The 57,671-nt window shown below is 47.2% G+C and carries 49 protein-coding genes (1 of these 49 running past the window's edge); 28 read left to right on the top strand and 21 right to left on the bottom strand.

Annotated elements, in window-relative coordinates; translation table 11 throughout:
• The 6 genes from coaBC to FHQ23_RS01685 all read left to right on the top strand — a co-directional run.
• Positions 1–664, top strand: partial view of a bifunctional phosphopantothenoylcysteine decarboxylase/phosphopantothenate--cysteine ligase CoaBC gene (coaBC, locus tag FHQ23_RS01710; protein ID WP_139612778.1) — the 3' portion only. The gene continues 554 nt to the left of window position 1, outside the view; only the last 664 of its 1,218 coding nucleotides appear in the window; its start codon lies off the left edge, out of view; the stop codon is at positions 662–664.
• A 31-nt stretch (positions 665–695) separates the two neighbouring features.
• On the top strand, positions 696–1,151 hold the full coding sequence (gene dut / locus FHQ23_RS01705; RefSeq protein WP_139612777.1) for a dUTP diphosphatase: 456 nt from the start codon (positions 696–698) through the stop codon (positions 1,149–1,151).
• A 6-nt stretch (positions 1,152–1,157) separates the two neighbouring features.
• Positions 1,158–1,775: a nucleoid occlusion factor SlmA gene (slmA, locus tag FHQ23_RS01700; RefSeq protein ID WP_139612776.1), complete on the top strand. Its 618-nt coding sequence runs from the start codon at positions 1,158–1,160 to the stop codon at positions 1,773–1,775.
• A 7-nt stretch (positions 1,776–1,782) separates the two neighbouring features.
• Positions 1,783–2,007, top strand: a complete 225-nt coding sequence (locus FHQ23_RS01695; protein ID WP_139612775.1) for a YheU family protein — start codon at positions 1,783–1,785, stop codon at positions 2,005–2,007.
• A 44-nt stretch (positions 2,008–2,051) separates the two neighbouring features.
• The gene (gene crp / locus FHQ23_RS01690) at positions 2,052–2,696 is read left to right on the top strand and encodes a cAMP-activated global transcriptional regulator CRP (RefSeq protein ID WP_132965196.1); all 645 of its coding nucleotides are present in this window, start codon (positions 2,052–2,054) and stop codon (positions 2,694–2,696) included.
• A 175-nt stretch (positions 2,697–2,871) separates the two neighbouring features.
• A complete protein-coding gene (locus FHQ23_RS01685) occupies positions 2,872–3,633 on the top strand; it encodes a class I SAM-dependent methyltransferase (protein ID WP_139612774.1) in 762 nt (253 codons plus the stop codon).
• Between the two features lie 71 nt (positions 3,634–3,704).
• Here the strand turns inward: FHQ23_RS01685 and tsaA are convergent, their stop codons facing one another.
• Positions 3,705–4,445 (bottom strand): tRNA (N6-threonylcarbamoyladenosine(37)-N6)-methyltransferase TrmO, encoded by a 741-nt coding sequence (gene tsaA, locus FHQ23_RS01680; protein WP_139612773.1) that lies wholly within the window; start codon positions 4,443–4,445, stop codon positions 3,705–3,707.
• Positions 4,446–4,601: 156 nt separating this feature from the next.
• On the opposite strand from tsaA, the gene FHQ23_RS01675 reads away from it, so the two are divergent.
• The 3 genes from FHQ23_RS01675 to FHQ23_RS01665 all read left to right on the top strand — a co-directional run bounded on the left by FHQ23_RS01675 (position 4,602) and on the right by FHQ23_RS01665 (position 7,749).
• The gene (locus tag FHQ23_RS01675) at positions 4,602–5,522 is read left to right on the top strand and encodes a 1,4-dihydroxy-2-naphthoate polyprenyltransferase (RefSeq protein ID WP_139612772.1); all 921 of its coding nucleotides are present in this window, start codon (positions 4,602–4,604) and stop codon (positions 5,520–5,522) included.
• Positions 5,523–5,590: 68 nt separating this feature from the next.
• Entirely contained in the window at positions 5,591–6,106 is a 516-nt protein-coding gene (gene rraA, locus FHQ23_RS01670; RefSeq protein ID WP_139612771.1) for a ribonuclease E activity regulator RraA, read from the top strand.
• Positions 6,107–6,336: 230 nt separating this feature from the next.
• On the top strand, positions 6,337–7,749 hold the full coding sequence (locus tag FHQ23_RS01665; protein ID WP_139612770.1) for a DASS family sodium-coupled anion symporter: 1,413 nt from the start codon (positions 6,337–6,339) through the stop codon (positions 7,747–7,749).
• Positions 7,750–7,893: 144 nt separating this feature from the next.
• Here FHQ23_RS01665 and FHQ23_RS01660 read toward each other — a convergent pair whose 3' ends face one another.
• Genes FHQ23_RS01660 through FHQ23_RS01650 form a run of 3 tightly spaced genes read right to left on the bottom strand, consistent with a single transcriptional unit; the run spans position 7,894 to position 10,072 of the window.
• Positions 7,894–8,460: an aminotransferase class IV family protein gene (locus FHQ23_RS01660; protein ID WP_139612769.1), complete on the bottom strand. Its 567-nt coding sequence runs from the start codon at positions 8,458–8,460 to the stop codon at positions 7,894–7,896.
• Positions 8,460–9,464, bottom strand: coding sequence for an aminodeoxychorismate synthase component I (locus FHQ23_RS01655; protein ID WP_267963591.1), 1,005 nt, complete (start codon positions 9,462–9,464; stop codon positions 8,460–8,462). Before FHQ23_RS01655 ends, FHQ23_RS01660 begins: the two co-directional genes overlap by 1 nt.
• On the bottom strand, positions 9,461–10,072 hold the full coding sequence (locus FHQ23_RS01650; RefSeq protein ID WP_442805416.1) for a Maf family protein: 612 nt from the start codon (positions 10,070–10,072) through the stop codon (positions 9,461–9,463). Before FHQ23_RS01650 ends, FHQ23_RS01655 begins: the two co-directional genes overlap by 4 nt.
• 88 nt (positions 10,073–10,160) lie before the next feature.
• Here FHQ23_RS01650 and FHQ23_RS01645 point away from each other — a divergent pair, with 88 nt between their 5' ends.
• On the top strand, positions 10,161–11,771 hold the full coding sequence (locus FHQ23_RS01645) for a DNA recombination protein RmuC (RefSeq protein WP_139612767.1): 1,611 nt from the start codon (positions 10,161–10,163) through the stop codon (positions 11,769–11,771).
• A 171-nt stretch (positions 11,772–11,942) separates the two neighbouring features.
• On the opposite strand, the gene FHQ23_RS01635 is transcribed toward FHQ23_RS01645, so the two are convergent.
• Positions 11,943–12,965 carry an extracellular solute-binding protein gene (locus tag FHQ23_RS01635; RefSeq protein WP_267963593.1) on the bottom strand — a complete coding sequence of 341 codons (1,023 nt, stop codon included), beginning with the start codon at positions 12,963–12,965 and terminating at the stop codon, positions 11,943–11,945.
• A 348-nt stretch (positions 12,966–13,313) separates the two neighbouring features.
• Between FHQ23_RS01635 and FHQ23_RS01630 the strand changes: the two genes are divergently transcribed.
• The 3 genes from FHQ23_RS01630 to brnQ all read left to right on the top strand — a co-directional run bounded on the left by FHQ23_RS01630 (position 13,314) and on the right by brnQ (position 16,713).
• Positions 13,314–13,682, top strand: coding sequence for a DUF411 domain-containing protein (locus tag FHQ23_RS01630; RefSeq protein ID WP_267963590.1), 369 nt, complete (start codon positions 13,314–13,316; stop codon positions 13,680–13,682).
• A 12-nt stretch (positions 13,683–13,694) separates the two neighbouring features.
• Positions 13,695–15,215, top strand: coding sequence for a multicopper oxidase family protein (locus FHQ23_RS01625; RefSeq protein WP_267963589.1), 1,521 nt, complete (start codon positions 13,695–13,697; stop codon positions 15,213–15,215).
• A 193-nt stretch (positions 15,216–15,408) separates the two neighbouring features.
• On the top strand, positions 15,409–16,713 hold the full coding sequence (brnQ, locus tag FHQ23_RS01620) for a branched-chain amino acid transport system II carrier protein (protein ID WP_139612765.1): 1,305 nt from the start codon (positions 15,409–15,411) through the stop codon (positions 16,711–16,713).
• Positions 16,714–16,771: 58 nt separating this feature from the next.
• On the opposite strand, the gene FHQ23_RS01615 is transcribed toward brnQ, so the two are convergent.
• Entirely contained in the window at positions 16,772–18,727 is a 1,956-nt protein-coding gene (locus FHQ23_RS01615) for a bifunctional 2',3'-cyclic-nucleotide 2'-phosphodiesterase/3'-nucleotidase (RefSeq protein WP_139612764.1), read from the bottom strand.
• Positions 18,728–18,949: 222 nt separating this feature from the next.
• Between FHQ23_RS01615 and yidA the strand changes: the two genes are divergently transcribed.
• From yidA to FHQ23_RS01595, 4 genes are all read left to right on the top strand, one after another.
• A complete protein-coding gene (yidA, locus tag FHQ23_RS01610; protein ID WP_139612763.1) occupies positions 18,950–19,771 on the top strand; it encodes a sugar-phosphatase in 822 nt (273 codons plus the stop codon).
• The gene (locus FHQ23_RS01605) at positions 19,768–20,922 is read left to right on the top strand and encodes a glycerate kinase (RefSeq protein ID WP_139612762.1); all 1,155 of its coding nucleotides are present in this window, start codon (positions 19,768–19,770) and stop codon (positions 20,920–20,922) included. Before yidA ends, FHQ23_RS01605 begins: the two co-directional genes overlap by 4 nt.
• Before the next feature lie 131 nt (positions 20,923–21,053).
• On the top strand, positions 21,054–21,950 hold the full coding sequence (locus tag FHQ23_RS01600) for an SAM hydrolase/SAM-dependent halogenase family protein (protein ID WP_139612761.1): 897 nt from the start codon (positions 21,054–21,056) through the stop codon (positions 21,948–21,950).
• 140 nt (positions 21,951–22,090) lie between these two features.
• Entirely contained in the window at positions 22,091–22,708 is a 618-nt protein-coding gene (locus FHQ23_RS01595; protein ID WP_139612760.1) for a LysE family translocator, read from the top strand.
• 16 nt (positions 22,709–22,724) lie between these two features.
• Here FHQ23_RS01595 and FHQ23_RS01590 read toward each other — a convergent pair whose 3' ends face one another.
• Positions 22,725–23,669: an alpha/beta fold hydrolase gene (locus FHQ23_RS01590; protein WP_139612759.1), complete on the bottom strand. Its 945-nt coding sequence runs from the start codon at positions 23,667–23,669 to the stop codon at positions 22,725–22,727.
• Between the two features lie 171 nt (positions 23,670–23,840).
• Complete coding sequence (gene asd, locus FHQ23_RS01585; protein ID WP_139612758.1) at positions 23,841–24,950, bottom strand: aspartate-semialdehyde dehydrogenase; 1,110 nt, start codon at positions 24,948–24,950, stop codon at positions 23,841–23,843.
• 170 nt (positions 24,951–25,120) lie between these two features.
• On the opposite strand from asd, the gene FHQ23_RS01580 reads away from it, so the two are divergent.
• Together FHQ23_RS01580 and ytfE are read left to right on the top strand one after the other, a co-directional pair.
• Positions 25,121–25,870 carry an SDR family oxidoreductase gene (locus FHQ23_RS01580; RefSeq protein WP_139612757.1) on the top strand — a complete coding sequence of 250 codons (750 nt, stop codon included), beginning with the start codon at positions 25,121–25,123 and terminating at the stop codon, positions 25,868–25,870.
• Between the two features lie 169 nt (positions 25,871–26,039).
• Entirely contained in the window at positions 26,040–26,711 is a 672-nt protein-coding gene (gene ytfE, locus FHQ23_RS01575; protein ID WP_139612756.1) for an iron-sulfur cluster repair protein YtfE, read from the top strand.
• Between the two features lie 50 nt (positions 26,712–26,761).
• On the opposite strand, the gene FHQ23_RS01570 is transcribed toward ytfE, so the two are convergent.
• From FHQ23_RS01570 to recA, 4 genes are all read right to left on the bottom strand, one after another.
• Positions 26,762–28,003, bottom strand: coding sequence for a chloride channel protein (locus FHQ23_RS01570; protein ID WP_139612755.1), 1,242 nt, complete (start codon positions 28,001–28,003; stop codon positions 26,762–26,764).
• A gap of 15 nt (positions 28,004–28,018) precedes the next feature.
• Positions 28,019–28,693 carry a DNA-3-methyladenine glycosylase I gene (locus FHQ23_RS01565; protein WP_139612754.1) on the bottom strand — a complete coding sequence of 225 codons (675 nt, stop codon included), beginning with the start codon at positions 28,691–28,693 and terminating at the stop codon, positions 28,019–28,021.
• Positions 28,690–29,487: a DeoR/GlpR family transcriptional regulator gene (locus FHQ23_RS01560; RefSeq protein WP_139612753.1), complete on the bottom strand. Its 798-nt coding sequence runs from the start codon at positions 29,485–29,487 to the stop codon at positions 28,690–28,692. The genes FHQ23_RS01565 and FHQ23_RS01560 overlap by 4 nt, the downstream gene beginning before the upstream one ends.
• A 280-nt stretch (positions 29,488–29,767) precedes the next feature.
• The gene (gene recA, locus FHQ23_RS01555; protein ID WP_139612752.1) at positions 29,768–30,820 is read right to left on the bottom strand and encodes a recombinase RecA; all 1,053 of its coding nucleotides are present in this window, start codon (positions 30,818–30,820) and stop codon (positions 29,768–29,770) included.
• 278 nt (positions 30,821–31,098) lie between these two features.
• Here recA and mutS point away from each other — a divergent pair, with 278 nt between their 5' ends.
• Positions 31,099–33,702 carry a DNA mismatch repair protein MutS gene (mutS, locus tag FHQ23_RS01550; RefSeq protein ID WP_139612751.1) on the top strand — a complete coding sequence of 868 codons (2,604 nt, stop codon included), beginning with the start codon at positions 31,099–31,101 and terminating at the stop codon, positions 33,700–33,702.
• A 78-nt stretch (positions 33,703–33,780) separates the two neighbouring features.
• Here mutS and FHQ23_RS01545 read toward each other — a convergent pair whose 3' ends face one another.
• From FHQ23_RS01545 to ilvC, 3 genes are all read right to left on the bottom strand, one after another.
• Complete coding sequence (locus tag FHQ23_RS01545) at positions 33,781–33,963, bottom strand: hypothetical protein (protein WP_139612750.1); 183 nt, start codon at positions 33,961–33,963, stop codon at positions 33,781–33,783.
• Complete coding sequence (locus FHQ23_RS12335; protein ID WP_176552232.1) at positions 33,947–34,120, bottom strand: hypothetical protein; 174 nt, start codon at positions 34,118–34,120, stop codon at positions 33,947–33,949. The genes FHQ23_RS01545 and FHQ23_RS12335 overlap by 17 nt, the downstream gene beginning before the upstream one ends.
• 374 nt (positions 34,121–34,494) lie before the next feature.
• Entirely contained in the window at positions 34,495–35,973 is a 1,479-nt protein-coding gene (ilvC, locus tag FHQ23_RS01540; protein WP_139612749.1) for a ketol-acid reductoisomerase, read from the bottom strand.
• Between the two features lie 148 nt (positions 35,974–36,121).
• Here ilvC and rhuM point away from each other — a divergent pair, with 148 nt between their 5' ends.
• From rhuM to FHQ23_RS01525, 3 genes are all read left to right on the top strand, one after another.
• A complete protein-coding gene (gene rhuM, locus FHQ23_RS01535) occupies positions 36,122–37,099 on the top strand; it encodes a RhuM family protein (protein ID WP_139612748.1) in 978 nt (325 codons plus the stop codon).
• 50 nt (positions 37,100–37,149) lie between these two features.
• Positions 37,150–38,049, top strand: a complete 900-nt coding sequence (gene ilvY / locus FHQ23_RS01530) for an HTH-type transcriptional activator IlvY (protein WP_139612747.1) — start codon at positions 37,150–37,152, stop codon at positions 38,047–38,049.
• 108 nt (positions 38,050–38,157) lie between these two features.
• Positions 38,158–39,660 carry a helicase HerA-like domain-containing protein gene (locus FHQ23_RS01525; RefSeq protein WP_139612746.1) on the top strand — a complete coding sequence of 501 codons (1,503 nt, stop codon included), beginning with the start codon at positions 38,158–38,160 and terminating at the stop codon, positions 39,658–39,660.
• 402 nt (positions 39,661–40,062) lie between these two features.
• On the opposite strand, the gene FHQ23_RS01520 is transcribed toward FHQ23_RS01525, so the two are convergent.
• The 5 genes from FHQ23_RS01520 to FHQ23_RS01500 form a co-directional block, all read right to left on the bottom strand.
• Entirely contained in the window at positions 40,063–41,094 is a 1,032-nt protein-coding gene (locus FHQ23_RS01520; RefSeq protein ID WP_176552231.1) for an endonuclease/exonuclease/phosphatase family protein, read from the bottom strand.
• A gap of 10 nt (positions 41,095–41,104) precedes the next feature.
• Positions 41,105–42,199, bottom strand: a complete 1,095-nt coding sequence (locus tag FHQ23_RS01515; RefSeq protein WP_139612744.1) for an ABC transporter ATP-binding protein — start codon at positions 42,197–42,199, stop codon at positions 41,105–41,107.
• Positions 42,200–42,213: 14 nt separating this feature from the next.
• Positions 42,214–43,077, bottom strand: a complete 864-nt coding sequence (locus tag FHQ23_RS01510) for an ABC transporter permease subunit (protein WP_139608062.1) — start codon at positions 43,075–43,077, stop codon at positions 42,214–42,216.
• A 20-nt stretch (positions 43,078–43,097) separates the two neighbouring features.
• Positions 43,098–43,973, bottom strand: a complete 876-nt coding sequence (locus FHQ23_RS01505) for an ABC transporter permease subunit (RefSeq protein WP_139612743.1) — start codon at positions 43,971–43,973, stop codon at positions 43,098–43,100.
• A 76-nt stretch (positions 43,974–44,049) separates the two neighbouring features.
• Positions 44,050–45,351 (bottom strand): extracellular solute-binding protein, encoded by a 1,302-nt coding sequence (locus FHQ23_RS01500; protein WP_139612742.1) that lies wholly within the window; start codon positions 45,349–45,351, stop codon positions 44,050–44,052.
• Between the two features lie 342 nt (positions 45,352–45,693).
• Here FHQ23_RS01500 and FHQ23_RS01495 point away from each other — a divergent pair, with 342 nt between their 5' ends.
• From FHQ23_RS01495 to ppx, 5 genes are all read left to right on the top strand, one after another.
• Positions 45,694–46,890 (top strand): DUF8462 domain-containing protein, encoded by a 1,197-nt coding sequence (locus FHQ23_RS01495; protein WP_139612741.1) that lies wholly within the window; start codon positions 45,694–45,696, stop codon positions 46,888–46,890.
• 88 nt (positions 46,891–46,978) lie between these two features.
• Positions 46,979–48,685: an autotransporter assembly complex protein TamA gene (tamA, locus tag FHQ23_RS01490; RefSeq protein ID WP_267963592.1), complete on the top strand. Its 1,707-nt coding sequence runs from the start codon at positions 46,979–46,981 to the stop codon at positions 48,683–48,685.
• Entirely contained in the window at positions 48,685–52,647 is a 3,963-nt protein-coding gene (gene tamB, locus FHQ23_RS01485) for an autotransporter assembly complex protein TamB (protein ID WP_139612740.1), read from the top strand. Before tamA ends, tamB begins: the two co-directional genes overlap by 1 nt.
• 52 nt (positions 52,648–52,699) lie before the next feature.
• Positions 52,700–54,790, top strand: coding sequence for a polyphosphate kinase 1 (gene ppk1, locus FHQ23_RS01480; RefSeq protein ID WP_139612739.1), 2,091 nt, complete (start codon positions 52,700–52,702; stop codon positions 54,788–54,790).
• Between the two features lie 5 nt (positions 54,791–54,795).
• Entirely contained in the window at positions 54,796–56,319 is a 1,524-nt protein-coding gene (ppx, locus tag FHQ23_RS01475) for an exopolyphosphatase (RefSeq protein WP_139612738.1), read from the top strand.
• A 32-nt stretch (positions 56,320–56,351) separates the two neighbouring features.
• Here the strand turns inward: ppx and uxaC are convergent.
• A partial coding sequence (uxaC, locus tag FHQ23_RS01470; RefSeq protein ID WP_139612737.1) for a glucuronate isomerase occupies positions 56,352–57,671 on the bottom strand: 1,320 nt, incomplete at its 5' end.

Here is a 57,671-nt window from a genome sequence, read left to right as displayed (position 1 = left end):
GCCATTTAAAGGCTTAAAAGTTACCATTACCGCGGGTCCGACACGCGAAGCCATCGATCCGGTGCGCTTTATCAGTAATCACAGTTCCGGTAAAATGGGGTTTGCTTTAGCCCGTGCCTTTGCCGAACAAGGCGCTGAAGTCAGTTTGGTTGCCGGTCCGGTCAATTTGACAACGCCACAAAATGTGCGGCGCTACGATGTGGAATCGGCACAACAGATGCACGATGTCACCTTATCCCTGGCGCCACAGCAAGATATTGTGATCGGCTGCGCCGCAGTGGCAGACTATCGGATGCAGACCGTTGCCGAGCAGAAACTAAAAAAAACTAATAACAATGAGCAACTGGTGTTAACCTTAGTCAAAAATCCGGATATCATCGCTGCGGTCGCAGCGCTATCAGTACAGCGTCCGTTTGTGGTCGGCTTCGCTGCCGAAACTCAAGCAGTGTTGGAGTATGCAGCTAAAAAACTACAACGCAAAAATTTGGATATGATCTGTGCCAACGATGTTGCGCTACAAGGGCAGGGCTTTAACAGTGAGCACAACGCCTTAACTGTGCTGTGGAAAGGCGGGCAACAGCAGCTGCCACTCAGTGATAAATACACGCTAAGCCAAAAACTGGCGGCATTGATCGTACAGCAATATCGTGCTGGCGAAGGCTAAAATAACAACATAAAAACGAGAACATAAAAAAATGAAAAAAATCGACATCAAAGTTTTGGATCCACGTATCGGCAACGAATTTCCACTGCCAAGTTATGCCACGCCCGGATCTGCCGGTTTGGATCTGCGTGCTTTGCTGAATCAAGCTATCACGTTGCAGCCCGGCGAAACCCAATTGATTCCGACCGGTTTATCCATTTACGTTGCCGACCCCAATCTGGCAGCGGTTATCCTGCCTCGTTCCGGCTTGGGGCATAAAAATGGCATTGTATTGGGCAATTTAGTCGGGCTAATCGACTCCGATTATCAAGGGCCGTTAATGGTATCATTGTGGAATCGTGGCAATACGCCTTTCACGGTAGAGGTCGGTGATCGCATTGCGCAACTGGTGTTTGTACCGGTGGTGCAGGCGGAATTTAACGTTGTCACCGAATTCGACCAGACCGAACGTGGCAGCGGCGGTTTCGGGCACTCCGGTAAGCAATAACGCGTCATGAATCATTCTGTAAATAATAGCCCATCGGCAAAACGTTCGATAAAAGAGCGGCGTAAACAAGTGCTGACCGTGCTTGCGCATATGCTGCATTCCGAGAAAGGCATGGAGCGCATCACCACCGCCCGTTTGGCACAAGAGATCGGCGTGTCCGAAGCCGCACTTTATCGCTATTACCCCAGCAAAACCAAGATGTTCGAAGCGTTGATCGATCTGATTGAAGAGAATCTGCTACACCGCATCAAGCAGTCGATAAAAAATGACACCGACACCGTAACTCGCATTCATAATATTATGCAAATGATTCTGGATTTTGCGCGCAAAAATCCAGGCATGACCAGAGTGCTGAGCGGACATGCGCTGATGTTTGAAGATCCAGCACTCAAAGTACGGATCGTCAAATTTTTCGACGGTCTGGAATTGCAATTCAACAATATTTTGCAAATGCAGCGCTTACGCAACGGTAAAGCATTTGAAATTGATGAAAAAGTGATCGCCGCTCATCTGGTGACCTTTTGCGAAGGGCAATTTTTACGCTACGTGCGCACCAATTTTCGTCGCAACAACCACAGTGAATTTGAACAACAATGGCCGTTATTTGCGTCCTTATTAAAATAGCGTTACTATGATCATTCCATGGCAAACATTAGCAGCAGAAACTCTCGACAATATCTTGGAATCTTTTGTGCTGCGTGAGGGAACCGATTACGGTGCAATCGAGCTGACATTGGCGCAAAAAAAGACACAGCTACGTCGCCAACTGGAAGCAGGCAATGCCATATTAGTATGGTCAGAGCTACATCAGTCGATTGATATCAAAGATAAAAAATTATTTTTACAAGCACAATAAGCCGTATTGTTGAGAATACAGCAACATCGTTAAAAGAGGCATTTATGCAAGATCAATTTGCAACAAAACCAACATCTTCAGATCCAACATTAGAGTGGTTTCTTTCTCATTGCCATATCCATAAATATCCGTCGAAAAGCACCTTGATTCACGCCGGTGAAAAAGCCGAAACGTTATATTATTTAATCAAAGGCACAGTTTCGGTGTCGATTAAAGATGAAGACGGCAAAGAGATGATTCTTTCATATCTGAACCAAGGAGATTTTGTCGGCGAAATCGGGCTATTTGAACAAGAAAGTGAGCGCACGGCTTGGGTGCGTGCCAAGACCACTTGCGAGGTGGCAGAAATTTCCTATAAAAAATTCCGCCAACTGATTCAAATCAATCCTGAAGTGCTGATGTACCTTTCGACCCAGCTGGCAAGACGCTTGCAACACACTTCCAAACAAGTCAGCAATCTAGCGTTTTTGGATGTGACCGGACGCATTGCACAAACGCTACTAAATTTAGCAAGAATGCCAGAAGCCATGACACACCCTGATGGCATGCAAATCAAGATTACTCGTCAGGAAATCGGACAGATCGTCGGCTGCTCGCGCGAAACCGTCGGTCGGATTCTAAAAATGCTAGAAGATCAAAACCTGATCTCGGCACACGGTAAAACTATTGTGGTGTACGGCACCCGCTAAGACCGCACTTTATCATGTTAAAAACCTTGCAGGGCGTGCTCTGCAAGGTTTTTTATTGTTTAAAGATAATAACAATTTTCATTTGTCAAAGCCCGCGCACTTCTTTATGATAATGGTTATTTAAAATATATCTTTAAACTCAATCCAGAAAAATAAAAAGTGTGAAGGTGTGAATATGAAAAAAGAGGAAGTCGGGCACAATTTCTTGGCACGTTTAGGCAAAACTCGCTTGCGTCCAGGCGGGCGACGTGCCACCGAATGGCTGATTGAACACGGCAACTTCAATTCCGGCTGCCAAGTGCTGGAAGTGGCGTGCAATATGGCAACCACCGCAATCGGTTTGGCAAAGCAATACGGCTGCCAAATCACTGGCGTCGATTTAGACGAACAAGCATTAAGCAAAGCCGAAGCCAATATTCAGCGCCACGGTTTACAGCATAAAATCCACCTCCAACGCGCCAATGCTACTAAGTTGCCGTTTGCCGACAACTGTTTTGATGTGGTGATCAACGAAGCAATGCTGACCATGCTACCGCTGGAAGCGAAGCGCAAAGCCATCAGCGAGTATTTTCGCGTGCTGAAACCGGGTGGCGTATTGCTGACCCATGATGTAATGCTGACCCGCGATGACGACCCCGAAATTATCCAAGATCTGCGCCATGCGATTAACATCACCGTCACACCGCTGAGCCAAGCAAACTGGCAAAATCTATTTCTGGAGTGTGGTTTTTCCCGTTGCAAATCAATTCATGACCGCATGACGCTATTATCGCCAATCGGCATGATTTATGATGAAGGCGTCGCCGGCACATTCAACATTGTGCGTAATGCTTTAAAACCGCAAAATTTTCCAACTTTTAAGAAAATGTTTAAGCTGTTCAATGACCCACAACAGCGGCTGAATTTTATTGCGGTATGCAGCTATAAAGCCGGGTAACTAAAGTCGATCGCACTTTTCTAGCCGCACTTTCACCTAAAAAGTGCGGTTTTCTGCTTCAATCGCAACCACTAATTGCAACCACTAATTGCAACCACTTCAGCGCTGTTGTTTGCCACAAAACGAAAACGGACGTTGAATTGCCAGATGCTGATGCCGTAAATCCGTTCACTGTAATGGCGATCGCCGCTTTGTTGCTGATAAGCCGGGCGTGGATCTTGTTCAATCAGTTGGCGGATAAAACGTTGTAGGTTCGGATAATCGTATTGTTGCTGTATAAACGCCTCCACATCGGGAGCAAACCGCACTTGGATCTCGCTGCTGGGTTTGGTTTGAGCAAAACCGCTTACGGCATTTGGTTCACTATCGGCGTAGGCAAGATAGGGCTTGATATCCAGAATCGGCGTACCGTTGACTAAGTCGATGCCGCCAACCTGTAACCGCACTTTACCCTTCTCTATTTGGATGCCGTCCAACCGCACTTTGGATAAACCGATTGGGTTTGGGCGGTGGGTGGCGCGCGAAGCGAACACACCAACTCGCTGGTTGCCGCCCAGACGTGGTGGGCGCACGGTGGGCTGCCATTTATCGACAGCGATGCGATCAAACTGAAAAATCAGCCATAAATGGCTGAACTGTTCCAAACCTCGTACCGTTTCGGGCTGATTATAGGGCGGCAACAGCTCAATGATGCCCGTGCCGTCTGGCACCAAATCCGGCTGACGCGGCACAGCAAATTTTTCATTATACGGCGTGCGTGCGACTGCCACCGGTTGCAGTTGTAACGCAGAAAATACGAAATCCACTGACATTCTGGACTTTTCCTCTTAAAAAAGCACGAAAATACCCGCTCAAATCAAAACACGGAGAAAATTTTGGCATATAATACCACTCAAATTATAAACAAACATCAACAGACCCTAGTGTGGCGTATAACCGCACTTTTATTTTTTATTAAAATAGTAACGATGGATAAGACCTCTTTAAAAATGTGGCTGGAAACTGCCCGACCGAAAACCTTGCCACTGGCGTTAGCATCGATTGTCAGCGGATCGGCGTTGGCAAAATGGAATGGCAGTTTCAGCTTGCCGATTCTGTTACTGTCAATTTTGACCGCACTTTTATTGCAGGTCGTCTCCAATTTCGCCAACGATTACGGCGATCACCTCAAAGGCTCTGACACTGCCGACCGCATCGGCCCGCTACGCGGCATTCAGCATGGGGTGATCAGCCCCAAACAACTTAAAGCCGGGCTGATTTTAGTTATTCTAGCCACCTTATGCTGCGGCTCGGCGCTGATTTTGCTCGCCACCGAAAGCTGGCAGGATTTGATCGCTTTTGCGGTATTGGGCGTGGTGGCGGTGTTGGCGTCGATCACTTACACCATCGGGCGCAAACCCTACGGTTATTTAGGTTTGGGTGATATTTCGGTGTTGATCTTTTTCGGCTGGCTCGGTGTGGGCGGCAGTTATTACCTGCAAATTCACCGTATCGACTTTCCGGTGTTGATGGTTGCCACTGCGTGTGGCTTATTGGCGACCGCCGTGTTGAATATCAACAATCTGCGCGACATCGAACAGGATCGCAAAGTCGGCAAAAATACTCTTGCGGTGCGACTGGGCGATAAACCTGCCAAAATTTATCACTGTTGGCTGCTTGCCTGTGCCATGGTGCTATATTTGGTATTTACGCTGCTCTATTTTCCACATTGGTCAGGGTTATTGCCAATTTTAGCCTTTCCGTTGCTGATCAAACACGCTTGGATGGTGTTTCACGCCGAACAGCCGCAACAGCTTCGTCCGATGTTGGCACAAATGTCACTGCTGGCGCTATCGGTTAATCTGCTATTTAGCACCGGATTACTGCTGTCAAGCGGGTTTAATTGGTAATTTTTATGTTTCCTGTTTATACTAGCCGCTAATGTGCTGATGATTTATTATCGATTAAGGATAGGGTTATGCGTATTGACACCTCAGAATTGTGTGATATTTATCAAGATCAAATTGACGTGGTAGAGCCTATTTTCTCCAGCTTTGGCGGAAAAACCTCTTTCTGTGGCAAAGTCACCACCGTGAAATGCTTTGAAAGCAACGGTTTGATTGAAGAAGTCTTGGAAGAAGACGGGCTGGGACGAGTGCTGTTGATCGATGGCGGCGGTTCGGTACGCCGTGCCTTGATCGATGCAGATTTGGCGCAGCTGGCGGCGGACAACGACTGGGAAGGCATTATCGTTTATGGCGCCGTTCGTCAGCTGGATATTTTGGAAAATCTAGACATCGGCATTCATGCGTTAGCGCCAATTCCGGTGTCCGCCGATGATAAAACCCTCGGCGAAACCGATGTGCCGATCAATTTTGGTGGTGTCTCATTCCTGCCGGAAGATTATGTGTACGCTGATTTAACCGGCATTATCTTATCGCCGGAACCGTTGGAACTGAATGCAGAAACTGCAAACCCAACCTTTGAAGACTAACTCGTTGATCAGCCTCTGATTGCCATCGATGACAGAGGCTTTTCTCCCTCACCCTTCACCCACTCATCGCGTTAGCCTTTTTCCTTGTGCCAGTTCACATTTCTGGCAATTGCTTATTCCATGTAGTTAATAAAATTATAACATTCTGCTATATTCAAACCTTACAACCAACAAGACGATTAAGCCACAGCCTTAAATTGTGCTGAGTATTTGTCGATAAGGAAAACATTATGAGCGACATCAACAAACCTGAGCCGCTGCAAAGCGAGATTGAAGAACATACCGTAAGACGTGCCAGTATCATATTTTTAGCGGATATTGTGCTGTTTTTTATCCTACTGAATATGTTGCCGTTTGAACCAAATGCAAATAAAGGCTTGGCGTTATTGGTCTTTGTTGGGATTTTATGGCTGACCGAAGCGCTGCATGTGACCGTGACCGCACTTTTGGTACCGATTATGGCGATTGCTCTCGGATTGGTTTCCACCACTTCCGCTTTGGCGTCGTTTGCCAATCCAACGATTTTCCTGTTCTTCGGCGGCTTTGCCTTGGCTACCGCATTACACATTCAAGGTTTGGATAACATTATCGCCAATAAAATCATGAATCTAGCCAAAGGCAAACTGTTTTTGGCAGTAATCTACCTGTTCACCACCACGGCATTTTTGTCGATGTGGATGAGCAACACCGCCACCGCTGCAATGATGTTGCCGTTAGCGATGGGAATTTTGAGCAAAATGGATAAAAGCCGCGAACACAATACCTATGTTTTCGTGTTACTCGGCATTGCTTACAGCGCCAGTATCGGCGGCATGGGTACTGTGGTCGGCAGTCCGCCCAACGCCATTGTGGCCTCACAGTTGAATATTACATTTGGGCAATGGATGGCATACGGATTCCCGGCTATGCTGCTTCTAATGCCAATTATGATCGGCACACTCTACATTATTTTTAAACCCAATTTAAACGTAGCCTTCGAAAAGAATTTTGAAGAAAACGCATTGAACAAAAAACAGTACACCACCTTGGGTATCTTTGTGGTGATTGCGCTGTGCTGGGTGTTCAGCGGACATCTGAATCCACTCCTCTCCGCCCTGTTTGGGCTAGAGAAAAATATCGCCAGTTTCGATAGCGTAGTGGCACTGATTGCCGCCGTGGTGATCTGCGTTACCCGCGTCGCAGCTTGGGACGACATTCAGAAAAATACCGATTGGGGCGTATTAATGCTGTTTGGCGGTGGCTTGACCCTAAGTGCGGTACTGCGTGATTCCGGTGCCAGCAAAGTATTGGCAGATCAAGTTGTAAACATTATTGAAGGTGGGCATTTCTACATCATCGGCTTAGTGGTTGCCGCTTTTATCATCTTCTTGACCGAATTCACCTCAAACACTGCCAGTGCGGCGCTATTGGTACCGATCTTTATTTCTATTGCCGAAGCTTTAGGCATGCCGCCACTGGGCTTATCGTTAATTATCGGCTTAGGGGCTTCTTGTGCCTTTATGCTACCGGTCGCCACCCCACCAAATGCGATTGTGTTTGGTACCGGTGAGGTGAAACAGAGCGAAATGGTGCGCGGCGGCTTCTGGCTGAATATTCTTTCCACCTTTATCATCGCAACCATTGCCTATGTGTTCTGGTTCTAGTTGAGATAAGCAACAAATCGACAAAGATATTCGATGAGTCAATGTAGGGCAAATTGCATCTGTCCATTTAAAAAAATGGACAGATGCTTAACCTTATACGGCTTGCTGTGCAAAGCTGGCGCAATTTCGGTATATAATGACAAATTAAACTAGTGGATTCAAAGCGTTAATCACCCGCACTTCATCATAATCCGCTAACGTATCACAGGGAATTGAGCGCACTTGAATTTTACCTTCCGCCAACAACTTCGTCCGTTGTGTGCCGTGCAATAGCGGTTGTGCCGGGGTGTACCACATGCCGTTTTGCAATAAAATCAGATTACCGATGGAACAGTCTGTGACTAAACCATGTTTGATAATCAAAATTTCATCACAATCACCCCGTTGAGCATACAGTTGATCCAGTAAAGTGCGGTCGCTGAATTTCAGGTGGTAGTCAATCGTATCGCAAATCACCGGCTGAAAGCGGCGGATCGTACGGCGTTGGTAGTGGAAAAACCGCACTTGCTGCTGTGTGGCATTGTAATCTACCCGACAACGCACCACGCCATGCTGAAATTCAAGCGGCACAATGATTGCCGATAAATCGCATACCTGCACTTCCGTATCGGCATAATATTCGCGCAACGCCTGTTGATAACGCTGCTGGTGATACGCCACATTCTGCAATTGACCGTTTTCAACAGCAATGGTTTCCATAAGCGGCAGCATTAACACACCTCATTAGAAACTATCGGAATATACACTTTTTGCAGCATCTCCTGATATTCGTCTTGCAAACAGCTTTGTGCGGTGATGCCGCAGCCGCTGCGAAACAGCAACTGTTCACCTTGCTGTTGTAGATAGCGGATCAAGACCGCACTTTGCAGATTTTCGCCATCAAAAATGCCGAAAATGCCGCTGTAATAACCACGCTCGTCTAGTTCTGCTTGGCGGATAATGTCGAGGGTTTTCTCTTTCGGTGCGCCGCTGATCGAACCAGCCGGCAGCAGCTTAAACAGCAGATCGCCAATTCGGTTTTGCCAATCCGCTGCCAGCTGTCCACAAATTTCCGAACTGGTTTGTAAAATGCTACCACGTTCGGTTTGCAGCCGCTCAACATAACGAAATCGGCTGACTTCAATTTGTGTTGCCACTATCGACAGATCGTTGCGAATCAAATCCACGATCGTATTATGCTCCCACTGCTCCTTTTCCGAGGCCAGCAAACGTTGTTCGGCATTGTCCAGCGCTGCATCAATCGTGCCTTTCATCGGATATGAATAGATTTTATTTTCGGCGGTAGTGACAAAAGACTCCGGCGAAAAGCAGACAAACTGATCGTCCAACAGCACTTTAAATGGTGCTTGGCTGAACTGAAAAATTTGCCGCAGACTATAATTGCAATCAAGTGCGGTCGGATAAGTTAAATTCAGCAGATAAGTATTGCCTGCCTGTAGCCCCTGCTGCACGATCTCAAATCCTTGTCGATAGCGCTCGAAAGAGATCGGGCTGCGTGTCATCTGCAATGGCTCGTTCGGCTTGTCCAACTGCCAATCACGATTGGTTGCGCCTTTAATGTCATAATAAATGCCCTGCGCTGCCGCCTCGTTCAACGGCAATACCAACGGATTACGCTGCTCAAAATCGATCAAAAACAGAAACGGCTGCCGCGTTTGCCCAAAATGGTTGGCCTGCGCAATAGCATGCTGAGTAGCGTGTTGTCGTGACATCATCGGGCGTGTTGCGCAGCGAGCAGTGGGTTTGTCAGACCGCACTTATTGATCAACAACTCGCCAGTTTCATAAATCGGTAAGCCCATTATTCCGCTGAAACTGCCGCTGATATGGCGCACAAACAGACTGCCAAAGCCCTGAATCGCAAACGCACCGGCTTTGTCCATCGGCTCGCCGGTAGCGATATACGCCCAAATTTGCTCATCGCTTAATCGGGAGAAGGTCACTTCATTGGTTTGCAGCACGCTGTGAGTTTGCCCCTGCCAGTGCACACAAACCGCCGTCAACACTTGATGAGTGCTGCCGGAAAGCCGTTTTAAAATCGCAGCGGCATCTTGCTCTGATTCAGGCTTGCCGATAATCTGCTGCTGCAATGCCACGGTGGTATCCGCTGTCAGCAGCGGAAATTCCGGTGTTTTGCCCAGCACCTGCAACGCCCACTGGTTTTTCTGCTGCGCCATGCGCAACACGTAGCGTTGCGCCGGTTCATCCGCGAACGGCGTTTCATCAATTTCAGCACTGACTTTGATTAAATTCAGTCCCAATTCTTGCAGCAATTGCCAACGGCGCGGGCTGCCCGACGCCAAATAAAGGGTGTTTTGCATAATATAATAGCCGTTTAAGGTAAAGGTACAATTTCGCCAAGTCTGATATTTTGCTTTATAATCGCGGCAAAGAAAAGAGGGAACTGACCAGATGACAGAATTAAGCCAAAACCAATGGTTATTGATCTGTGTGGCGCTGACCGCACTTTGCCTGCTGCTGTTTTTTATCGCCGCGCGGCGCAAACACGACAGCCAAGAGCTGCAACAAGATCTGAATAAAAATATTGATGATTTCAATCAATTGCTGGAAAAATATGACAGCGTGCAACAATTGCGTGAAACCCTGCAACAGCGCATGATTCAAGCGCAAACCCGCAGCGAAGGGTTGCAACAACGCTTGGAGGAACGCGACGAAAAAATCGGTTATCTGCAACAAGAGTTTGATCAATTGCAACAACGCAACGAGAGTATTAACCGCAATATCACCGAACTGAAAGAGCGCTACGGCAGTGCTTCGGCACAAGCACAGAGCCTGCAACAGCAGCTGCTGCACAGCCAAAGTGCGGTCGAACAAAAAGAACAGAGTTTACAACAACAGCGCCAACAATTAAGCGAATTGGCACAACAGTTGGCCGAGCTGAAAACCACGCTATTAGAAAAAGAGAAAAATTTTGCCGAGCAGCAGCGCAATTTTGAACAGAGCAAACAGCAACTCTCGGTTGAATTTCAAAACCTAGCAAACCGGATTCTGGAAGAGAAAAGCCAAGCGTTTCGCCAAAGCAACCAACATTCGATCGACAGCCTGTTGAAGCCGTTCCGCGAGCAAATTGAGAGCTTTCAAAAACGGGTTAACGAGGTGCATTCCGAAGCAATCAAAGGCAATACCGCACTTGAAGGTGAGATCAAAAAAGTGCTGGAGATTGGTCTATCGATGTCGCAAGAGGCGAATAATCTGACTTCGGCACTGAAAGGCAGCAAAAAAACCGCCGGCAATTGGGGCGAAATGCAGCTGGAACGCAGCCTGCAACTGGCTGGTTTGGTCGCGGGCGACCACTACGCCACTCAAGCCTCGTTTCAAGACGGTGACGGCAAGCGCAAACAACCGGATTTTATCGTCAAACTGCCTGACGACAAACATCTGATTATTGACAGCAAAGTCTCGTTGGTGGACTATGAAAGAGCGGTTGGCAGCGAAGAGGAGCACCAGCAGCATTACCTGAGCGAACACGTTAAGGCCATTCGAAACCATATCAACGAGTTATCCAGTAAAGATTACAGCAACCTGATCGGCATGCGCAGCCCCAATTTTGTGCTGATGTTTATCCCGATTGAGCCGGCGTATATCGAAGCGATGAAGCTCGACCGCACGTTGTTTAACGATGCCTATAATAAAAACGTGATTTTAGTATCGCACACCACCTTAATGCCAATTTTGCGCACGGTGGCAAATTTATGGCGAATTGAACGTGGCAACAGTGAAGCGCGTGAAATCAGCGAACGCGCCGGCGAGCTGTATAACCAAGTCAGTCTGCTGGCAGAACGGCTGCAAAAACTGGGTGGCTCCCTCACTGCCGCCAATAACCACTACAATAACACCGTTACCGCACTGGTCGGCAATCAGGGCTTATACGGCAAAGTAGAACGTTTCAAAACCCTGTCGGCAAAGGTGACCAAAACCTTGCCGGAAGTGGAAACGCTGCAAAGCAATATTGAAACCGACCGCTTGGTTATTTTGCTTGATGAGCAAATAACCGACGAGTAAGGCGATGACAGCAAGTGCGGTCAAACCGCACTTGCGTGGTTGTTATGCGCTTGGCACGCCCAAGTGAAACTTAAATTCATCGTCAGGCGTGCTAATCAGTTCCGCTTCCACCTGTGAGAAATGCGCCACCGATGCGTTGATTAGGGCAGAGACAATCTGCCCTATATTAGATTAATGGGCTTTCAGCAAATTCCAATATTTTTCATAAATATCAATCGCTTCACCCACATCCGCTTGCAGTACGCCGTTTTCGATTTCGGCCGCCGACGGGAATAAGGTCGGGTCGTTGGCATCGGCTTCACTCAGCAGTGCTTTGACCCCATTATTCGGCATCGAGAAGCCCATGCTTTCAATCACCACTTTAGCGCTTTGCGGACGCAGCATAAAGTCGATGAATTGGTAGGCAGCATCAGGATTTTTAGCACCTTTCGGAATTGCATAGTTATCCATCCAGAAAATGGCGCCCTCTTTCGGATAAACAAAACGGATATCCGAATTTTCATGGTGAGCGCGGAAAGCGGAACCGTTCCAGATCATGCCGATATCGACTTCACCTTGTAAATACGGCACTTCCGGCGAATCGGAATTAAACGCAACCACATTCGGAATCAATGTTTTCAGTAATTGGTATGCCTGTTCGATTTCGGCTTCGTCAGTAGTATTCGGTGAGAAGCCTAATAATAACAAGGCAATATGAAAAACTTCGCGTGAATCTGCGGTCAGTAATACTTTGCCTTTATATTCCGGACGCCACAAATCCCGCCAACTGGTGACCGCACTTGGCTCAATTTCAGCGGCATTCAAGCCGATGCCGGTCAAGCCGTAAACATACGGCAAGGAATAGCGGTTTTGCGGATCAAACGGTTTGTCCAATAACGCTTGGCTGATGTTATCCAAATTGTGCAATTTGCTTTTATCCAGCGGCTGCAACATATTTTCCTGCGCCATTTTGCCGATGTAATAACTGGATGGAAACACCAAATCGTAGCCGCTGCTTTTCATCAGCTTCATTTTGGAATACATCTCTTCATTGCTTTCAAAGGTCGAGTAAATCACCTCAATGCCGGTTTCTTTAGTGAAATCTGCCAGCAATTTGGACGGAATATATTCGGTCCAGTTATACACATAGAGTTTTTGGGCAAACAGCGAGGTACTGAAAAGGGCAAATGTAGCGATCAGAGCGGATTTAAGTATGCGGCAAGTCAATAGTTTTTTCAATTTTCGAGTCCTCCAAAGCCTTCGTTTCAAGGCTGCAACTATAAAAAGTGCGGTTAGTCAATTAACTGCGCTGAGTATAGCAAGAGCAGCCTGATTTATCTAACCGATTTTTATCCCAACCACTTGATGGTAAAAATTGCCTGTTCTTTCACAATTATTTGGGGTTATATCAATATTTGTCTACAACACTTGATGGCATAATATGCCCATTGAAATTCCGCTAGGAGGCATGCAATGTATTCAAGGTTGAAAACATACTTTATCCATAATTTGAGTCTTTTTTGTTTGCTCGTGAGCGCACCAGCGATAGCGGAAAACCTAAAAATGACCGTTTGGAAAGATCCTTACTGCGGCTGTTGTGTCGAGTGGGTAGAATATCTGCAAGCCAACGGTTTTGAGATTGAGGTGATCGAATCGCTACGCATCGGCGTGCGCGAAAAATTAGGCATTGAAATGCAATATTCCTCCTGCCATACCGCGCAAATCGGCGATTATGTCATCGAAGGTCATGTGCCGGCAGAAGACATCAAACGCTTGCTGGCAGAAAAACCGGATGCTGTCGGGTTAGCCGTGCCGGGCATGCCGATCGGTTCTCCGGGAATGGACAATCCGCTATATGGCGGACAAAAAGATCGTTACCATGTGCTGTTGCTGCTCAAAGACGGCAGTAGTGTCATTTATAACAGCTACTGATGAGGAGAGTTTATGAACAGTATCAAACGCCGTGATTTTTTGCGCTACAGCATTGCACTCGGTTTGGCAACGCACTATGGCTGGGCAACTGCGACCCCACATATGCACCATAGCGAGATGATGCAGCCGAATATGGGCGGCATCGGCACGATGCAATCTGCGGATCTGCCATTGATGCCGCAATCGGCAATGCCGAGCGGACAGCCGCTCTCTCCACTGGTGCAATTGGCAAACCAAAGTGATCAAAGTGCGGTTTTTGAAGCCAATCTGGAAGCCAAAGTGGTAGAAATCGAACTGGCGGGTGGCAAGAAAACCGAAGTCTGGGCGTATAACGGACAGCTGCCCGGCCCGCAAATTGTGGTCAACGAAGGCGATACAGTACGTATTCACTTTAAAAACAGCTTACCACAACCGACCACGATCCATTGGCATGGACTTGCCGTGCCGGAAGCACAAGACGGCAATCCGCAGGATGAGGTTCTGCCCGGACAAACACGGTTGTATGAGTTTAAAATTGCTGAAAATAGTGCCGGAACTTACTGGTATCACCCACACCCGCACGGTTTGGTCGCCGAGCAAGTTTATATGGGACTGGCGGGTAGTTTAATCATCAAAAGCAAAACTGATCCGTTCGCACATTTGCAAGAGCAGCATTGGTTGATCTCCGATCTACGCTTGGATCAAGACGGACGCATTCCGCCTAACACGCTTTCAGACTGGATTAACGGTCGTGAGGGCGAGTTTGTGCTGATCAACGCCCAACTCACGCCACAAATCAGCTTGAACGGCAACCAGCGGCTGCGTATTTGGAACGCCACCAGTGCCCGTTATTTCCGTTTGCATTTGCCGAATGTCGAGTGGATTGTGGTCGGCACTGACGGCGGCTTGCTAGAAGAGCCGTTGAGCGCCGGCGACGAGTTGTTTTTAGTGCCGGGACAACGACTGGAAGTGATTCCTCGTATCAGCCAAAATGGAACCGCGACATTAATCAGCCGTTACTATAATCGGCGTAAAATGATGGTACGTGAAGCGCCAACCACCTTAACCCTTGCCAAGGTTGAGCTAACACAAGCTGATGTCGCACTTCCGCAGCGCCTACGCACTTTTGCCGCACTGCCACCGGTTGCAGTAAAACGCACGGTTGTCTTCAGGGAAAGAATGCCGTCAGGCATGAACGGTGATACCGCCAGCATGTTACAAAATATGTTTTTGGTCAACGATCAAGTTTTTGACATGAAGCGTATTGATTTTGAAGGTAAACAAGGCGAAACCGAAGAGTGGCTGCTGTTTAATTCTTCACATATGGATCACCCTTTCCATATTCACGGCACACAATTTGAGCTGATCAGCCGCACGTTGAACGGCGAAACCCGACAAGAACCCTATCGTGCCAAACGCGATATTCTGAATTTAAAACCGATGGAAAAAGCAGTGATTCGTTTTGTTCAGTCAGAAAAAGGGTTAAAAATGTTCCATTGCCATATTTTGGAACACGAAACACTTGGCATGATGGCCATGTTACATGTGAAATAGCGCTTTTATCATCGGCGCTTTTGTGAAAAAGCAGAAAGTGCGGTCAGCTTTCTGCTTTTTTAACAAGTGTATTTTGCGTAGTAAAATCCAAGCATATCATAATAAAATTGCCCTCTTATACCTAATTAATAGGCTGAAAAATCATAAGAATAACGTATAATCCACCGATTATTGATATTAAGGGGTATAGATTATGCTATCTCGTAAAGATATTCTTATTTTAGGCATGATGATTTTTTCGCTATTTTTAGGCGCAGGCAATATTATTTTTCCACCAATGGAAGGTTATCATGCCGGTACAAACTGGTTATGGGCAGCGTTTGGCTTTGTATTAACCGGCGTCTGTATGCCATTTATCACCTTGGTGGTCGTTACACTAAAAGGGCGAGGTGAAGCCCTTTCGCTTGACCTTCCGAAATGGGTCGGTGTAACATTTTGGTCAATCCTCTACTTAGTGATCGGCTCCACTTTTGCGATGCCACGGGTGACCAATGTCGCCTATGAAATGGCATGGCAGCCTTTGAATCTGTTCAATGGCGAGTATCAACATATTCTGTTTGCCTTAGCCTTCAACCTCATTGGAATGTTTTTTATGTTGGGACGCAGCACCATGATCTCCAGTATCGGTAAATTTATGGCACCAATGTTGCTGGTCTTGTTGATAGTAGTCGGCTTTGCGGTGATTTCTAATCCACTTTCCACGATCGTCTTGCCTTCTCATGCTTATGCTGAAAATTCCGCCGTCGCAACCGGGCTAGTGGGTGGCTATCAAACGATGGATGTGCTGTCTGCAATGGCTTTCGGCGGCATTGTCGCCAGAGCGCTGGCAGTCAAACAGGTATCGGATAAAAAAACCATACTGCAATACACCTTAAGTGCCGGAGCAATTTCTGTGCTGCTGCTCAGTACGTTGTACATCTGCCTGTTTTACCTCGGCGCTACCAGCCACAGCGTCGCTGTGGAGGCAAGCAACGGTGGGCAAATTTTTGCCGGTTATGTCAATGCACTGTTTGGCAACAAGGGACTATTGATGATGAGCGGCATTGTGATGCTGGCAAATTTGACCACCTTAGTGGGTGTCACGAGCGCCTGTGCCGATTACTTCTCCAAATTTCACCCACGGCTGACCTATAAGTTTTTTGTTATCGTCTTTACCACTGCGACTATCATCATTTCTGAAGCCGGTTTGGACACCTTGCTCAGAGTCACCATTCCTGCATTATTACTGATCTACCCGATAGCGATTATGCTGGTCGCACTACAACTGCTGCGCCATAAGCTACCGTCAATAAAATTCAGCTACCAACTCATCATTGGCACCGTATCACTGTTTAGCTTGTGCGATAGTCTGAATAATATCGGCATATTACCGCACTTCGCCAACGAGCTACTGGCGTATGTTCCGTTTTACCCGCTTGGCTTAAGCTGGGTGCTGCCAGCTGCTATCGCGCTGTTATTGAGCATTGCGATTGGAAAAATCATCAGTAGAAAAAATTAACCCCCGATAATTTATCGAGGGTTATCTTTACGGTTTATCTAAAGCCATTTGTTTAGCACTACTTGCTCAAATCGACTTGATATAAGGCGAAGCCCACTTCGTCTTGCCCGATTTTCTTCATCGGATATTGCGCATGTTGTTGAATAAACTCGGCGGCTTTTGCCGATGGTGAGGTTTCAAACACAATATTCAAGTTTGCCTGTGGAATCGCTTTAAAGCGCCAGTTGTTATCCGCTTGCGGTTTCACCTCGCCCTGTTCTTGACTGACACGGCGAATATAGTCGGCTAAAATTGTGCGATTTTCATCCGGCGCAGCAAAGGCTAATTGACTGCCGTCGGTGCCCGGGAACTTGTTACCAAAGGCACGATAGTTATTGGTGGCGATCAAAAACTCTTGTTTCGGGTCAATCGGTTTGCCGTTAAACGTCAACTCGACAATCCGTTCTGCTTTCGGGTTCACCAGTTTGCAGTCGCCGTCATAACGTGCCGCTTGGGTCACATCCACTTGGTAGTCCACACCGTCAATCACATCAAAATTATAGGTACGGAAATCGTCCCAATTGATCAGATGCTGCGCTTCGGTTTTGCTTGGGTCAATTTGATTAAATTGCCCAGCGGAACACTCTAACCACTCTTTCACTTGCGCGCCATTGACTTTCACCGCCACCAAGGTATTTGGATACAGATACAAATCCGCTGCATTACGGAAACTAAGTTGCCCGGCTTCGACCTCGGTGTAGCTGGTCGGGTCATTTTTACGTCCGCCGGTTTTAAACGGCGCTGCCGCAGAAAGCACTGGCAGGTTTTCTAGCTCCGAATTGCCTTTGATAAAGTTTTTCACATAGTCCTGCTGTGCCAGATTCACGATTTGAATCGTCGGATCATCTTGCACTAAGGCTAAGAAGCTGTACATTTTATCGGCGGCTTTACCAATTGGCTGATTGACATACTCAAGAGTACCGCTGTGATCATCTTGCAGCACTTTCACAATTTCTGGATGTGCCGTGGCAACCGCACTTTTGCTTTCATTATCAAAAATCGGACGGACTTCTGCACGCGCCCCCGTAACCAGCCATTTGCCGCTGTCGTTGTTCAAGTTCAGATCGATAATTCCCAAATGGCTGCCCCAATAGCCAGGCATCACTGCTGGAATGCCATTGATGGTGCCTTTTTCCAAATCAACATTCGCCACATCGGCAAAAGATTTACTTGGGAACAAGCCGTGTGCATGCCCGAATGCGATCGCATCAATGCCGTCAATTTTTGAAATATAGGCTACAGCATTTTCTGCCAACGGCTGATATTCCTCTTTTGATAAACCGGAGTGCATTAAAGCAATCACCACATCAGCGCCGTCGGCTTTCATTTGCGGCACCAACTCACGAGCAGTTTCGGTGATGTCTTTCACTTCTAATTTGCCGTCTAGGTGCTTTTTGTCCCAAGTCAGAATTTGTGGTGGTACAAAGCCGATATAGCCGATTTTAATCGTCTGTTTTTCGCCTTTATCATCAACCATCTGGTAATCTTTGATTAAATATGGCGTGAAATAAGGCTTGCCAGTGGCGATGTCAATCACATTAGCGCTGACATAAGGAAAATTGGCACCCGCCAATGCCTTGTCCATAAACTCCAAACCATAGTTAAATTCATGGTTGCCGACAGTCGCCGCATCGTAATTCAGCAAATTCATCGCTTTATAAACCGGATGAACCTCGCCGGCGGTTAAGCCTTTGCTGGCAATGTAATCGCCCATCGGGCTGCCTTGAATCACATCACCGTTATCCACCAACACGCTATTTTTCACCTGTTCACGGGCTTTGACGATTAAATCCGCCGTGCGTGCCAAGCCCAATTTATCCGATGGCGCATCTTTATAGTAATCATAATCCAGCATATTCGCGTGCAAATCAGTGGTTTCGATAATACGCAAATCCACATTGGCAGCCAATGCCAAGTGCGGTGTTGCCAGTGTGGCTGCGATTAGCGTTGTCAGTAAAGCAGGTTTAAAAGACATAAAACATCCTCTTTTTGAAAGTTAATAAATCGTTAAATATCAATATGTTTTGAAATAACGCTCCTCATTCTATGCCAATTGCCAAAGCTTGAAAAGTTAATGGCAGAAAAAGCTGTGCTTGTGCAAAATCAGAATACAATTTTGCGATCTTGCTCACAAAATTCCCTTTTCCTGAACAGAACCGCAATGTTATGCTGTGAACAATTAAGATAAGGAAACCCTATGCAAGCCTATAAACTCATTGCCCTCGATATGGACGGCACCCTGCTCGACAACAAAAAAATGATCAGCGAACGCAATAAAGCGGCTATTTTGGCGGCGCGCAAACAAGGCGTATATGTGATTTTAGCTTCCGGTCGCCCCTATATCGGCATGCAACAATATATGCAGCAGCTCGGTATGACCGGCGATGATGATTATGTGTTGTGTTTCAACGGTGCAATTGTCGAACGAGCCCATGACGGTTATGTGATCAATAGCAAAATGTTGCAAGGCAAAGACGCTAAATTCGTGGCACAGTATGCCGATCGCTTTGGTTTAAACGTGCATGCATTTTCACCCACTCGTGGGCTAATCACCCCAAAAGCCAACCACTATACCCAGCACGAAGCCGACTCCAACGGCATTGAGTTCACTTTGCTGGATTTTTCGCAGCTAGACGATCACGAGCCGATCATCAAAACCATGATTATCGACCCGCCTGAATTGCTTGACCCGTTTGCTGCCGCTGTGCCGACCGCACTTTGCCAACGTTATACCGTGGTGCGCAGTGCGCCGTTCTTTTTGGAATTTATCCACCCCGAAGCCAATAAAGGTGCCGGTGTAGCGGCACTGGCACAGCATTTAAACATCAGCTCTGAACAGATCATCTGCTGCGGCGACGCCGGCAATGATCTGCATATGCTGCAATATGCCGGTTTGGGCGTGGCAATGGGCAATGCTACTGAAGACATAAAAGCCATCGCTGATTACATCACCGCCGACAACAACGGTTCCGGTGTCGCTGAGGTCATTGAGAAATTTGTATTGGAGAATCCGCAATGAAACCGCAAGCCCTAAAAATTGTGATTGCCCCCGATTCATTTAAAGAGAGCTTAACCGCACTTGAAGCGGCAGATGCGATTGAAACCGGTTTTAAAAAAGTGTTTCCGCACGCAACATATGTCAAAGTACCCATGGCGGACGGCGGCGAGGGTACGGTGCAATCATTGATCGACGCCACCGGCGGGCGCTTGCTGCATTTGGACGTGACTGCGCCGTTAGGCAATAAAGTCAATGCTTTTTTCGGGCTGTCCGGCGATGGCAAAACGGCGGTGATTGAGATGGCAGCGGCATCCGGTTTACATTTAGTCTCACCGAACCAGCGTAATCCGTTGCTGACCACCAGTTATGGCAGCGGAGAGTTAATTAAAGCCGCCTTGGATTACAAGGTTGAAAAGATCATTCTCGGCATCGGCGGCAGCGCCACCAATGACGGCGGCATCGGTATGCTGCAAGCATTGGGGGCAGGTTTTCAAGATGCTGACGGGCAAGCATTGGCATTTGGCGGCGCGGCATTAGCCAGACTGGCGAGCATTCACTTGGACCAACTGGATTCACGTTTGCAGCACGTGGCGATCGAAGTGGCTTGCGATGTGGATAATCCGCTGTGCGGTCAACACGGCGCCTCCGCCACTTTCGGGCCACAAAAAGGTGCTACGCCTGCGATGGTAGCGCAATTGGATCACGCTTTGGCACATTTTGCCAAGCTAGCCAAACAGCAACTGGGGCTGGAAATCGCTGAGCTTGCCGGTGCCGGAGCGGCAGGTGGCATGGGCGGTGGCTTGCAGTTACTGTCGAATGCACAGTTAAAACCAGGCGTACAAATTGTGATAGAAGCCGTCAAGTTAGCACAACAACTGCAAGATGCCGATTTAGTGATCACCGGTGAAGGGCGGATCGACGGGCAAACGGTACACGGCAAAACCCCGATTGGCGTGGCTAAAACCGCCAAACAGTTTAACAAACCGGTGATCGCAATTTGCGGCTGCTTGCGTGACGATTACGAGGCGGTGTATCAACACGGCATTGATGCGGTGTTCCCAATTATCAGCCAACTCGGCAGCCTAGCGGACACGTTGGCTGACGGGCGTAAGAATTTGGTTTCAACGGCACACAATATTGCTCGGCTGTATGGTTTAAACACGATGGTTTAAACCGCTGAGTTTCAGACCGCACTTTGCCCGAAAATGCGCCCAGATTGGCAAAAGTGCGGTTGGCTATTGCCTCACTTTTCCGCCCTGTGTTATGTTGACAGCGACAATCAACCAGCGGAGGAATTTATCTGATGAAAAAACCACTTTTAACCTTGATATTAGGACTTTCTGTCGGCAACGTTGCCTTGGCAGACAATGCACTGTTGCTGCAAACCGATTTCAGTTTGCAAGATGGTGCGGTTTCTGCCATGCAAGGGGTCGCCTTCGGGGTTGATAACGATCTGAAAATCTTCAATTTAACCCACGAAATTCCGCCTTATGATATTTGGCAAGCCGCCTATCGACTGTATCAAACCGCACCTTATTGGCAGCCAGGCACGGTATTTGTCAGTGTGGTCGATCCCGGTGTCGGTACCGATCGCAAATCGGTGGTGCTGAAAACCCAAAGCGGTCACTATTTTGTGACGCCGGATAACGGCACACTGACCCTCGTCGCCGAATCGCTTGGTATCGACAGCGTGCGCGAAATTGATGAAAAAACCAACCGTCTTTCCGGCTCGGAAAAATCTTACACCTTTCATGGTCGTGATGTATACGCCTACACCGGCGCACGCTTGGCTTCAGGGCAGATCAGTTTTGAACAGGTCGGACCGGCGCTAGAGAAGAAAGTCTTTGAAATTGCATATCAAAAAGCCACGCTGGAAAATGGCAAATTGAAAGGTAATATTCCGATTCTGGATATTCAATATGGCAATATTTGGACCAATATCAGCGATCAATTATTAGAACAGTCCGGCATTCAAAAAGGCGATACCGCCTGTGTTCAGATCAAACAGGGTGAACAACTGCGCTACAGTGGCAAAATGCCGTATGTCAGCAGCTTCGGCGATGTCAAAGACGGCGAACCGCTGTTATATTTAAACAGCCTGCTGAATGTCTCTTTCGCACTGAATATGGAAAATTTTGCCGAGAAAAATCAGGTGAAATCCGGCGCAGATTGGCATGTTGCCGTGAAAAAGTGTAACTGATCAACAGATCCGAGGTGCGGTTGTGATGCGTTGTTTGCCAAAACCGCACTTTATCTTTAACTAGAGCCTCTCTGGTCATCGATTTGATCTAATATCATTCCAGAAAGCAGTAGAGCAGTAGAGCAGTAGAGCAGAACAACATGACAGAATTATTAGCAGTCGCTACTATCACGATTTTGGCAGTGATCAGCCCCGGTGGCGATTTCGCCATGACCACCCGCAACAGCTATTTGTATGGCAAACGAGCGGGGATTCTGACTGCCGTCGGCATTGCCGCTGCGGTTTGGGTGCATGTCGGCTACACGCTGTTGGGTGTCAGCGCCTTGCTGTCACAATCGCCGGTTCTGTTCAATCTGGTCAAAATGTTCGGTGCGATGTATTTGATTTATATTGGCATTGCAACTTTTCGCCATCGTCCCGTTGCCTTTGATCTAAATGGAGAAAGTGCGGTTTTAAGCGATAAACAGGCGTTTAAGAACGGGTTTGTCACCAATGCGCTCAACCCGAAAACCACGCTGTTTGTACTCAGCACTTTTACGCAAATCGTGAATCCCGACACGCCGATTTTGATACAAATCGGCTACGGTGCCTTTATGTCACTGGCGCATTTGCTGTGGTTCGCTGCTGTCGCAATGATGTTATCCACACCACAAATTCGGCAACGTTTGTTACAACAACAACGTATCGTCAATCGTATCATTGGGTTGATTTTATGTGGTCTAGGGCTGATGTTGTTGATTTCATCGGCAAGCAGTTAGTTGCCACAGTACGATTTTACCCTAAAAAATGGCTAATTTTTTCCATTGCAAGCGTGCGAATCGGGTCACGTTCAAACAAAATTTCATGTTTGGCATGATGGATTATTTCGTGGCGTAAATTGCGGAACAATTTGGCGTAGTCTTCAATTTGCCGATTGGAAACAATCACCTCTTTTTCCGCTTGCAGCAGCAGAACCGGAAGCTGGATTTTGCCAATCGCACGCGGCAATTTATTAAACTGCGTTAAACAGAGATGCACCCAGCGAAAAGTCGGTCCGCCCAGATGCAGTTCCGGAAAGCGTCGATTGATACGATTATGCCATTTCATACGAGTTTTGCAGCAACTTAAATCGTTATGTTCCGGATTGATCGGTTTATAGGCAGAGTGTCCGAATACATAGCGCTGCTCTTGCCCCAACAACATCATCAAACTGACCAAAATCGGATCCAGCCACGGATTTTTCAGCGGTAAGGCAAACAGCGGTGCATTCAGGATCAGTTTGTCAAATTTATGCGGATATTTGGCAAGATACAACGTGGCAATCAAACCGCCCATTGAGTGCGCCAACATTACCTGTTGTTGGTAGGCATAGCGCTGATTGACGCTATGTAGCACCGCATCGAGATCATCAAGATAGTAATCGAAACGGTCAATATGACCTTTTTCCGGATCGCGCAGCAGCCGCTGTGAATAGCCCTGCCCACGGTGATCAAACGCCAACACATCAAAGCCTTGCTGATAAAAATCGTAGGCGATTTCCGTCCATTTCAATACATTTTCCGCACGCCCGCTGACCAATAACATCAGTTTGCGTCCCCCCAAATCCTGCGTTGGGTGTTCAAAAAAACGATAGGCGATTTTGCAGCCACGCTGCCCGTCGAGGTATTGCAATGGAAATTGTTCGGCAAACGGTTTTAATGTTCTCAGTGCAAACTGCCCAAAGTGCGGTTCTCGTTCCATGTAATGACCTGTAATCGGCAAGATATTAATGAGGTAGTGTAGGGGAGGATTGAATATCCTCCCGTTTATGAAATATTATATAAGCATTTAATTTATAATGAAAACATACTAAGTGCGGCTCGGGCGGATATATAATCCGCCGCTACTCTTCTAACCAACATCGCTTGTCTTTTATGCCACTAACAGACGTAAAATCCGACGTAATGGTTCGGCGGCGCCCCACAATAATTGGTCACCGACGGTAAATGCCGCCAGATATTCAGGCCCCATATTCAGTTTACGCAAACGCCCGACCGGTACGCTTAGTGTGCCGGTGACTTTGGTCGGCGTCAATTCACGCAAAGTACTCTCTTTATCGTTCGGGATCACTTTCACCCACTCATTATGCGATGCCAGAATCTGTTCGATCTCTGCCAACGGCAAATCTTGTTTCATCTTAATGGTAAACGCTTGGCTGTGGCAACGCAAAGCCCCGATCCGCACACACAAACCGTCGATTGGAATCGGGTTGTCGGACAGACCTAAAATTTTATTGGTTTCGGCAAAGCCTTTCCACTCTTCTTTGGTCTGACCGCTGTCGAGCAATTTATCGATCCACGGAATCAGGCTGCCAGCCAATGGTGCACCAAAATTTTCAATCGGCAAATCGCCACGCATTTTGTCGGTGACCGCTCTTTCAATTTCTAGAATAGAAGATGCCGGATTCGCCAAATCGGTTTGCACCACATCACGCAATTCCCCCATTTGCACCAGCAGTTCACGCATATTTTTGGCGCCAGCACCGCTCGCTGCTTGGTAAGTCGCAACTGAAACCCACTCTACCAAATCACGCTCAAACAAGCCGCCCAACGCCATCAACATCAGACTGACGGTGCAGTTGCCACCGACATAGGTTTTCACGCCTTTCGCTAAACCGTCGCGGATCACATGTTGATTGACCGGATCTAACACGATAATCGCATCTTTTTCCATACGCAGGGTGGAAGCCGCATCAATCCAATAGCCGTTCCAACCGGCGGCGCGCAGTTTCGGATAAACTTCGTTGGTATAATCGCCGCCTTGGCAGGTAACGATAATATCCAGCGCCTTCAAGTCGTCGATGTTAAACGCATCTTTTAATACACCACTGTCTTTACTGCCGAAGCTCGGTGCTGGTTGCCCAGCTTGCGAGGTAGTGAAAAACACCGGATTAATATAGGCGAAGTCCTGTTCCTGCTGCATCCGATCCATCAAGACGGAACCGACCATTCCGCGCCAACCGATAAAACCCACATTTTGCATATTACTTCCTTAATTATTTTGCTGTTGTTATGAATGTTGTGTTATTAAATTTTCTATACTAATTAATTACAACATCACCTGAATAAAAGCAACTCTTTTAGCAAAAATTTCTACCGCACGCTGCACTTTTTGGTATATTGAAACGACGCAAGCCAAAAAGGAGATTTATTATGTTAGTGCTTATCACCGGCGCCAGTGCCGGATTTGGTGCCGCCACCGCACGTTTATTGATTCAGCGTGGACACCGTGTGATCATCACTGCCCGTCGCCAGCAACGGTTGAACGCCTTGCAACAGGAGTTGGGCGCAAATTGTTTTGCGTTGGCATTTGATATCAGCGATGAACAGGCGACGTTAAGCGCCTTGCAAAGCCTGCCGCCAGAATGGCAACAGATTGATCTACTGGTTAATAACGCCGGATTGGCTCTTGGGGTCGAAGCAGCGCAAAATAGCGATCTAGCCAATTGGAAACAGATGATTGCTACCAATATCAGCGGCTTGATCAGCATCACTCACGCTATTTTACCCGGTATGGTGGCACGCAATTGCGGACACATCATCAATTTAGGCTCGATCGCCGGCGACTACCCCTATCCAGGCGGCAATGTTTACGGTGCCAGCAAAGCCTTCGTAAAGCAATTCAGCTTGAATTTACGCGCTGATTTAGTCGGTACAGCAGTACGGGTCAGTAATATTGAACCGGGATTGTGTGGTGGCACGGAGTTCTCCAATGTCCGTTTTCATGGCGATAGCGCCAAAGTAGAGGCGTTATATGCCAATGTAGATTATCTGAGCGCTGAAGACATTGCCGAAATCATTGTTTGGATCGCCGAGCGCCCGGTACACGTCAATATCAACCGAATCGAAATCATGCCGGTCGCGCAAGCTCCTGCTGGTTTAACGGTTAAGAAAAAAGCATAACCACACTTTTGCCACCATATTTTGCTGGCTTTATCTGCATCAATTCAGTTAGCTGATTTGATTCAGATCATTTTTCCTTAAAAGATAGATAAAAAATACTGGTTTTATTTTTTAAATACCTTACTATTTAACTCGGACTTTACCTATCGAATTATACGAGGAAACAAAGATGTCATTTCAAGAAAAAAAATTAAGCGAATTAGCCATTGCCATTCCGGGCGCCACCAAACTATTTCGTGAGTACGATCTGGATTTCTGCTGTGGCGGTGCCAACACTCTTGGTTTTGCGGCAAAAGTAAAAAATTTAAATCTAGCTGAAATTGAGCAACGCTTGGCAGCCTTGGAGCAACGACAAGAGCCGAACGAAGCAAAAAATTGGCTGCAAGCCTCTTATGCCGAAATTATCAACCATATCATTGAACGCTTTCACCAGCGCCATCGCGAGCAATTGCCGGAATTGATTTTCTTAGCCGAAAAAGTGGAAAATGTGCACGGCGATCGTGCAGACTGCCCGATGGGCGTTTCGGCGGTACTAAAAGAGATACATGCCGATTTGAGCCAACATATGCAGAAAGAAGAGCAGATTTTATTCCCGATGATCAACGCCGGTCAATATGCCATGGCGCGGATGCCAATTCAAGTGATGGAACATGAGCACGATGATACCGGTCAGCAAGTTGAGATTTTGAAATCCTTGACTGATAATCTGACACCACCACGTGATGCCTGCAACACTTGGCGAGCACTTTACACCGGCATTAATGAGTTTATCGATGATTTAATGTTACATATCCATTTGGAAAACAATATTTTGTTCCCACGCGTGCTGAGTCAAGCCTAGCCTAATCAACAGCCCTTGGTATCTAACCGCACTTTAAACGTTTCAAACCGTTAAAGTGCGGTCTTGGCTTTATCAAACAAGCATTTTTCCGCCGCCCAAGCGCTCGCCACTGCCAACGCCAATGGTAGCAACATTGCCGCTGAGCTACGAGTCAGCTCCAAAGCAAATACAATTGCGGTCAAGGGCATTTTCAGCGAGATCGCCAGAAATGCGGTTGCGCCAATTAATGCTGCGCTTTCGGTTGAAATCGATGGCAAAAAATCGTTCCAACCAAATGCTAACGAGAATGCCAAGATACTGCCCAACATCATCGATGGGGTGATCAAACCGCCGTAAGCCCCTGCCGCCAATGCCAACAGCACTACCAGCCATTTCATCAGCAATAACACTAATCCTTCATGCCAATTTAGCAAACCGGCAAACACCAATTGATTGCCGGCTTTGCCGTTGCCTAACACATCGGGGAAAAAAATGGCAACTGCGCCGATCAGGCTGAATAGCAACATCGCCAATGGAATAATCCGTTTATCAGCGCGTGGCAAAAACGGTACAAGTGCGGTGGTATAACGGAACAGTTTGACTAATGGGGTGATCAGCAAACCGAATAATAACGCAAACCACAGCAGCGGCTGGTTAATCTCGGGATTAGACAAATGATACTGTACCAAATCACCCAAGGTATAGCGCACCACCATCGTCGCAGTCACTGATGTGAGCAAAGCAGCAAACACCGCTCTGGCATTAATCGCCACCACTAACGTTTCTAAAATAAAAATCGTGGCTGCCAGTGGAACGTTATACACTGCTGCTAAGCCCGCTCCGGCAGCGCAGGCAATCAGCAATGCCGCATCGTCATCGTTTAATTTTATTTTTCGAATCCATAATGTGGCAAAAGCAGCGCTCATCTCGCGCGGTGCGGTTTCACGCCCCAATGGCGACCCCAAACCAACGGTAACAATTTGTAGCAACGCATGAGAAATCGTAGTGAAAAACGGCATCCCCTGCTGTGGAGCAGCCATTGCCGCTTTAAACCCGACTAATTTCGCCCCGTAGCGCTGAATCGTATACCAACCAAAACCAACCGACACGCCGCACAACAGCAGCACCCACCAACGGCGGCTCGGCGCTGCCTGTTCCACGCCTAAGCGAAACGGCAGACTTTCCCCGTGTAATGAATAATCGAAAGCATGATGCTGGACAAAATGCATTAATTCGGTCAACGCAAAGCCGACCAGACCGGCAACTACTCCAATGATTAACAAAGAAATAAAAAATCGAAAGCAGATTTGCATAGTCACTCTCCTCCGTCAATCCCCCATACTGAATGCCACAATCTGGCTAATATGGCTGAGAGAAAGGCCGCTTTGCTGCTGCCACTGTGAGAAAATTTGCTGTGCCGCTTCAAACGAACGCTGGGTTTGGATGCCGCCTTCAATTAATTGGTGGTTGCGTAAATAAGCTTCCACATCGTGGGTCAGCAAGAAAGTGTCTTTGCCGACCGCTCTTAGCGCATAAGCACCAGTATTGCCGCCCAAGCGTTGTCCGTTTTTCTTCAAATAGCGCCAAAGTGCGGTAATATTTTGTGGATCCCATTCAGCAATCAATCGCGAAAAACCACCGTCTAAATTGGCTTGATAGATCATTTGTGCATTGTGCTTAATCGTTGCCACTTTTGACCAATTGCGGATAATACTCGGATCTTGCGCTTTTTTTTCCCAGAGTTCATCGGGCATCATCAGCAGTTTTTCGATATCAAAGCCCCAGAAAAGGCGTTCAAAATGCTGCCATTTTTGATCGACAATCCGCCAAACAAAACCCGACTGGAAAATCTTACGCGTAAATTCCGCCAACCAACGATGATCCGGTACTGCCAATAATGCCTGGGGCGATTGCAGCGGACAAAGCAGCTGTTGCAACCGCACTTCGCCGCCTTTTTGGCGACAAGCCCGTTGGTAAATATCATCAAAAGCTTCCAGAATCATACTTGCTCCACATTTTGCACGGGATTTTCCGCCAACGCCGAGCACAACTCCAGTTTAACATTGTGCTGCTGCAGCAATTGCGCGATGTTTTCCGGTGGCAGGGCATCGGTCAATAAAATATCAACTTCACTAATGGCGGCTAAACGTACGATCGCTTTGCGGCTGAATTTAGAGTGATCCGCCACCAATAAAATTTTACGCGAGCTTTGCATTAATGCACGTTTCACCTGTACTTCATGAAAATCATAATCCAACAATGCGCCATCTTCATCGATGGCACTGATCCCCAGAACACAGTAATCCAAGCGGAACTGCGAGATAAAATCCACAGTCGCTTCACCGATAATGCCACCATCGGAACGCAAATTGCCACCGGCAATCGTAATCTCAAAATCCCCTTTTTTCATCAAAATATGCGCCGCATTCAGATTATTGGTCACAATGCGCAAGTTTTGATGTTCTAACAACGCATAAGCCACCGCTTCCGGAGTCGTGCCAATATCAATAAACAATGAGGAGCCGTTTTTAATCAATCCGGCAACCTGTTGGGCAATCGCTTGTTTTTCTTTGGAGAAGAAACTTTTTCGTTCAGCGTAATCGCTATTTTCACTGTTGGAGGGAGAGGCGGCGCCACCGTGATGGCGGCGAATTAAATTTTGTTCTGCCAGTTCGTTGAGATCGCGCCGAATCGTCTGTGAAGTCACATTAAAAACTGCTACCAAATCTTCGGTGCTGATATAACCACGCTGTGTCACCAATTCAACAATTTGTTGATGGCGTATCGATTGTTTCATCTTCCCCCCTTAAGTCATTTGTTTAACGTCACTCGTATCATGCTGGTGCTTAATATACCTGAAAGTTTGACTTTTTGGAGAATCACAACAGAAAAAATTCTTGTGATTGGGAAGAATAATTGCCGACAGTAGCAAAGAATAGCAAAGTGCGGTCAGCAGGTTATTTCTCTTCCTACTGACCGCACTTTAGGTGGGCTAAGATAGTATTAGGTTGTGATAGTACGTTGCAATAGTACGTTTCGACAATATCAGAAACCCAACATCATATTATGATCATACACTATGCTTCGCTTTCAAAACTCTCTTCTTCGGCAGCCTCAACATCGGCGGTCAACCCCTGTTCTGGGTGTGCCAATAATTCAGCACGCAACTTCTCTTCCAGCTCTGCGCATTCCTGCGGATGCTCAGCTAGCCATTTCATCGCATTGGCACGACCCTGCCCGATTTTACCGCCGTTGTAGGCATACCACGCACCAGATTTTTCCACCAGTTTATGTTTAACCCCCAGTTCAATCAATTCACCGTTTTTCGAAATGCCTTCGCCATACATAATTTGGAATTCAGCTTGGCGGAACGGTGCCGCCACTTTGTTTTTCACCACTTTGACTCGAGTTTCGCTGCCGACCACTTCTTCGCCGTCTTTCACCGCACCGGTACGACGGATATCCAAACGTACTGAAGCATAGAATTTTAACGCATTACCGCCAGTAGTCGTTTCCGGATTACCAAACATCACCCCGATTTTCATACGGATTTGGTTGATAAACACCACTAAACAGTTAGCCGTTTTGATATGTCCGGTCAGTTTACGCAACGCCTGCGACATCAAACGCGCCTGTAAGCCCATATGCGAGTCACCCATGTCGCCTTCGATCTCTGCTTTCGGGGTCAGAGCGGCAACGGAGTCAACGATAATCACTTCCACTGCCCCAGAACGCACCAAGGCATCACAGATTTCCAACGCCTGTTCGCCGTTATCCGGTTGCGACACCAACAATTCTTTCACATCAACGCCCAGTTTGCTGGCATAAATCGGATCCAACGCGTGTTCGGCATCAATAAAGGCACAGGTTTTACCGGCTTTTTGCGCTTGGGCAATCACCGACAGGGTCAAGGTGGTTTTACCGGACGATTCCGGCCCGAATATTTCGACAATTCGCCCCATCGGCAAACCGCCGATCCCCAACGCTACGTCTAAACCCAATGAACCGGTCGAAATCGACTCGATATCCAGTGTTTGCGTATCACCAAGACGCATAATCGAGCCTTTGCCGAATTGCTTCTCAATTTGCCCTAATGCGGCAGCCAGTGCTTTTTGTTTGTTATCGTCCATACCAAATCCTCTATTTAAACAAGCTTTCTGATCAGAATTGTCGCTTATTATACTGTATGGTTATACAGTATCAAGTGAAATTTTGATCTTTTTAAATAGAATTCGATCCCTATTCCAAAATTTACTTGATCGCTGCTCGACAAACCGCACTTTTACCGAGAAGCAATTGATAATATGCTGCTGATTCAGTATTATTTTTCCCTTTATATTTCTTTGATAGCGCTATACAGTGTTCCAACAACTATTCTCAATAGCACCGTGACAGACAAGGCAACCCAATGAAAGAGCCATTAGACAACAGTTTTTCTACCCACACCCCAATGATGCAGCAATATCTGCGTCTGAAAGCCGAGAATCCGGATATTTTGCTGTTTTACCGGATGGGGGATTTTTATGAGTTGTTTTATGACGATGCCAAAAAAGCAGCGCAGTTGCTGGATATTTCCCTGACTAAACGTGGCAGTTCCGCCGGGCAGCCGATTCCGATGGCAGGGGTGCCGTATCATGCGGTGGAAGGCTATTTGGCGAAGTTGGTACGCCTAGGCGAATCGGTGGCGATTTGTGAGCAGATCGGCGACCCAGCAACGAGTAAAGGTCCGGTCGAACGGCAGGTGGTGCGGATAGTCACGCCCGGAACCGTCAGTGACGAAGCCCTATTGCCAGAACGCCAAGATAATCTGATTGCAGCGGTTTATCAGCATAAAGTGCGGTTTGCTTTGGCAACATTAGACATGACTTCGGGGCGTTTTCAAATCAGTGAACACGACAACCAAGCTAGTCTACAAGCGGAATTGCAACGGCTATCGATTGCCGAGCTGTTATATGATGAAGAGTTCAGCGAAATGGCGTTGTTAGAGGGACGCAGGGGGTTACGGCGGCGTCCGATTTGGGAGTTTGAGCTGAATACCGCACTTCAGTTATTAAACCGCCAATTCGGTACTAAAGATCTGAAAGCCTTTGGTGTGGAAAATGCGAGCTTGGGGCTGTGTGCCGCCGGTTGCCTGCTGCATTATGCTAAAGAGACCCAACGCACCGCTCTGCCGCATATCAATGCAATCAGTCTGGTACAAAGCAGCGAATTTATCGTTCTTGATGCTGCTACACGGCGTAATTTAGAGCTGACGCAAAATTTGTCAGGCGGCAGCGAATATACTTTGGCATGGGTGCTGGATCACTGTGTCACCCCGATGGGCAGCCGTTTATTGAAGCGTTGGATTCATCAGCCGATTTGTGATATTGCCCAGCTGCAAAAACGGCAGCAAGCGATTGCAGCTATTTTACAGCACGATTTAATTGCTGATTTGCAGCCATTATTGCGCCAAGTGGGTGATATGGAGCGGATTTTGGCGCGCGTAGCGTTGCGTTCGGCACGACCGCGCGATCTCACCCGTTTACGCAGTGCGCTTGAACAAATTCCGCTGATCAAAAATCAACTCAATGCGCACAATTCGCCACAACTAACCGCACTTTGCCGCTTAATCGACGATTTTGCCGAATTATGCGAACTGTTACGACAGGCATTGGTCGAAACACCGCCGTTATTGATTCGTGACGGTGGCGTGATTGCGCCGGGTTACCATGCCGAGCTGGACGAATGGCGCGAGTTGTCCGCCGGTGCAACCCGATTTTTGGACGAATTGGAAGCACGCGAACGTGAGGCGACCGGGATTGACACCCTAAAAATCGGCTTTAATGCGGTGCACGGTTACTATATTCAGATCAGCCGCGGACAGGCGGAGCGCGCGCCGATACATTATGTGCGCCGTCAAACCCTGAAAAATGCCGAACGCTATATTATCCCCGAACTGAAAACCTATGAAGACAAGGTGCTGAAAGCCAAAGGCGCAGCGCTAGCATTGGAAAAACAGCTATACGACGAACTATTTGAACGGCTGCTACCGCACTTGGGCGACCTGCAACTGGCGGCGCTGACCTTGGCGCAGTTGGACGTGTTCAGCAACTTAGCCGAACGCGCACAAACCCTGAATTACAGCCGTCCGCAATTTGCTGAGCAGATCGGCATTGCGATTGAAAATGGTCGTCATCCTGTGGTCGAGCAGGTGATGAGCGATCCGTTCATTGCTAATCCGTTGCAACTCAGCTCCGAACGCCATCTTTTGGTAGTAACCGGCCCGAATATGGGCGGGAAAAGCACTTATATGCGGCAAACGGCGTTGATCGTGTTGATGGCGTATATCGGCAGTTTCGTGCCGGCGCAAAGTGCGGTTATCGGCCCGATTGATCGGATTTTCACCCGCATTGGTGCGTCAGACGACCTTGCCTCAGGGCGTTCTACGTTTATGGTGGAAATGACCGAAATGGCGAATATCCTGCATCAAGCCGGAGCAAAAAGCTTAGTGCTGATCGACGAAATCGGACGCGGTACCTCGACTTACGACGGCTTGGCGTTGGCATGGGCGTGCGCCGAATGGCTGGCGAAAAAATTGCGTTCTCTGACTTTGTTCGCCACCCACTATTTCGAATTGACCGTATTGCCGCAGCAATTCGAAGGCGTATTCAACGTGCATTTGGACGCCTTGGAACACAACGATAGCATCGCATTTATGCACGCAGTACAAGATGGCGCCGCCAGCAAAAGTTACGGCTTGGCGGTAGCAGCGTTAGCAGGGGTGCCGAAAAGCGTGTTGAAGCTGGCAAAGCAGAAGCTCAATCAACTGGAACGCTTATCGCAACAGACGGGTGATCACAAGCTACAGCAGTTGCGTGAACTGAGCCAAATGCAGGCGGAACTACCGTTAGTCGAAGAAGATGAAGGCAAAAGTGCGGTGTGGCAAATGCTGCAACAGCTTGATCCGGATGATCTCAGCCCGAAACAAGCACTGACTTATCTGTATCAATTGAAAACCTTGGTGAAAGGCTAAAATAATTGATTTTGATAGTAAAAGTAGTGGCGGATTATATATCCGCCCGAACCGCACTTTGCATTTTTTATTTATAGATTAAATGCATTGTGAATGCTGACCCTGCATTACGACTCGTGGATTTTCTGGGTTAATTTGCATGGCGATATGATCAGAATCAACCACAATTTGCACACTATCTTGGTTAAATCCACGCAAGGTGCTTTTGCCAGCACCGTTGGTGCCGCAGTAGAAAATCGCAAGATTATTTTGCTTTGGCATATTCAATTACCACTTCCGTTCCATCTGGATAATGATCGACAATATTTCCATTTGGGCGTTTAAACGTCAGCACTTCGCGCTTTTTCTTGTCGTCCATCCATGCTTTGAATTGAATATGCAACTGGCGTTGATGCTCGGAAATTTGTTGATTGGTCATTTGCGTTCTCCAATGGCTCATGTCGTTCAGTAATGGGTGAGGGCGTTGTTCATTATATACCTGAAGACAGCCTATTATCAGTATTCTGAGCCTATTCGATTTTGGAATAGTTGCGAAATAATTTCGGTAGTTTCATACCGATTTTAGTGGCGAGGTAGGTGCAGGTGCAAAAGCCAATTAGCCCACTGGTGAGCATATTTAATGCGGTAATCAGACTAGCAATAGCCAAAATGGGCTAATAAAAAGTGGGCTGGCGTGTAAACCCAAAAGTAGGGTCTGGTGATGTTTGGGCAATAAAAAAATCCCTCTGGTTTATGCTGATACCAAAGGGATTCCACATTCGCAAAGTACGGTCAACGCAAAGTGCGGCCAGCTTAGCTGGCTACAGCGATTTTTTTCATATCTTTCATATAGTCACGCAGCACTTTACCGACTTTTTCGATTGGGTGGTTGCGGATGGCTTCGTTGACATCACGCAGGCGGACGTTGTCGATTTCATCGGAAACCACTTTCTCACCCAAGTCACCGCGCACCAAGGTCGGTACCAATTTTTCGCGCAGAATCGGGTCGGCAGCAAAAGCGAACAGGTAGTTGCCGTATTCGGCGGTGTCGGAAATCACTACGTTCATTTCATACAGACGTTTACGCGCGATGGTATTGGCGATTAACGGCAGTTCGTGCAGCGATTCATAATAGGCGGACTCTTGCAAAATTCCGCTCGCCACCATGGTATCAAACGCCAATTCTACGCCGGCTTTAACCATGGCTACCATCACCACGCCATTGTCGTAGTACTCTTGTTCGCTGATTTTGCCCTCATATTTCGGTGCTTTTTCAAAGGCAGTTTGCCCAGTTTGCTCACGCCACGTCAGCAAATTCACGTCGTTATTCGCCCAGTCCTCCATCATCACGCGCGAGAATGTGCCGCTGATAATATCGTCCATGTGTTTTTCAAATAGAGCTTGCAACAAGCCTTTGATCTGCTCGGATAGTTCGTAAGCACGGATTTTGGCACTGTTGGACAGGCGATCCATCATCAACGTGATCCCGCCTTGTTTCAGCGATTCCGTGATGGTTTCCCAACCGAATTGAATCAATTTGGCAGCATAGGCCGGATCTTTACCTTCAGCCACCAATTTATCGTAACAAATCAGAGAGCCGGCTTGCAGCATACCACACAGAATAGTTTGTTCGCCCATTAAGTCAGATTTCACTTCTGCCACGAAAGAGGAAGCCAAACAGCCAGCACGGTGACCGCCGGTCGCCGCTGCCCAAGCTTTGGCAATTGCCCAGCCTTCGTTTTGCGGATCATTTTCCGGGTGGACGGCGATCAACGTCGGCACGCCGAAACCGCGCTTATACTCTTCACGCACTTCCGTGCCCGGACATTTCGGCGCCACCATCACGACTGTGATGTCTTTGCGGATTTGTTCGCCCACTTCGACGATATTCAAGCCGTGTGAATAGCCCAATGCCGCACCTTGTTTCATCAACGGCATCACCGCTTGCACCACCGCAGAGTGTTGTTTGTCCGGCGTCAGGTTGATCACTAAATCCGCAGTGGGAATCAGATCTTCATAAGTGCCGACTTTAAACCCATTTTCGCTGGCACAGGTGAACGAAGCGCGTTTTTCATCAATCGCTTGCTGACGCAAGGCATAGCTGACATCCAAGCCGGAATCGCGCATATTCAAACCTTGGTTCAAACCTTGCGCACCACAGCCGATAATCACGATTTTTTTGCCTTTCAGATAATTGGCTTCATCAGCAAACTCTTCGCGCGCCATAAAACGGCAGCGCCCCAATTGATCCAGCTGCTGACGCAGATTCAGGGTATTAAAATAGTTAGACATGGGTTTTCCTCAGTTTAAGGGTAAATAACAGGTTGTCCCCAATGGACAAGTGCGGTCAGTATAGTCTAAAATCCTGATTGCGAAAATTGATATTATTACAATCTATAGTTGCATTTTTTGCAAATAGTTTTAGCAGCGATAGGGAGAGATGATGAACGAAATCCAATTTTTAATTTACGACAACAGCGAACATACAGAAGTCTTGGTGCAAGATGAAACCCTGTGGGTAACACAAAAAAATATTGCTCAGCTGTTTGGAGTAGCAAAATCAACGGTGAGCGAACACCTAAAAAATATCTTTGATAGCGGTGAGCTTGAGCAAAGTTCAGTTGTTCGGAAAATCCGAACAACTGCTGTAGATGGAAAAAACTACCTGACGACATTTTATAATCTTGATGCCGTCATCTCTGTCGGCTACCGAGTCAATTCTAACAAAGCCACTAAATTCCGTATTTGGGCAAGCGAGATTTTAAAGGCCTATATCCAAAAAGGCTTTATCGTTGATATCGATCGCATGAAGCACGGTGAAAATGCCTTCGGTAAAGATTATTTCCGTGAATTGCTGGAAACCGTTCGCTCAATCCGCGCTAGCGAGCAACGGATTTGGAAGCAACTAACCGATATTTTTGCTGAAATTTCCTATGATTATGATAAAAATTCGGAAATTACCCGTCAATTCTACGCCAATGTGCAAAACAAATTTCACTACGCCATTACAGGACAAACCGCAGCAGAAATTGTTTATCACCACGCAGATCAACACAAAACTCACATGGGGCTAACTACATGGAAAAATGCTCCAACTGGGCGGATTTTGCAATCTGATGTGGTGGTGGCAAAAAATTATCTATCGGAGCAGGAAATCAAAAAACTAGAACGCAATGTTTCTGCTTATTTTGATTATGTTGAACGCCTACTAGAAGACGAGTATCTATTAAGCATGCAGGATTTTGCCAAAAGTATTGATGATTTTTTGAGTTTTAACCGTTATGAGATTTTACAAGATAGCGGCAAAATCAGCCACAAACAAGCCACGCAAAAAGCCGTTGAAGAATACCGAGCATTTAATCGACAGCAAAAAATTACGTCGGATTTTGAGCAATTTATTAAACAATTGGATAAATAATAAGCCTGTTAAAACCCTAGCTGAATAATTGAAAACAAAGTGCGGTCACGATGAACTTTCAAGAGATAAAACTGTTTCTGGATTTGGTGGAAAAACGGAATTTCAACCAAACGGCACTACAAAATCATATGAGCCCGTCTACCCTTTCGCGCCAGATTCAAAAAATGGAAGCCGAGCTGAAACAACCGCTGTTTTTACGCGACAACCGCCAGGTCAGCCTGACCGAAGCCGGTGAGCAGTTTTTACAGTTCGCACTACCGGCGTGGCAGCGCTGGCAGCAAATCAAAATTCAGTTGCAGCCGATTCAACAAGAGCTGAGCGGCGAGTTGAAACTGTTTTGTTCAGTCACCGCGGCTTACAGCCATCTGCCGCCGATTCTGGAAGCCTTTCGGCGCCAATACCCGAAAGTCGAAATCAAACTAACCACCGGTGACCCCGCCAATGCGTTAGAGCAAGTGCGGTCACAGCAGGCCGATTTGGCATTGGTCGGCAAGCCGCTGAAATTGCCTGACAATATTGATTTCCACTTTATCGACCATATCCAACTCTGCTTGATCGCACCACGTGTTGCTTGCCCGTCCACACGCTTATTGCAGCAGCAACCGATTGATTGGGAACAGATCCCGTTTATTTTGCCGGTCGCCGGGCCGGTGCGTGAGCGCATCGATCTGTGGTTCAAGCAGATGAAATTCAAACAGCCAAAAATTTATGCCTCGGTCAGCGGGCATGAGGGTATTGTGCCGATGGTAGCACTGGGTTGTGGCGTGGCGCTGCTGCCGGACATCGTAATCAAAAACAGCCCGATGAACGGGCAGGTTTCTTATCTGGATCTGCCTCTGTCCGCCAGTGCCTTTGAACTGGGGGTTTGCGTACAAAAAAAACGCTTGCAGCAGCCGTTGATTGCCGCATTTTGGTCGGTTTTGACCGATGCCAGCCCATCACTAAAATAAACTGTGTCGAAGCGGTATTAAAGTGCGGTTTAAACTTTCGTCAATCTAGTAAATCCGTTATCATCTCTGCACTTATCAGACCAGATAACATTTCAAAAGGATACCGCTATGAGTCAATACACACTAGCCCAAACCAAACAAGGCAAAACCCTGTCTTTAACCGCCAAAATGGCCAATCGTCACGGCTTGATTGCCGGAGCGACTGGCACCGGCAAAACCATCAGTCTGCGCAAACTGGCAGAAGCCTTCAGTGACGACGGTGTGCCCGTGTTTTTGGTCGATGTCAAAGGCGATATTTCCGGTTTAGTCAAAGCCGGGGAGCTGCAAGGCAAAGTGGCAGAACGCATTGAGCAGTTTGGCTTGGGCGGCGAAAGCTATTTGAGCGGTTATCCGGTCTCATTTTGGGACGTATTCGGCGAGAGCGGCATTCCGCTGCGCACTACGATTTCCGAAATGGGGCCTTTGTTGCTGTCGCGGCTGTTAAACCTGAACGCCACCCAAGAGGGCTTGCTGAATCTGGTGTTCCGTGTAGCAGACGACAAAGGCTTGCTGCTGATTGATTTGAAAGATTTGCGTGCGATGTTAAAACACGTTGCCGACAATGCCGCCGCATATCGGGTGGAATACGGCAATGTGTCCGCCGCCAGTGTGGGGGCGATTCAGCGTTCACTGTTAACGCTGGAGAACGAGGGTGCAACCAAGCTATTCGGCGAACCGGCGCTGAATTTGGACGACTGGCTGCAAACCCGTGACGGCAAAGGCGTGATCAATATCCTCAATTCCGAAAAACTGATCAACTCCAGCCGCATGTACGGCGCCTTTTTGCTGTGGCTGATGTCGGAATTGTTTGAAAATCTGCCGGAGGTTGGCGATCCGGATAAACCAACATTTGTGATGTTTTTTGATGAAGCGCATTTGCTGTTTGACGGTGCGCCAACCGCACTTGTGGAGAAAATCGAGCAAGTAGTGCGTTTAATCCGTTCCAAAGGCGTCGGGGTGTATTTTGTCACGCAAAACCCGCTCGACTTGCCCGACAGCGTGCTGGGGCAATTGGGCAACCGGATTCAACATGCGCTGCGTGCTTTTACCCCGCGCGATCAAAAAGCAGTTAAATCCGCCGCCGAAACTTTCCGCACCAATCCTGATGTCAATGTGGTGGAAGCGATTACCGCACTGGGTGTTGGCGAGGCGTTGGTTTCATTCCTCGATGAAAAAGGCATGCCAACGCCGGTGGAAATCGCCTATATCTATCCGCCGAAAAGCCAGTTGAAACCGATCAGCGCCGAGCAACGTATTGCATGGGTGAAAGATGACGAGTTATATCCGTTCTACCGCGATGAAGTCGATAACGAATCGGCATTTGAAGTGCTGAACGCCGAGCAGCAGAATCTGGAAGCAGTGGCGCAGAAACAAGCAGAGCAGGCGCAACAGGAAGACAGCAGCCTGTTCGGCAGCCTCAGCCGTATGATCTTCGGCACTAAAAAACGTGGCGAACAACTGACGGTCACCGAGCAACTGGTCAGCAGTGTCAGCAAAAGTGTCGGTCGTAATATCCGCAACCAAATCTCCCGCCAAATTGTGCGTGGCATTTTGGGGGCGTTGAAGAAATAAGTAATCGCTTTAATCCTTCTCCCTTGATGGGAGAAGGTGCCTGAAGGGCGGATGAGGGTGAAACATAGGATCACAGCACTGCACCCTGCCCCCTCATCCTGATTTTTGCTTCTGAACGAAGCTAAAATCTGTCCTTCTCCCACAAGGGGCGAAGGAGTTCTAACAACTACGTTCCAGCGTTTTCACCAACTCAATTGCCAGCACATTATTCCCTTCTCCCTTGATGGGAGAAGGTGCCCGAAGGGCGGATGAGGGTGAAACATAGGATCACAGCACTGCACCCTGCCCCCTCATCCTGATTTTTGCTTCTGAACGAAGCTAAAATCTGTCCTTCTCCCACAAGGGGCGAAGGGCAAGGCAAGTGACAAATTTGTGCCAGCATCGCTCCGTGCTGTGGGCAGGTTATTTCGGATAAACCCAATCAGCTAAAATCGGTTCGTGGTCAGACAACGGTGTGCCATCAGGGGTGAAGGCAGACAGAATTTCACGGTGGGAGCATTGGATCGCTTTGGCACAGAACCAATCCAATTTTTGTTGTCGATCCTGGCGCAGGGTGATTCTTGATTGATGTGTCGTCACGCCGAGGGGATTCGCCTGCCAGTGATAGCCCACCTGTTCCATTGTCGCAAACAACGGTTCCGCATGGTGATCTAAACCATCGGCAAGGTTGTTGCCACTGTTTAAGTCACCACCGATAATCACCGGTAAATCAGGGCGAAACTGCTGACAGGCTTGTGCAAGAGTGCGCATTTGTTGTTCTCGATAAGCTAAATCCTGATTAACGTTGCTTTCCAAATGGGTGCTGACCACTAACAGATTACCTTGTGAAGTTGCCACTTCTGCCAACAATGCCATACGTCCGCCGATGCGGGCTTCGCCGAAGTGATTACCCACTTTTTGTCCGCTAAACCAGTGTCCGTGATCATCAAAACGCAGCATCGCCGCCGATTTAAACGGTACTTTGCTGAGAATCGCATTGCCGTGCCAGCCTTTATCATTGAAATCATCGCTTGCTAATTTGCGCTCGATTTCACTGCCTAAATCCAGCTCCAGAAACTCGACAGCGTACAGATAATACATATCCAGCTCTTGCGCCAATGCCTGTGTGGTGTGGCGTTGTTGCGTGCGCGCCATGCCGTTGTCCATTTCTGACAACAGCACAATATCCGGTTGATATTGACGCAGCAACACCGCACTTGCATTCACATCGAGACAACGTTCCAGATTCCAAGCAATCACACGAAACTCGGTAGATAAGCGCTGTGCATTTGCAGCATTTCCGCATTCAATGCAATGCATACAAGGCAGTTGCATATAGTGGCGATGCACCTCACTGCTGCGCTCTGCCTGCAAAATTTCACGCAAGGTAGCTTCAGACACCGCTGGCAATTCAGAACAGAGGCGGGTAATTAACGTAATGTCTTGCTTTGTCATCTTCACCGCCTTAAGGATTGATATTATCTTGATAAATTGCCTGTCCGCTTTCGGCATCAAACAGGTAGATGTCGCTGCTGGCAACGCTGAAATACAAGGTTTCGTCGGCGGTAATATCACGCATTTCAGTCACTGCCAATAGTGGTTGCGAACCTAAACTGCCGTGAATCACCCGTTGTGCGCCCAGATCTTCAACCACCTTGACCGCCAGCAAAAACGGGTTTTCCACCATCGGTGGCTGGCGTGACAATTGGATTTTTTCCGAACGGATTCCGATTTTGACCGCTCTTCCCTGCCAATTTTCAGGCAATGCGAATGCCGGTTTGAAGTAGTGCCCGCTTGGCAGCCGCAGCATATTTTGCTGCACACTGGCATCTAAAATATTCATCGCCGGTGAGCCCATAAACGTTGCCACAAACAAATTTTGCGGACGGTGATAGATCGCTTGCGGCGTACCGATTTGCTCAACCTTACCGCGATTGAGAATCACGATTTTATCCGCCATCGTCATCGCTTCCACCTGATCATGGGTGACATACACCGCAGTCGTTTTCAAACGTCGCTGTAATGCTTTGATTTCCAAGCGCATGGTGTTACGCAGTTTGGCATCCAGATTGGATAACGGCTCATCAAACAAAAACAGTTTCGGTTCACGCACAATCGCCCGTCCCATTGCCACTCGCTGCCGCTGACCGCCGGAAAGCTCTTTCGGTTTGCTGTGCAGATACTCACTTAACTGTAACATTTTTGCGGTAGTTTCTACCCGTTTTTGAATTTCCGCTTTTGGGTACTGACGGTTAATCAAGCCATACGCCAGATTTTTAAACACCGTCATATGCGGATACAAGGCGTAGTTTTGAAACACCATTGCGATGTTGCGATCTGCAGGTTCCAAATCATTAATGCGTTCGTCTGCCAACAAAATATCGCCTGACGTAATCGACTCTAGCCCGGCAATCATGCGTAACAAGGTCGATTTGCCACAACCGGACGGCCCAACAAACACCACAAACTCACCGGTTTCAATACTGATATCGGCATGTTGCGTTGCCACTTTGCCGTTAGGATAAATTTTACTGACATTTCTGATTTCTAATGCGGACATCGTTTTTCTCTCGTTTATTTGTCGGAATCAACCAAACCTTTGATAAACCATTTTTGGAACAGCACCACCACCAATACCGGCGGTGCAATCGACAATACTGCCAAGGCAAAAGCGCGGTTGTATGCCGGAATTTTGCCGTCGTCCAACACATTGATAATGTCTTTAATCCCCAACAGCAAGGTTTTGAAACTGTCATCGGTGGTCATTAAAATCGGCCATAGATACTGATTCCAACCGACCACGAACATAATAATGAAAATCGCGGCAATCATCGCTTTTGACAACGGCAATAAAATATCGATGAAAAAGCGCCAAGGTCCGGCATTATCCATTTTGGCGGCTTCGATCAGCTCGTCCGGAATCGACAGAAAAAACTGGCGGAAGAAAAACGTTGCCGTTGCCGACGCAATCAGCGGTAAAATCAAGCCGGTGTAACTGTTGACCATGCCCAATTGTGCTACGATTTCGTAGGACGGAATGATCCGCACTTCGAGCGGCAACAGCAGCGAACTGAAGATAATCCAGAACAGGAATGTTCCCAGCGGGAAGCGGAAATAGACAATCGCATACGCTGCCAACATTGAAATGATGATTTTACCGATCGCAAAACCCAAGCCCAGAATCAGCGAGTTTTTTAGCATCACCAAACCGCTGGCACCTTCGATTTGCAGCGAGCTATCATTTAAAAAGACACTGGAGGAGCCGAACAGTAGATCACGATAAGTGCTGATAAATTCATCACCGAACCAAAATTGTATCCCGTTGCGCGCCAAATATTCAGCGCTGTGGGTGGACGACGTCAGCGCCAACCACACCGGCAGCATCAAAAAGATCACCCCACTGATTAAAATCAGATGATCAAAAAATTTTGTTTTCATCATTATTCCTCAAGCGTTGATCAATAGTGAATTTTCTTTTCTAAAAAACGGAACTGTACCACCGTCAGCAACATCACAAATACCATCAACAACACCGATTGTGCCGAACTACCGCCCAAATCTGCGCCAAGAAAGCCATCCTGATAGATTTTATACACTAAGGTTGAGGTTTCACCGCTTGGGCGACCGCGAGTCAAGGTGTCGATGATGCCGAAGGTTTCAAAAAAGGCGTAAGTAATGTTGATCACCAGTAAGAAAAACGTGGTCGGCGCCAGCAATGGAAAAGTGATCGTCCAAAAGCGCTTAGTACGACTTTTACAATCAATTGCCGCGGCTTCCTTCACCGAGTGCGGTATGCCCTGTAAACCCGCAATAAAATAAACAAAATTGACGCTGACCTGCTTCCAAACGGATACCAGCACCAACGCTAACGTCGCATCAAATGAATCCAATTTATGATCAAAATGCCATATCTGGTTAAACAGTTGGTACAGTGGCCCAACATGGGAATCAAACAGAAAAACTGCCAGCAAGCCCGCCACCGCAGGCGCAATCGCATAGGGCCAGATAATCAGGGTGTTATAACTGTTTTTGGCGCGAATCACTTGGTCGGCTTTCACCGCCAGCAGCAAAGCAAGCGCCAGTGAGAAAAAGGTGACTAACAGCGAAAACAGCAAGGTAAAGCGGAACGATTTGAAATAATTGGGATTTTTCAGCACGTCAATGTAGTTCTGTAAACCGACAAACGTCGAACTGAACCCGAACGGATCTTGTAAATAAAAGCTCATATTGACCGATTGCACTGCTGGCCAGACGAAAAATACGGCGATAATCAGTAGTTGCGGCGCAATAAAAAAATAGGGTAAAGCAGAGTGTTTAAAGGTTCTTTTATTCATATTCTGGTCCCAAAATAACAAGAACCGAGGTAGTTAGCGTTGTCGGCACTACCTCGGCTTAAAACCGCACTTGAACTTATTTCACCGTCTGCGCAAAACGCGACAGCAACTGATTACCGTCTTTTTCAATCACGCTCAACGCCTGATCAACCGTAGTTGCCCCTGTGAAGACTTTGGTTACTTCACTGCGGATCACTTCACGAATTTGTGGATAGAAGCCCAAACGGTAGCCCTTGGTCCACTCGCCGCTCGGCAGATTTAACTGCAAAATACCCGTTTCTGCCGCTGGTTCCTGCTGATAATAGCCTTCCGCTTTCACTTTTTCATAAGCGGCAGTGGTAATTGGCACATAACCGGTCTCTTTATGCCAGTCCGCCTGTGTTTGCGGCAAACTCAAGAATTTAAAGAAATCGGTGGTACAAGCATTTTGCTCTTGGGCTTTGCCTGCAAACGCAAACAATGCCGCACCGCCGATAAAGGTGTGATATTCCTGACCTTTGGTGATCGAATCCCAATACGGCAGGTAGGTCGTGCCAAATTCAAAATCCGCTTGTGATTTGATTCCGCCGAAAGAACCGCTGGAGCCTAGCCACATCGCCACTTCACCTTTCTCAAACGGGGTTTGGTTATCGCCCCAGCCTTCGCCGTAGTAGCCATAGTAGCCTTTGTCTTTCCACTCTTTGAATTTGCTTAATTGCATTTTCATTTCAGGATTGTGGTAATTCAATTTGCTTGCCGGACCGTCGAAACCGTTATTCAAATCCGCTAATGGCAGATTGTTACGTGAATGGAAACTTTCAAACAAAATCCACGGCGAATGGGATTGCGAAAGTGCGGTATAACCCGCTTGTTTTAACTTCTCGGCAATCGCTTCAAACGCTTCCCAAGTTTTTGGCGGCTGCACCCCGGCTTTTTCCAATGCAGCTTTGTTGTAATACAAAATTGCTGCCGAAGAATTGAACGGCATACCGATCATTTTGCCCTGACTGTCGGCATAGAAATTACGCACGCCCGGCAGATAATCGTTTTTATCAAATTCAACGCCGCTTTCAGCAAACAGATCCGCCACCGGAATCAAAGCTCCTTTAGCATTGATGATTGTTGCAGAACCGGCATCATAAACTTGAATGATATTCGGCGCTTGTTTGGCACGGAAGGCGGCGATACCTGCGGTTAAAAGTTCTTCGTAGCTGCCTTTATAAATCGGATCGATTTTGCACTGGTTTTGTGAAGCATTGTAGCCTGCCGCCATCTTATTGACCGTTTCCCCCAGCTGTCCACCCATGGCGTGCCACCAAGTGACATTCGTAGCTGCGCTAGCAGAAAAAGAGACGGTTGCGCTGGCAAGTGCGGTAAGCAAAATTGACTTTTTTAACATAAACAATCCTTTTATGAATGGTATGCGAAATAACATTGACTCAACATTGAGCGAGGTTACTCTAACAAAGAATTGTTACATTTTTATGACTGTTAAAATTTGGCTAACCGCATACCATCTGCATAATTTAGGGCAAAATTACATATCATCACATCTAGCAACATATAAATGCATATTAATAAATATATTAAAATATCTTGTGATAATGTCTCACCGATCACAATAAATCTTCAGGCATATCGATACATATTAATGAATATCTTAAAATACTTTGCTACTATGACGTGGATCATTAATTAAGCTAAAATACATACCTTAAAATATTTAAGGCAGGATTATTCTATGGATGCAATCAAAAATCCTTTTGTTCCTGGCGCAGGCACATCACCGCCAGAACTTGCAGGACGTGAAGCCATTATTGAAACGGCAACCGTCAGTATCAAACGGGCAAGTTTGGGCAATCAAAGCCGATCGCAAATGCTACTGGGGTTGCGTGGTGTAGGGAAAACGGTATTACTTAACCATTTAGATGATATTGCACAACAAAACCAGCACATTACCAGCTTTATTGAAGCCAATGAAAATATTAATTTAATTGAAGTGCTTCAATCTGAAATCCAACAAGTTCTGAAGAAGTTATCCCGAATTGAAGCAATTAAAGACAAAGCCATGCGTGGCTTTTCCGTGCTTAAATCATTTTTATCGAATTTTAATTTTGAAATTAGTGGGATCTCTATTGAAATCGAACCAGAACTAGGCAGTGCCGACAGCGGCAAACTGGAATCCGATCTTTCTGAACTTTTTGTCGTCCTTGGAGAGTTGGCAAAAGAAGGCAAAAAACCATGGACTATTCTGATTGATGAAGTGCAATACCTGAACAAAACTGATTTAGCGGCGTTTATTGTTGCACTACATAAATGTAATCAAAAAAATCTACCGATTTTATTTTTTGGTGCCGGACTACCACAAGTTGCCGCAATGTCTGGCGATGCAAAATCTTATGCTGAACGACTGTTTAGTTACCCTTCTATCGGTGCATTAACCGAAGCCGAAGCCGCTAAAGCGATCAAAAATCCGATTGAACATTTGGGTGAATCCATTTCCGATAAAGCATTAGCTTTGATTTATCAAAAAACAAAAGGCTATCCTTATTTCCTGCAAGAGTGGGGTTCACAAGTTTGGGATCATGCTATTAGCGGTTCAACAATCTCAAAAACTGATGTTATCAATGCATCGCAACAGGTTTTTGATCATTTAGATCACGGTTTTTTTAGTGTCCGTTTGGATCGATTAACGAATGCTGAACGAGATTATGTAATTGCGATGGCATCATTAGGCAATGGCCCTTACAAAACACCTGAAATTGCCGCTATTCTCGGCAAGAAAAATTCTGCATTGAGCAATGTAAGACAGGGTATTATTAATAAAGGGATGATTTACAGTCCAACTTATGGCGAGTTACATTTTACTGTCCCATTGTTTGACGATTTTTTAAGACGAACTTTTGTACAACACCATTTTATTCAAAGAACAATATAACCAATTTGGAGTTGCTGTGAAATTATTTAAACGTTTGTTATTCACCGGAAAGATCACCCGTTTGCTACTGCTTGGTTGCACTGTATTACTGCCAGCACTTCCCCTAAAAGCGCTGGCTCAAGGGCAAACCGTTTTACTACGGGTGCAAGGCATCGACAACCCAGAATTGAGCAAGAATGTTCGAATTTATCTATCGCAATTGAGTAATGATGAAGCCGACGGTTCGGAACGTTATCAATATTTAGTGCGACAAACCATTGAAAATGCATTGCGGGCATTGGGCTATTTCAATAATCAGATTGAGTTTCAACTGCAACCACGCCCAGCGCCAGCCAAAGATCTGCTGTTTGCCAACGTTACTTTGGCAAAACCGGTGAAAAATGCACAACCGGAAATCCAAATTTTAGGCGATGCCGCACAGGATCCGGAATTTATCAAACTGAACCAAACCTTGCCCGCCGTGGGCTCGGTGCTGAATCAAGGCAGCTATGACGCCTACAAATCCGGTCTGCAAAATTTAGCTGCCAAACGGGGCTATTTTGATGCAGATTTTGTGTTGTCTCAGTTACTCGTCAGCCCCGACGAACACAAAGCAGTGTGGCATATCGTGTTCAACAGTGGTGAACGCTACCGCTACGGCGATATCAGTTTTTCCCATTCGCAAATTCGTGAAGATTATCTGCGTAACATGTTGTCAATTGAACGTGGTGAGCCTTATCTGATTAATGATCTTTCCACCCTGACAGCCAACTACACCGCCAGCAATTGGTTCAGTTCGGTATTGCTGGAACCGCACTTGGATGCGGCTGCCAAGCAGGTTGATTTAGGCGTGCTGCTGCGTCCGAAAAAGAAAAACAGCATTGAATTGGGAATTGGTTATTCCACCGATGTGGGACCGCGTTTACAAATCGGCTGGAGCAAGCCTTGGATCAACAGCCGTGGTCACAGCTTCCGCAGTAACTTGTATCTGTCGGCACCACAACAAACGGTTGAAGCCACTTATCGCGTTCCACTGCTATCCAACCCGATGAATTATTATTACGAGTTTTCCGGTGGTATGGAGCGAGAAAACAACAATGATACCAAATCCAGCACCATTACGCTCGCCGGTTTGCGCTACTGGAATCACAGCAGCGGTTGGCAATATTTCGCTGGTCTGCGTGCTCGTTATGACGACTTCACCCAAGCGGATATTTCGCACAAAACCTTGTTGCTGTACCCGACCGTCGGCTTCAACCGGACTCGACTGCGTGGCGGCATGTTCCCGACATGGGGTGATGCACAGAATCTGACCTTTAATATCGGGCGCAAAATGTGGGGCTCAGATGTGGACTTTTTCAGCGTGCGCGCCTCTTCTGCCTGGATCCGTACCTATCAGACCAACCACCGCTTCCTGACCCGCTTTGAAATCGGCTATCTGAATACCAATGAGTTGGAACGGATTCCACCGGCATTACGCTATTTTGCCGGCGGCGATCGCAGTATTCGTGGTTACGGCTATAAAAAAGTGTCGCCGAAAGATGAAGAAGGCAAGTTGATCGGCGCTTCACGCATGGCAATCGCCAATTTTGAATATCAATATCAAGTCTATTCCGACTGGTGGGCGGCGGTATTTTATGACACCGGCTTGGCGGCGAATAGTTTCTCCAGCGCCGAACTGCGCTCCGGTGCCGGCGTTGGTGTACGCTGGGCATCACCGATCGGTGCGGTCAAATTTGATATTGCGACCCCGATTCGTGATAAAGACAATAGCAAAAATATCCAATTTTACATCGGCTTAGGCACGGAGTTGTAATGAACACAAAACATCACCCAACACAACAGTCCGAACAACAACCAGATCAAACAATAGAAAAAACAGCCCCCGATCACGCTGAAACGACTAGTGCGCCAGCTAAACGCAAAAAGTGCGGTTGGCGCAAGTGGCTGTGTGCTATTCTCGGCTTATTGTTGGCTTTGGTGCTGGGATTAATGGCCTTATTGAGCAGCGGTTACGGTCAGCGTGGCTTGTTAAAACTGGCAGACAAGTGGCTGGACGAGCTGAAAATCGAACAAGTCAGCGGCAATTTAAGCGACGGCTTGCTGTTGCACAATCTGGGATATCACAGTCAAGGCATCTCAGTTTCGGTGGCGCAAGCACGTGCGCAGTTACAATTTTCTTGTTTGTGGCAACGCCGTTTGTGCATTGATGATGTCAGCCTGCAACAGGTCAATGTCGGGATCGATACCGCACTTTTACCACCGTCCGACGAGAGCCAGCCTGCGTCGAGTGAAATGCGACGTATCACGCTGCCGCTTGGGATTGAGGTGAACAATGTCAGCTTAAGTGAGGTCAACACCCAAGTTGACAATATGCACGTGGCGTTAAATCGCTTCCAAACCGCACTTTCGTTAAATAATCAACAGGGGCTGACTATTCAACCAACTGAAATTCAACAGTTGCTGGTCACGATGTCAGGAGACAAAACGCAACAAGCAACACATGAAACCACTCAAGCCGAAAACAGCACAGCACCGATTGACTGGCAAGCGCTGCAACAGCAGCTGACAAAACCACTATTCGCTGAGCTTCAGCAGGTCATTCTGCCATTTGATATTCATCTGTTGGGGCTGCACGGTCGTGACTGGCACTATCTCGAACAGCGTGAAAACGGATTGAACATCGCCATTCCGACAGTCGATCTGTTGGCTGATGCCAGCGGCGAGCAAGTACAACTGCAACAACTGAAAATCAACAGTGATCTGCTCGACCTCAATGGGCAAGGCTCGATCACCTTGGCACAGGATTTTCCGCTGAATGTCCAAATTGATGCAGATATTTATCCATTGCTGCAAAACGAAGTGTTGTTGCTGCCACAAAGTGCGGTCAAGCTGCGCTTAGACGGCGCATTAAAACAAACCACTGTATTACAGCTTGAAACCCAAGGGGCAGCCGATCTGCAACTCGACGGACAATTTCAACTGAATCAAGCGAACAATCCGTTTCAAATCCATCTAACTAGTCCGTTGTTGCGCTATCCATTTACCGATGCCGAACAAACAACGGGCGCACCACCGCCGCAAGTGCGGTTACAAAATCTGGATTTACAGCTGCACGGCGATTTGGCGCAATACCACATTGCATTATCCGGACAAGCTGACGGGCAAGATATTCCGCCAGCCAATCTCCAGTTGAACGCACAGGGTACGATTGCCGATCTTCAGATTCAACAACTGTTGGTCGAGGCTTTCAAAGGCAAGCTGGATCTGCAGGGTAACCTGGCATGGCGTAACGGCGTAACGTGGCAAAGTGCGGTCAAACTGGACGGCATTGATACTCGCGATTATCTGCCGGAATGGAAAGCGCTATTGAACGGCGGGCTGCAAACACAAGGTGCGGTCAACGGCGAACAGTGGCAAGTGCAGTTGAGCGATGTGGCAATTAACGGACGTTTGAATAATCAAACATTGCAATTGAGCGGCAACCTGCAAAGCCGTAACGAACAATTGCTGAATGCAGATCAACTGAAGTTGGTCTATGGCAACAATACCATTCTGTTAAACGGTCATATTGACCAACAATCCAACCTACAAGCCGATATTGATGCGCCGAATCTGGCAGGGCTGTTGCCACAATTATCGGCTTCGTTAAACGGTCGCATCAACGTTCAGGGCAGCGTGCAAAAACCGTCTGCGGATATTGATCTCATCAGCAAAAATATTGATTATCAGGACTTCCAACTGCGCAATTTGAGTGTCAAAGGCAAAATTGATATGGACGAAATAATTGCCGGTGCACTGTACCTCAATTTGAACTCGTTTCAATATGGCGACATCAAGCTGCAACAAACCAAATTGATTGCCGAAGGCAACGAAAAAAATCATAAGCTGAACCTGCGCACGGGCGGCGATCCGGTATCGGGTACCTTGAATATTTACGGCAGTTTTGATCGCGCTAGCGAACTTTGGCAAGGTACTTTAAGCCAAATTCGCCTGAACTCACCGGTCGGTGACTGGCGCAATAACCAAAACCTGCAACTCAGTTTTAATGCTGCCAAAACCGAAGCCGATATTTCTGCACACTGTTGGGTCAACCAACAAGCACAGCTCTGTTTTCCACAGCCGTTCAAAGCCGGCATTCAGGGCGACATTCCGTTTGAGTTGAAACAGATCAATCTGGCGATGGTCAACAGTTTTTTAGAAAAAAACAGCCAAGCATCCGGCATCGTCAACGGCAAAGGCAGTGTCGCTTGGTACAGCGACAAACCGTTTCAATTGGCGCTGGCACTCGACAGCAACGAACTGGGCTTTAAACAGCGGATCGATTACCGCACTTTCCAAATTACGCTGAATAATTTGAATATCAATAGCCAAATTCAGGACAATAACCTGACCTTAAAGGCACAAACCGACATCAATCGACAAGGAAAATTGGTAACCAATTTGACGATTGGCGATCTGGCGACAAGCCGTCAGTTGTCTGGCGACATTCAATTACAACGTTTCAATTTAAACCTGCTCAGCCAATTGTTAGCCAAAGGCGAGTCGATTAACGGCAATATTAACAGTAACTTAAAGCTGGGTGGCAATTTACAAGCGCCGTTACTGCACGGCAATTTTAATCTGGATTCACTACGCGCCAAAATGTATGCAATGCCGTTTGCTATCAGCGACGGGCAGCTTAACCTGACGTTTAATGGCACCAACTCAACCCTCAATGGCGTCATAAAAACGCCGGATAGCCAATTAAATCTGACTGGCTCCGCTTCTTGGCGCTCGCTGGAGCAATGGCAAGCACAAATTGCCGCACAAGCCAATCGCTTCCGGCTCGATTTACCCGGAATCGCCAAAATTGATGTCAGCCCGAATGTGGAAGCCAAAGTCACACCACAGCTCTTAAGTCTGACTGGCAATGTTGATGTGCCTTGGGCGCGCATTGAAATCGAGGAACTGCCGGAAAGTGCGGTCGGCAACAGCAGTGATTTGGTGATTGTCGATAACAAAAATCGGGCAGCGATCCGTCAAGCGTTGCAAACATCAACCCTTCAGCAACAAAATGGCATGTTGATCTCCTCCAATATTATGCTGAATATCGGCAATGATGTATTGCTGGACGCCTACGGTTTGAAAGCCAACCTGAACGGAACGTTATCTGTGCGCCAAGAGAAAATGCTAGGGCTATACGGACAAGTGAATATTCAAAATGGGCGTTACGCCTCGTTCGGGCAAGATTTATTGATACGGCGCGGACAAATCAGCTTTTCCGGCTTAGCATCACAACCGTTCCTCAATATCGAAGCCATTCGTAACCCAGAAGCGATGGAAAACAGCAAAGTCGTTGCCGGGATCAAAGTGACCGGTATCGCCGAACAACCGGATGTAGTCGTGTTCTCCGAACCGGGCATGTCGCAAGACGAAGCATTGTCATATCTCTTAACAGGGCGTGGCTTAAGCAGCAGCGGTGATTCAGCTTCCAGTGCCTCAATTGGCGCCGCCATGTTGGGCTTAGGGCTTGCCAAAAGCGGGAAACTGGTGGGTGGCATCGGCGAAGCCTTTGGCATCAGCGATTTATCCTTAGATACCGCCGGCATCGGCGACAGTTCGCAAGTGGTGGTCAGCGGTAATATAACCCCTCGCCTGCAAGTAAAATATGGTGTTGGTCTGTTTCAGCCATTGGCAGAGCTGACTTTACGTTATAAGATATTACCACAACTCTATTTACAATCGGTTTCAGGGGTGAACCAAGCATTTGATTTGCTGTACCAATTCGAATTTTAAAACTAAAGCGTGCTAACACGCTGTATTATAAAAATAGTCAAAAGGAGAAAACATGTTATCACTGGCAATCGATGAAAGCAGCTACACCTCGAAGGAGCTGAGCTGGTTGGCGTTTAACGAGCGAGTGCTGCAAGAGGCCTATGATGAAAGCAATCCGTTGTTGGAGCGGATTCGCTTTCTGGGCATTTTTGCCTCTAATCTGGACGAATTCTATCAAGTGCGGTTCGCCAATCTCAAACACAAATTGCTGATTATTCGTGGGCAGGAATCGCAGCCCGCCAAACAGATTCGCAGCCAATTGGAGGTGATTCAGCAGCGCACCGAAACCCTAAACAAGCAGTTTAATGAAATTTACAGTCGGCTAATGTTACGCCTGGCGAAACATAAAATCTTTTTGATTAACGAAACCCAGCTCTCCCCCTATCATCAAAACTGGCTGAAAACCTATTTTAAACAGGAGATAAAACCCTATATTTTCCCGATTATTCTGAATGAAGACATCGATTTATTAACTTCGCTCAGCGCACATAACTCCAACCTAATCATTGAGTTAAAGAAAAATAAGAAAATTCAGACACTGGCCATTTTGCCGATTCCCTCCGATCCGATTCCACGCTTTATTGTGTTGCCGAAAGAGCGGTATAAGCGCCATCAAGGGATTGTATTATTGGATAACGTGCTGCGTTTCTGCCTGGAAGATATTTTTGATACTGAAATTTTTAATTACGACGAAATCAGTGCCTATTCAATCAAAATGACCCGTGATGCGGAATATGATTTGATCACTGAAGTGGAATACAGCCTGCTGGAATTGATGTCCTCCAGTCTGAAACAGCGAGTGACTGCACAGCCGGTACGTTTTCTATATGAAAAATCCATGCCGAAAGCCTTGCTAAAAATGCTAAAAAGGCGATTAAATATCAGTAAGTTAGATTCGGTTGAAGCCGGTGGACGCTATTTAAGTTTTAAACACCTGCTACAATTTCCGGATTTAGGTAATAAAGAGCTGGTGAATGCGCCGCTGTCGGTGATTGTGCATCCGCAATTAAAGCATGCACGCACGATTTTGGAAGCCATCAGTAAAAAAGATATTTTGCTATACTATCCATATCACAGTTTTAACACCATTTGTGAGCTGTTGCGTCAAGCTTCATTTGATCCGAAAGTTAGCGCGATTAAGATTAATCTGTATCGAGTAGCGAAAAAATCGCGTGTGATTGAAGCCTTGATGAACGCTGCCAACAATGGTAAACAAGTGACGGTGATTATCGAGTTGCAGGCACGGTTTGATGAAGAAGCCAACATCAACTGGGCGAAACGTTTGACCGACAGCAATATCAAAGTGGTGTTCTCCTCACCGGGTTTTAAAATCCATTCCAAACTGTTTCTCATCACCCGACGTGAAAACGAACAACTGGTTGATTACGCCCACATCGGCACCGGTAACTTCCACGAAAGTACCGCGCGGATTTATACCGACTTTGCTCTGCTGACCAAAAACAGTAAGATCAGCGAAGAGGTAAAACGAGTCTTCCGTTTTATCGAAATGCCATTCAGCCCAACCAAATTCAGCCATTTACTAGTCTCCCCAATCAACGTCAGAAATCGCCTGTCTGCATTGATCAATCGTGAAATCAAACATGCTCAAGCCGGAAAAAAGAGCGGTATTATTTTAAAAATCAATAATTTGGTTGATCAAGAGATTGTGGATTTATTATATACCGCCAGCCAAGCCGGGGTGAAAATTCGCATGATTTTACGCGGTATGTGCTCGTTGCGTGCTGGGGTCAATGGACTGAGCGAAAATATCCAGATCATCAGCATCATCGACCGTTTTTTAGAACATCCTCGAGTCTATTATTTTGAAAACGACGGCGATCCAGACGTGTATATCTCCTCCGCCGACTGGATGACTCGAAATTTAGATCGCCGCATTGAAGTCGGTGCGCCGTTGCTGGACGCCGATGCCAAACAGTGTGTGATCGATATTTTAAATCTTCAGTTATCAGATAATACAAAAGCGCGTATTATTGATGCGGAAGAGAAAAATAAATATGTTCGTAACAATCAACCGCCTTGCCGTTCGCAATTGGCTATCCATAATTATTTACTGAACCAATCTAACGAAAAAATCAAAGAGTAAGCCCTATGAACCAACAAACCACCACCGAATCGAATGCAAAAGAGTTTGCCGCCATTGATTTAGGCTCCAACAGTTTTCACATGATTATTGTGCGTATCGTCAATGGATCGATTCAAGTTTTATCCCGCTTAAAACAACGGGTACAACTGGCGCAAGGACTGGATGACAAGCAGCAACTCAGCCGTGAAGCGATTGAACGTGGCGTGGCTTGTCTTGCCCTATTTGCCGAAAGGTTGCAAGGCTTTCCGACGGAAAATGTCAGAGCAGTCGGTACATACACGCTGCGTCGTGCCGTCAACAACGAGGAGTTTTTGACAGCAGCAGCACAAGTCTTTCCGTTCCCGATTCGGATTATCTCCGGCACCGAAGAAGCTAAATTGATCTATTCCGGTGTGTCACACACCCAACCGGAGAACGGACGTAAACTGGTGGTGGATATCGGCGGTGGCTCGACTGAAATGATTATCGGCGAGGGCTTTAATCCGCTGATCGCCGAAAGCCGCCACATGGGCTGTGTCAGTTTTGGCAAAACCTATTTTGGCGACGGTAAAATCAGCAATAAAAACTTCAACCAAGCCAAACAGGCTGCACTGTCCAAAATTGAAGATCTGTCTTGGGAATATCGCCATTTGGGCTGGCAATCCGTGCTGGGTTCTTCCGGCACCATCAAAACCGTCAGTCAGATTATTGCAGAAAACTTCAATAACGACGGGGTTATCACCGCTGAAAATCTGCAACAACTTATCGAACGGGTACTCAAATTCGACAGTTTCGATAAACTAAAAATTGCCGGTCTAACCGACGATCGCATCAGCGTATTTGTGCCCGGCTTAGCAATCCTAAGTGCAGTATTCGAAAACTACCGCATCGAACAAATGCGCTATTCCGATGGTGCGTTGCGCGAAGGCGTGATGTATGGACTGGAAAGCAGCTTTCAGGTGGACGATATTCGCGAGCGTACCGTCAACAGCCTAATGGAGCATTTCAACGTTGATCAAGATCAAGCACTGCGAGTTGCTGACACTGCCGTGCTGCTTGGACAAAAATACGCACGCTGGCGCAATCCGGATCTGGTTGCCGATATGCAAAATATCTTACTCTCCGCCGCCTTACTGCACGAAGTCGGCATTGCCATCAACCACAGCGGTGTACAAAAACATTCAGCCTACATTTTGCAAAACAGCGAACTGCCCGGTTTCGACCGTAGCCAACAACGCCTGCTGGCGACGCTCACCCGGTTTCAGATCAAATCCTTTAAACTGAGTGACCTGACGCCACAAGACAACCGTTATGAAGTTCAGGACATATTAGCTTTGATCATCTTGCTGCGGCTTGCCCTGATCATCAACCGCTCCCGCCGCGCCACCGAACTCACCGATAAATTCACGCTAGATGTCAGCAGTGATTTAACACATTGGGAATTAGAGTTCGAGAATGGCTACTTAGACCGCAACCCCCTGACCCAAAGCGAACTCAGCGACGAAAAAACATTCCTGAGCAGTTTGAATACCCAGTTGGCGTTTAAGTGATTCGGTATAGGGCGGATAATCTCCGCCTTATTCTATTTAAAATAGTTTTTCGCATTATGGAAACAGATATTGCTGACCATATTGCCCAGCAGATCCAAATCATTCGGCGCTTCGCCTTTTTCGACCCATTGTCCTAACATTTCGCACAGAATGCGGCGGAAATATTCATGTCGGGTGTAGGATAAAAAGCTGCGCGAATCAGTCAACATACCGACAAATTGGCTCAGTAAGCCTAATTGCGAGAGCTGTTGCAGCTGGCGCTCCATGCCGTCTTTTTGATCGTTAAACCACCAACCGGAACCGAACTGAATTTTGCCGCCGACACCACCGCCTTGGAAATTGCCGATCATGCTGGCGATCATCTCGTTATCACGCGGATTGAGGCAGTAAATAATGGTTTTCGGCAAGTTGTCCGTTTGATCCATGCTGTCGAGCAAGCGTGACAACGGTTCGGCAAAAGTGCGGTCGGCAATCGAATCAAAACCAGCATCAGCCCCCAACAGCTTAAACATCCGGCTGTTATTGTTGCGCAGTGCGCCGATATGCAGCTGCATCACCCATTGACGTTGCTGATATTGCTGCCCCAGCCAGACTAAAACTGCCGTGCTGAATTGCGCAATTTGCAATTCACTTAGTGGCTGATTATTTCTGCGCAACTGTAAAATCCGATCCAGCTCTTTTTCTGCCGGAATCGACGCAAAGCGCAAAATTTCAATGCCATGATCAGCGGATTTACAGCCGTGCCGATCAAAGTGATCCAGACGGCTCAACAGCGCCTGTTGCAGATCGGCAAAGGTCACGATGTCAATATCGCTGACTGCGCCCAGTTCGGCTAAATAGTCGTTAAAGTGCGGTAGCTCGATTTTAAACGCTTTATCTGGACGGAAACTCGGCACGACGTCGATATCGAACGTCGAATCAGCGGCAATAGCTTGATGATATTGTAGGCTATCAATCGGATCGTCGGTGGTGCCGACCAGTTTGACATTCATCTGTTGCATAATGCCACGGGCGGTAAAACGGCTGTCTTGCAACATTTCATTACATTGCTGCCAAATTCGCTCGGCATTTTGCGGATTGAACAGTGTGTTTTCAATGCCGAACGGACGGCGCAGCTCCAAATGCGTCCAATGATAAATCGGATTACCGATACACAACGGCACGGTGTTTGCCCACGCCAGATATTTTTCATAATTGGATGCGTCACCGGTAATTAAGCGTTCTTCTACGCCGGCAGTGCGCAAGGCGCGCCATTTATAGTGATCGCCCGCCAGCCAAATTTCGCTTAAATCCTGAAACTGCCGATTTTCGGCAATCTCTTGCGGATTTAAATGGCAGTGGTAATCAAAAAT

It is taken from the genome of Testudinibacter crocodili, assembly GCF_006228025.1.
Classification (GTDB): domain Bacteria; phylum Pseudomonadota; class Gammaproteobacteria; order Enterobacterales; family Pasteurellaceae; genus Chelonobacter.
This window is presented reverse-complemented; position numbering and strand designations above follow the sequence as displayed.

Excerpts from the sequence above, each read along its gene's own strand:
- dut (WP_139612777.1), top strand. The coding sequence starts at position 696 with ATGAAAAAAATCGACATCAAAGTTTTGGATCCACGTATCGGCAACGAA.
- slmA (WP_139612776.1), top strand. The coding sequence starts at position 1,158 with ATGAATCATTCTGTAAATAATAGCCCATCGGCAAAACGTTCGATAAAA.
- FHQ23_RS01695 (WP_139612775.1), top strand. The coding sequence starts at position 1,783 with ATGATCATTCCATGGCAAACATTAGCAGCAGAAACTCTCGACAATATC.
- crp (WP_132965196.1), top strand. The coding sequence starts at position 2,052 with ATGCAAGATCAATTTGCAACAAAACCAACATCTTCAGATCCAACATTA.
- FHQ23_RS01685 (WP_139612774.1), top strand. The coding sequence starts at position 2,872 with ATGAAAAAAGAGGAAGTCGGGCACAATTTCTTGGCACGTTTAGGCAAA.
- tsaA (WP_139612773.1), bottom strand. The coding sequence starts at position 4,445 with ATGTCAGTGGATTTCGTATTTTCTGCGTTACAACTGCAACCGGTGGCA.
- FHQ23_RS01675 (WP_139612772.1), top strand. The coding sequence starts at position 4,602 with ATGGATAAGACCTCTTTAAAAATGTGGCTGGAAACTGCCCGACCGAAA.
- rraA (WP_139612771.1), top strand. The coding sequence starts at position 5,591 with ATGCGTATTGACACCTCAGAATTGTGTGATATTTATCAAGATCAAATT.
- FHQ23_RS01665 (WP_139612770.1), top strand. The coding sequence starts at position 6,337 with ATGAGCGACATCAACAAACCTGAGCCGCTGCAAAGCGAGATTGAAGAA.
- FHQ23_RS01660 (WP_139612769.1), bottom strand. The coding sequence starts at position 8,460 with ATGCTGCCGCTTATGGAAACCATTGCTGTTGAAAACGGTCAATTGCAG.
- FHQ23_RS01655 (WP_267963591.1), bottom strand. The coding sequence starts at position 9,464 with ATGATGTCACGACAACACGCTACTCAGCATGCTATTGCGCAGGCCAAC.
- FHQ23_RS01645 (WP_139612767.1), top strand. The coding sequence starts at position 10,161 with ATGACAGAATTAAGCCAAAACCAATGGTTATTGATCTGTGTGGCGCTG.
- FHQ23_RS01630 (WP_267963590.1), top strand. The coding sequence starts at position 13,314 with ATGACCGTTTGGAAAGATCCTTACTGCGGCTGTTGTGTCGAGTGGGTA.
- FHQ23_RS01625 (WP_267963589.1), top strand. The coding sequence starts at position 13,695 with ATGAACAGTATCAAACGCCGTGATTTTTTGCGCTACAGCATTGCACTC.
- brnQ (WP_139612765.1), top strand. The coding sequence starts at position 15,409 with ATGCTATCTCGTAAAGATATTCTTATTTTAGGCATGATGATTTTTTCG.
- FHQ23_RS01615 (WP_139612764.1), bottom strand. The coding sequence starts at position 18,727 with ATGTCTTTTAAACCTGCTTTACTGACAACGCTAATCGCAGCCACACTG.
- yidA (WP_139612763.1), top strand. The coding sequence starts at position 18,950 with ATGCAAGCCTATAAACTCATTGCCCTCGATATGGACGGCACCCTGCTC.
- FHQ23_RS01605 (WP_139612762.1), top strand. The coding sequence starts at position 19,768 with ATGAAACCGCAAGCCCTAAAAATTGTGATTGCCCCCGATTCATTTAAA.
- FHQ23_RS01600 (WP_139612761.1), top strand. The coding sequence starts at position 21,054 with ATGAAAAAACCACTTTTAACCTTGATATTAGGACTTTCTGTCGGCAAC.
- FHQ23_RS01595 (WP_139612760.1), top strand. The coding sequence starts at position 22,091 with ATGACAGAATTATTAGCAGTCGCTACTATCACGATTTTGGCAGTGATC.
- FHQ23_RS01590 (WP_139612759.1), bottom strand. The coding sequence starts at position 23,669 with ATGGAACGAGAACCGCACTTTGGGCAGTTTGCACTGAGAACATTAAAA.
- asd (WP_139612758.1), bottom strand. The coding sequence starts at position 24,950 with ATGCAAAATGTGGGTTTTATCGGTTGGCGCGGAATGGTCGGTTCCGTC.
- FHQ23_RS01580 (WP_139612757.1), top strand. The coding sequence starts at position 25,121 with ATGTTAGTGCTTATCACCGGCGCCAGTGCCGGATTTGGTGCCGCCACC.
- ytfE (WP_139612756.1), top strand. The coding sequence starts at position 26,040 with ATGTCATTTCAAGAAAAAAAATTAAGCGAATTAGCCATTGCCATTCCG.
- FHQ23_RS01570 (WP_139612755.1), bottom strand. The coding sequence starts at position 28,003 with ATGCAAATCTGCTTTCGATTTTTTATTTCTTTGTTAATCATTGGAGTA.
- FHQ23_RS01565 (WP_139612754.1), bottom strand. The coding sequence starts at position 28,693 with ATGATTCTGGAAGCTTTTGATGATATTTACCAACGGGCTTGTCGCCAA.
- FHQ23_RS01560 (WP_139612753.1), bottom strand. The coding sequence starts at position 29,487 with ATGAAACAATCGATACGCCATCAACAAATTGTTGAATTGGTGACACAG.
- recA (WP_139612752.1), bottom strand. The coding sequence starts at position 30,820 with ATGGACGATAACAAACAAAAAGCACTGGCTGCCGCATTAGGGCAAATT.
- mutS (WP_139612751.1), top strand. The coding sequence starts at position 31,099 with ATGAAAGAGCCATTAGACAACAGTTTTTCTACCCACACCCCAATGATG.
- FHQ23_RS01545 (WP_139612750.1), bottom strand. The coding sequence starts at position 33,963 with ATGCCAAAGCAAAATAATCTTGCGATTTTCTACTGCGGCACCAACGGT.
- FHQ23_RS12335 (WP_176552232.1), bottom strand. The coding sequence starts at position 34,120 with ATGACCAATCAACAAATTTCCGAGCATCAACGCCAGTTGCATATTCAA.
- ilvC (WP_139612749.1), bottom strand. The coding sequence starts at position 35,973 with ATGTCTAACTATTTTAATACCCTGAATCTGCGTCAGCAGCTGGATCAA.
- rhuM (WP_139612748.1), top strand. The coding sequence starts at position 36,122 with ATGATGAACGAAATCCAATTTTTAATTTACGACAACAGCGAACATACA.
- ilvY (WP_139612747.1), top strand. The coding sequence starts at position 37,150 with ATGAACTTTCAAGAGATAAAACTGTTTCTGGATTTGGTGGAAAAACGG.
- FHQ23_RS01525 (WP_139612746.1), top strand. The coding sequence starts at position 38,158 with ATGAGTCAATACACACTAGCCCAAACCAAACAAGGCAAAACCCTGTCT.
- FHQ23_RS01520 (WP_176552231.1), bottom strand. The coding sequence starts at position 41,094 with ATGACAAAGCAAGACATTACGTTAATTACCCGCCTCTGTTCTGAATTG.
- FHQ23_RS01515 (WP_139612744.1), bottom strand. The coding sequence starts at position 42,199 with ATGTCCGCATTAGAAATCAGAAATGTCAGTAAAATTTATCCTAACGGC.
- FHQ23_RS01510 (WP_139608062.1), bottom strand. The coding sequence starts at position 43,077 with ATGAAAACAAAATTTTTTGATCATCTGATTTTAATCAGTGGGGTGATC.
- FHQ23_RS01505 (WP_139612743.1), bottom strand. The coding sequence starts at position 43,973 with ATGAATAAAAGAACCTTTAAACACTCTGCTTTACCCTATTTTTTTATT.
- FHQ23_RS01500 (WP_139612742.1), bottom strand. The coding sequence starts at position 45,351 with ATGTTAAAAAAGTCAATTTTGCTTACCGCACTTGCCAGCGCAACCGTC.
- FHQ23_RS01495 (WP_139612741.1), top strand. The coding sequence starts at position 45,694 with ATGGATGCAATCAAAAATCCTTTTGTTCCTGGCGCAGGCACATCACCG.
- tamB (WP_139612740.1), top strand. The coding sequence starts at position 48,685 with ATGAACACAAAACATCACCCAACACAACAGTCCGAACAACAACCAGAT.
- ppk1 (WP_139612739.1), top strand. The coding sequence starts at position 52,700 with ATGTTATCACTGGCAATCGATGAAAGCAGCTACACCTCGAAGGAGCTG.
- ppx (WP_139612738.1), top strand. The coding sequence starts at position 54,796 with ATGAACCAACAAACCACCACCGAATCGAATGCAAAAGAGTTTGCCGCC.